The organism is Actinoplanes sp. NPDC049118 (assembly GCF_040648555.1).
Taxonomy (GTDB): domain Bacteria; phylum Actinomycetota; class Actinomycetes; order Mycobacteriales; family Micromonosporaceae; genus Actinoplanes.
Genome location: NZ_JBEZDY010000001.1, coordinates 510817 through 552571, shown reverse-complemented (window position 1 = coordinate 552571; position 41755 = coordinate 510817). Strand labels below are relative to the sequence as shown.

Below are 41755 nucleotides of genomic sequence, written 5' to 3'. Positions count from 1 at the left end.
GATTTGCTTTCCCCCCGCTTGTCCGGCCGTTGTCGACCGGGCATGCATAGAGATTCCGTGGCGCGCGGTGCGGGCCTCGTTCCCGAACAGGTGCCGCCCGGTTGCGACCCACCCGAACCGCGAAACCTGAGGATTTCGAGGCCCGGAAACCCCGCCGAACGGGCCGTTCTGGTCATAGGCTCCGCGGGCGATCAGCAATAGTCCGGAGCGTCAAGGAGCAGCCCCAGTGACCGTGGTAGACCTCGCCCTGCAAGCCATGCCGGTGATCGACGGACACAACGACCTGCCGATGGCCCTGCGGGCCCGGGCCGGGTACCGGGTGTCCGGGCTGGCGGCGGACCGCCCGGAGTTCCACACCGACATCGCCCGGCTGCGCGCCGGCCGCGTCGGCGGACAGTTCTGGTCGGTGTACGTTCCCTCCGACCTGTCCGAGCCCGAGGCCGTGGTGGCCACGATGGAGCAGATCGACGCCGTCTACCGGCTCGCCGCCGCGTACCCGCGGGACCTGGCGATCGCGTACTCGGCGGACGACGTCGAGTCCGCGATCGCGGGCGGCCGCATCGCCTCGCTGATCGGGATCGAGGGCGGACACAGTCTCGCCACGTCGCTGGGGGTGCTGCGTGCCTTCGCCCGCCTCGGCGTGCGGTACGTGACCCTGACCCACAACCACAACACGTCCTGGGCGGACTCGGCGACGGACGAACCCGGGGTCGGCGGGCTCGACGACGAGGGCCGGGCGATCGTCGCGGAGATGCAGCGCATCGGCGTACTGGTCGACCTGTCGCACGTGGCCGCGACGACCATGCACGCGGCGCTGGACGTGGCGACCGCCCCGGTGATCTTCAGCCACTCGTCGGCGCACGCGGTCAACGGCCACCGCCGCAACGCCGCCGACGACGTGCTGGTCAAGCTGCGCGACAACGGCGGCGTCTGCATGGTCACGTTCGTGCCGCCGTTCATCTCGGCGGAGGTGGCGGCCTGGGCCGCCGCGGCCGACGCGGAGTGGGCGCGGCTCGGGCTGCCGCCGGCGCCGGCCTCCTGGCCGAGCGCGCCCCGGCCCGGCCGGGAGGGCACGACGACGGCACCCGCACCCGCCGGTTCGTTCCTGTCGGCGCTGCCCGGCAGCGACGTGTCACCGCCGGAGCCGTTCCGGCCGTGGCTGGCCGCGAACCCGCGGCCCGAGGCGACGATCGCCCAGGTCGCCGACCACGTGGAGCACGTCCGGGAGGTCGCCGGAGCCGACCACGTCGGTATCGGCGGCGACTACGACGGCTGCGACCGGCTCCCGGCCGGCCTCGAGGACGTCTCCGGCTACCCGCGCCTGCTCGCCGAGCTGGCCTCCCGCGGCTGGAGCCAGGACGACCTGGAGCGGCTCACCGGGCGCAACATCCTGCGGGTACTGCGCGCGGCGGAGCAGGCCGCGCCGGAACCGCTCTGGCCACGGTCCCCGGCGCGTTAGCCGATCGGCCGGCCGGCGTCAGTCGCGCCCCTGCCAGGTGGAGACGCGCACCTCGTTGCCCTCGGCGTCCGCGAGCACCCAGCAGGCCGGTGCGCGCGAGTCCGAGAGCAGCGTGCCGCCGGCCTCGAGCGCCGCCCGGATCCGGCCGGGCGCCTCGTCGTGCGGCACGCAGACGTCGAGGTGGATCCGGTTGTGCTGCGGCCGGGGCCCGGTGCGCCGGAACGAGACGGCCGGGGCCTGCGCGAGCGGGTCGGCGATCGGGTCCACCGGGCCGTCGGCGCCGCCCTCGCCGGCGTAGCCCAGCACGGCCTTCCAGAACGGCCGGATCCGGGCGGCGTCCCGCGCGTCGATACCGACCTCGAGGGCCTGCACCGAGCGGCCGCCGCCCGCGCACGGCTCGAGCCGCAGGCCCATCTCCCCCGCGGTGGTGGCGATCTGGCGGGCCAGGTCCAGCTCGGCCGCCGTCACGGCCGCCGAGCGCGCCGACTGGAGCACCAGCTCGAGCCGGCCCGAACGCAGATCGATACGCAGGCTCTCGTCGGCGCCCACGCCGCAGGCGCGGACGAGTTCGGTGGCGACCTCGGCGCCCTGCCACATCGGGCCCAGGCGCAGCGACGCGCGCAGCGTGCCGAGCACGTAGCGCCAGCCCAGCTCGCCGACGGCCGCGGACGCCTGCGGCGCGGTCACGACAGACATCAGTGCATGGTCGCATCCGCGGGTGGCTCGCGCGAGCGACCCGGCCGCGTCAGGCCCGGCCGGCGTCGTGCACCAGGATCGCGACCTGGACGCGGTTGTTCAGCTCGAGCTTCACCAGCAGGCGCGACACGTGCGCCTTCACCGTCGCGACGCTCATGAACAGCTCCGCCGCGATCTCCGCGTTGGACCGGCCCCGGCCGAGCAGCAGGGCGACGTCGCGCTCCCGCTCGCTGAGCCGCTCCAGGGCGACCACGGCGCGATGGCGGGTCCCGTTCGCGCCGGGCGCCGCCACGTGCGCGATCAGCTGCCGGGTCACCGTCGGCGACAGCATCGCGTCGCCGCCCGCCACGCGGCGGACGGCGTGCAGGATCTCCGCCGGCGGAGTGTCCTTGAGCAGGAAGCCGCTCGCGCCCGCCCGCAGCGCCCGCAGCACGAACTCGTCGGCGTCGAAGGTGGTCAGCACGATCACCTCCGGTGCGCCGGCGCGCCCGCGCAGCGACTCGGTCGCCGCGAGGCCGTCGACCCGGGGCATCCGGATGTCCATCAGCACCACGTCCGGGCGGCACGCGGCCACCGCCGCCGGCACCTCGCCGCCGTCGGTGGCCTCGCCGACCACCGCGACGTCGTCGGCGCTGGACAGGATCATCGTGAGGCCCGCGCGGACCAGGGCGTCGTCGTCGACGATCAGCACCCGTACCGGATCGGTCATGACGGGCCGGGCCAGGGCAGCCAGGCGCGCAGGGCGAACTCCCCGTCGGCGGTCGGGCCGTGCGCCAGCCTGCCGCCGGCCAGGGTGGCGCGCTCGACGAGCCCGACCAGGCCGGTGCCGGCGCCGGGGATCGCCAGGCCGGGCCGCCCGACCGGGGCCGGGTTGCGCACGTCGATGGTCAACCCCGCACCGGCCGCCCCCTCGACGGTGACCCGCACCGCCGTGCCGGGAGCGTGCTTGCGGGCGTTGGTCAGACCCTCCTGCACGATCCGGTACGCCGTGCGCCCGGCGCCGGCCGGCAGCGGCGCGGAGTCGTCGATCCGCACGTCGAGGCGCACCTTCGCCCCCGCGGCCCGGGACTCGTCGGCCAGCGCGGGCAGCTCGCCCAGCGTCGGCTGCGGGCGTTCCGGCTGATCGTCGCCGGCCGGCTCGCGCAGCACGCCGATCACCTCGCGCAGGTCCTGCAGGGCCTGGTGCGCGCTGGCCCGGATCACCCCGGCCGCCCCGGCCACCTCGGCGGGCGCCGCGTCCGGCCGGATCTCCAGCGCTCCGGCGTGCAGGCTCAGCAGCGAGATCCGGTGTGCGAGCACGTCGTGCATCTCGCGGGCGATGCGGGTGCGTTCCAGGGCGCGGGCCTGCGCCACCCTCAGCCGCTGCTCGGACTCGGCGCGCTCGGCCCGGTCACGCAGCGACAACACGAGCTGCCGCCGCGACCGCACGACCATGCCCCAGAGCAGCACGATCACCGTGAACACCGCGCTCCAGGCCATGGACTCCCAGTAGCCGGCGGCCGTCTCGGGCCGCAGCGCGCAGAACACGGCGTTGGAGACCATGCTGCCGGCGGCGACCACCGCCGTCACCGCGAACCTGCGGTGCACCACCACCGTGAAGAAGAAGATCGCCCCGGCGACCGCACCCGCCACCGTGAAGACGCCGGTGACCATGGTCAGCACCGCGAGCTGCACCGGCCAGCGCCGCCGCCACCAGAGCGCGGCCGAGAGCGCGACACCCACGACCAGGTCCAGCCAGGTCAGCCAGGGCGGGGTGCCGGCCCACTCCTGCACTATCACCGGGTTCGGGTTCAGCAGGTCGACGGTGGCCAGCACCGCCCAGCCGAGGCCGAGCGCGAAGCAGAGGGCGTCGATCGCCCAGTCCCGCGTCGAGCGGGGTGCCGACGGCCGGTCGGGCTCGTCCAACAGCGACGCCGGGAGCAGCCACTGGTACTCCGACGGCCGTCCGCCGGGCCTCGTCACCGCCGTCTGCGCCACGATCGCCATGCTACGGGCGGTGCTCCGGCGCCCGATACCGACCAAAGTCGTAACCGGCGCTAGACCAAGGTTCGCCGGCGCCGACCTGCGGCCGACGCGGGTGGCCACCCGGCGGCGGCAGGCTGAGCACATGATCACGGTCGAACATCTGAGCAAACGGTACGGGAGCCACCCGGCCGTCGACGACGTGTCCTTCACCTGCGAGCCGGGCACGGTCACCGGCTTCCTCGGCCCGAACGGCGCGGGCAAGTCCACCACCATGCGGATGATCTGCGGGCTCACCCCGCCCACCGCCGGCACCGCCACCATCGACGGGCGGCCGTACCGGCGGATGGGCAACCCGGGGCGGCGCATCGGGGTGCTGCTGGACGCCTCGGCGCAGCACTCCGGGCGTACCGGGCGTGAGGTGCTGACCCTTGCCGCGCTGACCATGGGCGTCGAGCGGCGCCGCGTCGACGAGAGCCTGGACCGGGTGGGGCTCAACAGCACGGCCGCCAAGCGGCGGGTCAAGGCGTACTCGCTGGGCATGCGGCAGCGGCTCGGGCTCGCGTACGCGATGCTGGGCGACCCCGGCATCCTGGTCCTGGACGAGCCGGCCAACGGCCTCGACCCCGAGGGCATCTTCTGGATGCGCGGGCTGCTGCGCGACTTCGCGGACCGCGGCGGCACCGTGCTGCTCTCGTCGCACCTGCTGCGCGAGGTGGAGGCGGTCGCGGACCGGCTGGTCGTCATCGGCGGCGGGCGCGTCGTGGCGCAGGGCGACAAGTTCGAACTCCTCGCCGCGACCGGCACGCTCGTACGGGCGCTGGACCGGGCCGCCCTGGACGTGGCCCTGGCCCGCGCCGGGCTGACCGGCACCGCGACGACCGACGGGGGCGTCCTCGTGCAGGCCGACGCGGAGACGATCGGGCGGGCGGCGGCCGGCGCGGGCCTGGTGCTGCTCGAGCTGCGCCCGGCCGGCAGCGGCGGGCTCGAACAGATGTTCCTGAGCCTGACCGCCGGCGACTCGGTGCGGGAGGCCGTCCGATGACCGCCGTTCAGCAGGCCCCGGCCGGTGCGGCGGACGTCGCGCCCGAACGCGACGGCGGGCGTACCGGGATCCCGCTCCGCCGGCTCACCCAGGTCGAGCTCCGCAAGCTGGCCGACACCCGCGCGGGGTTGTGGCTGCTGATCGTGATCGGGCTGGCCGCGGCCGCGACGGCCGCGATCATGATCTTCGCCGCGCCGGACGCCGAGCAGACCTTCCAGGGGTTCCTCTCCTTCGGCCTGGTGCCGGCGAGCGTTCTGCTGCCGGTGCTCGGCATCCTGTCGATGACCAGCGAATGGTCGCAGCGGACGGCCCTGACCACGTTCACCCTCGAGCCCCGGCGGGGGCGGGTCGTCGCGGCGAAGCTGATCGCGGCCGTGCTGATCGCGGTCGCGACCACGGCCGCGGCGGCCGCGCTGTCCGCGGCCGGCAACCTGATCGCCATCGGTACGGGCGGCGACGGCGACTGGCACATCGAGGCCGCCCTGGTGGGTCAGCTGCTCGTCAACCAGCTGGTGTTCGTGCTGATGGGCTCGGCGTTCGGCGCCCTGCTGATGAACTCGCCGCTGGCGATCGTGCTGTACTTCGCCATCCCGACGGTCTGGTCCGTGCTCGGCGAGATGGTCCGGTGGCTGCGCACGGCCGCGGGCTGGATCGACATCAACCTGACGTCGGTGCCGCTGAGCGAGCCGGGAATGACCGGCGAGCAGTGGGCACGCTTCGGCGTCGCCGCCCTGGTCTGGGTGGCGCTGCCGCTGGCCCTGGGCACCGTGCGGGTGCTGCGGCGCGAGGTGTCCTGACCCGCCGGGCGCCCGGCCGGGCGGCTAGGCTCGATCCATGCCGATCGGTTCGCAGCCGCCCGGTCGCCGGGGCACCGTCGACCGGCCGTACAGCGCGCTCAATCTGCGGATGGTGCTGGCCGCGTTCGGTTTCGTCGTGTGCTCGGCCCTGGCCGTCGTGCTGTGGCACGCGGGCTGGACCGTGCCCGGATGGCTGCTCGCCGCGTGGGCAGTGGTGGCGGTGGTCGACATGGTCGTGGTGCAGCTGCGCCGACGGGCCCGGCGCCGCTGCGACGGAGGTCGGGAGCATTCCCTCTTCGAGTAGGTCGCGTCTTGCCCCTTTTGGGGGCTTGATCCGGGTAGCGTCCCCTTCTGTGCGCGCCTCACCGGCGCGGCGTCGAAGGGAGTCCCCATGGCCCGCCTCCGCTTCGCCGCGGTCGCCCTGCTGATCCTGCCCCTGCTTCCATACGCCTCCGCGGCGGACGCGGCGCCGGCCGCCCCGGCGGCCCCGGCGGAACCGCGTTTCGACGACGTCCGGGAGCTGACCCGCAAGCAGCTCGACGTCTCGAGGCTGGGCATCGGCCGCGAGGGCAGCCCGCAGCGGGCCCGGGCCGCCGCGCCGACCCCGCCCGTCGGCACCGTGCGGGAGTGGCTCGGGCTGAACGAGATCGACGGCGGCGTCTACCGCAAGGACTACACGCTGCGCAGCGTCGGGAAGCACATCGAGGTCTGGGTCGCCAAGGACGTCGCCTTCCCGGCCGGCGACTGCCGCCCGGCCTCCTCCACCCAGGTGACGGACGCACAGATCGCCGAACTGGTGAACGAGTTCGACGAGACCATCTGGCCGCGCGAGACGGCCGCGTTCAGCACGCCGCGGGAGCGCGACGGGACCAAACCGCAGCTGACCGGCGGCGACTACACCGGCGACGGCGCCAAGACCGTCACCCTGCTGGACAACGTCCGCGACGACAACTACTTCGACTTCCCGAAGGCGCAGACCTACATCGCCGGCTTCTTCTCCTCGCAGATCAACGATCTCGTCGACCGCAACGTCATGACGATCGACGTGTACGACTGGCTGCACCGCTCCGGGGCCAACCCGCCCGACGAGCCGACCGACGACCTGTGCACCAGCCGGCCCGCGCGGCCCCGGATGTACGAGGGCACGTTCGCGCACGAGTGGCAGCACCTGCTGCAGTCGTACACCGACCCGGCCGAGGAGCTCTGGGTCAACGAGGGCCTCTCCGACTACGCGCAGACCCTGGTCGGCTACGTCGACGGCAACGCCACCGTCTACCGCGCCGGCATGGACAGCCACCTCGCCTGCTTCCAGGGCTTCGGCACGGTGCGTACCCGCTACAACACCAACCCCCGCCCGTGCGGCGGGCCGCAGAACTCGTTGAACCTCTGGGACGAGGGCGGGCCCGCCGACGTGCTCGCCGACTACGGCAACGCGTACCAGTTCATGCTCTACCTGCGGGACCGCTTCGGCGCCGCGGCGCTGTCGCGGCTGCACCGCGACGGCGCGGACCAGGGCCTGGCCGGGGTGTCCGCCGCGCTCGGCGACGACGTGCAGCTGTACCGGGTCCTGCACGACTTCCAGACCATGACCCTGGTCGACAAGGTGATCGGCGACTCGCCGGACGGGGTCATGGTCGGCGTGCCGCGGGAGCGGGTGGTCACGCCGAGCGTGCGCTCGACCGTGAACCTGGACAATCCCTCCTCCTACGACCAGCCGGGCGCGGCGCCCAACGGCGCCGACTACGTGCGGCTGCGCGGCGCCGACTCCAAGCCGCTGCGCGGCTCGCAGCTGCGGTCGGTGCGGTTCTCCGGCGCGCGCACCCTGCCGAAGGAACCCCTGAAGTGGACGGTGCGCGACGGCGCGCTCTTCTCCGGCGACGCCAGCGATCTCGACGTCTCGGCGGTGGTCGCGGTGAGCGTGCCGGCCGCAGACCCGATCCTGCGGGTACGGCAGAAGTACTCCACCGAGGCCGACTACGACTACGGCTACGTGACCGTCTCGGCCGACGGCGGGCACACGTACACCGCCGTCGCCGGTGACAAGACGGTCAAGGGGCCGCTCGGGCCCGCGATCAACGGCGAGAGCAACGGCTTCGCCACGCACACCTACGACCTATCCGCGTACGCCGGAAAGCGGATCCTGCTCGGCTTCCGCTACGTCAGCGACCAGTCGATCAACAACGGCGGCTGGTTCATCGACGACGCGAGTCTCGGCGGCACCTCCGTCACCGACGGCTCGACGCTGGCCGGCTTCCGCTCGCCGACGCAGATCGTGCCGCAGCGGGTGCACGCGTGGAGCGTGCGGCTGGTCGGCCTCGACGAGAAGGGGCGCCGGGCGCGGCAGGTGCCGCTCGCCCAGTTCGCGGCGCTGCGGCCGTACCGCAGGGTGGTCGCGATCGTCGCCTACGACGAGCCGACCGGGATGATCAAGCAGTACGCGCCCTACACGCTGACGGTCAACGGCGTGGTTCAGCCGGGCGGCAGCACGCCGTAGATCAGGGCGGTCGAGCCGAGGCCGCTCTGACCTGCACTCGACTCCAGCCGCGGCCGGGCCCTGGCCGGGGCGTTGGGCTCCGGGCCTGGCCGCGTCGACCGCCTACCTGTCAGCGCGGGTCTGTGCGGCGGCGAGCTGTTCCCGGTGCACGGGGAAGCACGGCCTTTCCGGCCAGGGGCGGCAACACGTGACGAGCGGCCGCTCCACGGGTTCCGCGTCGGCGAGGGTGCGGATCGCCGTGGCGCACGGCCGGTGGCCCAGCCGCGCGGCGGCTTGCTGGACCACCGGCGCGTACGTCGGCGGATCGGCGGCGGCCAGAGCTCCGAGCGCGGCCAGGGCGCGGAGCCGGACCGGTTCGACCGGATCGGCGGTCCGCTCGGCGAGGAACCAGGCATTCACCGGCGACGGGTCGGCCGCCATCACGGCGACGGCCGCCTCTCGGGCGTGGCCGTTGCGATCCAGGGAGGCCAACGCGGCCGCCAGGCTCAGGTCGGGCTGGGGTTCGGCAGCCGTCACGGCGTCGACGAACGGCTTCAACTCGCTGGTGAGTTCAGCGTGCCGGGCCCGGAAGCTCAACCCGTCCAGCAGGCCCGGGCAGGTACTCAACTCGGCGAGCGCGGCCGCGCCGACGGTCTCCGGATCGGCTAGCGCGCGAAGCAGATCGCGCAGTCTCGCGACGTCCCGCCGGTCTGCGCGGAGGGCATGGTCCCGAATCAGGTCCCGCGAGGACTCCGCCAGCGCGTCCTGCCGTCGCTGCGCGCGGGTGAACAGGTGGACGATGCCGGCCCAGAAGCAGAGGACGCCAAGCAGCACCGCCAGGACCCCCATGATGACCGGGGAGATGCTGCGGATCCCGTAACCCCAGGCGTCGACGACCACGAAAGCTCCGCCGCCGCCGAAGAGAATCCCGCCACCGATCAGGGCGAGCTCCTCGGTGCGATTCTCCGGGACCCGGGAAACCCGCCCCAGGGCCGGCCCCGCCAGAGTCGGCTGTGCCGAAATCGGCTCTGCCGAAATCGGCTCTGCCGAAATCGGCTCTGCCGGACTCGGCTCTGCCGGACTCGGCTCTGCCGGGATCGGCTGTGCCGGGATCGGCGGGAGCCGGCGGCGGCTGCGCCAGACGTGAGCGAACCCGCGCCATGCCAGGTATCCGATGCCGACAACAGCCAGATAACCCGCCACGAACAGCGGTGACTCGAGAGCGATCTCGCCGAACCGCCACATGCCCTGCAGGAGGGCGAGTCCCACCGCAACGGCGAGCGCCCCGACGATCACCCAGGCGATGACGTCGCCGGCGTCCCACCGCCGCCTCGTGTTGCGCATCCGCGCACCGTACCGACGTTGATCTTGATTGAAAACCCGGTCGCGAGATGGTGTCCGCGCGAAGCCGATCAGCCGGGCGGCAGGACGCCGTAGATCAGGGCGGTCGAGCCGGAGCCGGCCCGGTTGATGTGCCCGCCGCAGAGCACGTGTGCGCCGGTGGCGGGCAGCGCGCCGAGGTTGGCGAGGGCCTCGAGGCTGATCCGGTGCCGCTGGTAGACCAGCCGCGAGACGGCGTAGGTCGCGTCGGCGCCGGGATCGGGGCCGAACGTGTCGGTGCCGGTGCCGCCGCGGTGGCCGAGCCGGCCGGTCTCGACGAGCCACCGCACCGCCTCGAGGCCGAAGCCCGGCTGGTGCATGACCCCGTCGGCGTCGAAGTTGTAGTACGCCTCGGTGCCCCACCGCGACTCCCAGCCGGTCCAGAGGATGACCATGGACTCGTCCGGGATCCGGCCGTGCCGCCGCTCCCAGGCCTCGAGGTCCTCGACGGACAGTTCGTAGTCGGCGTCGCGGGCGCAGCGGGAGCGGATGTCGATCTTGACCGCGGGCAGGAAGAGGTCGGCCGGGTCGAGTTCGTCGGCGAGCGCGGCGCCGGCGGTGAAGTGCCCGGGCGCGCCCCAGTGCGTGCCGGTGTGCTCGCCCTCGCGGACGAACCGCAGATGGAAGCCGTCGTTCTCGATGCTGGCGACGGTCTCGAGCTCGAAGGCCGGGTCGCCGGGGTAGACGCTGGTGGTCGCCGGATCGTTGACGTGCGAGAGGCTGATCAGGTCGAGGCGCAGACCCGCACGGCCGCCGCCCGGCACGCCCCGCCAGTCCCGTCGCTGCCGCAACCGTCATCGCCCGTCGTCGCAGGAGAGCCCGTCCCGATCATCCTGCCCGATCGGTCGCGCCCCGTCGTGCCTTCCGGCGCGGCGAGGCGTCAATCGGCGAGCATCAGGGCCAGGCGGCCGGTGCGGGCGTGCTTGGCCGCGTACATGGCGGCGTCGGCGCGGGCGATCAGGGCGCGCGGGGAGCCGGCGGCCGAGTCCTCCCAGGCCACGCCGATGCTGGCCTGGGGAAGCAGCCGCTCACCCGCGACGTCCAGGTGGCTCGCGCTCAGGGCGGCGACAAGCGTCTCGCCGATCCGGCGGGCCTGGTCGGGGCCGGGCACGTCGGCGCAGATCACCACGAACTCGTCGCCGCCGAAGCGGCCGACGACGTCGCCGTCGCGGACCGAGGCGCGCAGCCGGCCGGCGACGTAGGTCAGCAGCTCGTCGCCGGCCGCGTGCCCGTGCCGGTCGTTGACCTGCTTGAACTCGTTGAGGTCGATGAAGACCACCGCCGTGCCGCGGGTGTTGCCGGACCCGGTGAGCGCGTCCTGAAGCGCGGTCAGCGTCGACGCCCGGTTGCGGCAGCCGGTCAGCGCGTCGTAGGTCGCCCGTTGCTTGAGCTCCTCGCGCATCCGGACGTCCTCGGTGACGTCGGTGAGGCAGATGATCGCCCCGGTCACCTCGCCGGACGCGGTGGTCAGGCTCCGCAGGCTGGCCCGGACCCGGCGCAGGCCGCGCCCGAGGTAGCCGTACTCGACGTCGGCGTCGCGGCTGGAGCCCAGCACCGCGGCGATGGCCGCGTCGACGGCCGGCCGGTCGCCGGCGACGATCGGACTCAGGCACTCGTCGCTCAGCAGATCGCCGGTGCCGGCGCCGAGGGAGCGGGCGGCGCGCTCGTTCAGGTAGACGACCCGGCGGTCGGCGTCGATCTGCACGATGCCCATCGGGATCGTCTCGGTGAGCCGCCGCAGGAGCTGCTCGCCGGCCCGCAGCGCCTCCTGTGCGTCCATCTCGTCGGAGATGTCGAGCATCTCGGCGACCACCCGCGGATCGTCGGGGTCGGCGAGCAGGTTGCGGTTGGTGATCTCGAACCAGACCGGGTGCCCGTCGCGGTGCAGGTGGCGCAGCCGGACCCGGCGGGATTCGCCCTGCGGGGTGGCGAGCAGGTCCACCCAGCTGGCGATCGCACGCCCCTGATCGTCGGGGTGCACGAGGTCCAGCGCGCGAGTGCCGATCAGCTCGTCCGGCCGCCAGCCGAGCAGCAGGGAGATCTCCGGGTCGGCGCCCTTGATCACGGCGGCCGGGTCCTTGCGGATGGTGACCAGGCGCGGGCGGATCGGCGCGTGCTCCAGCGACACGCCGTCGGGTCGCCCCTGCAGCCCGGTGAGGATGGCGGCGAAGACGCCGTGCCGGTGGGTCATGTCGATCAGGTGCATCCAGACCAGTTCGTCCGGGGCGGCCGCGGGGTGGACGCGGTCGACGGCGACGCCCTCGGCGAGCACCTTGTGCCAGGCCTCGATCGCGATCCTGGTGTCGTCGGCGGTCACCAGGGCGAGGGCCGACTGCACTCCCACGATCTGGCGCAGGCCGTCGACACCGAACCCGTCCGGCGGCGGCACGAACTGGCCGGCCGGCGAGATCGCGCCGACGAACGCGTCCGGATGCTGCAGGAGGGTGGCCTCGAACACCGCGTCGCGGGCGGCTGGCTCCATCATCTTCGCGTCGTGGTCCACAAACCCAGCATCGACCGCCCCCGCCCGGGGCAAAGCAAAACCATCCCGGAAGACATTGACAGTGTCAATGAAACAGTGTCAGTATGACCGGCATGTGGACGATGGACGAGCTGGTGGAGCGGGTGGGCCGGGCCCTGTCCGCCGAATACCCCGGCGCGCCCAACGGCCGGATCCGCGACGTGCCCGACCGCCGCGCCATCCGGTGGTACACGACGACCGGCCTGGTCGACCGCCCCGCCGGCATGCGGGGGCGCACGGCGCTCTACGGGCCACGGCACCTGCTGCAGCTCGTGGCGCTCAAGCGCCGCCAGGCGCAGGGCCACTCGCTCGCCGCGATCCAGGCCGAGCTCGCCGGGGCTGCGGACGCCGAGCTCCAGCTCGCCGCCCGGGTACCGGACGAGTTGCTGACCAGCGACGACGCGGCCGGACCGGCCGACGGCCCGGCGCGACCGCGGTTCTGGGCCGCCGCGCCGGCGGTCGCCGAGCGGCCGATCACGCGGCCGGCCGCCGCGACGGCCCGCCCGGTGGGCGGCGTCGCGCTGGGCGGGGGCGCGATCCTGGTGCTCGCGGTGCGCCCGGACGCCGCCGACTACGCCGCCATCGCGACCGCCGCGCGGCCCCTGCTCGACCTCCTCGCCGACCGCGGCCTGCTGACCGGCGAGAACCCCGAAGATGGGAGCCCGTCATGACCCTTTCCGTCACGCCGATGGATGCGGTGGAGATCGACCGCATCCGGATCCTGCCCGACGCCGGCATCGGCTCCCTGCGCACCGAACGCGGCAACCTTCCGCTGGACCGCCTCGACGTGCAGGCCTCGATCAGCGGCCTGGTCGCCCGCACCACGGTGACCACCGAGTTCGTCAACGCCTTCGACACCGCGCTCGAGGCGACCTACGTCTTCCCGCTGCCCGACCGCGCCGCGGTGACCGGCATGACCATGACCGCGGACGGGCGCACCGTCGCGGCCGAGCTGCAGGAGCGCGCGGCGGCCCGCGAGGCCTACGACCGGGCGATCGAGTCCGGCCGGCGCGCGTCCATCGCCGAGGAGGAGCGCCCCGACGTCTTCACCATGCGCGCCGGCAACATCCTGCCCGGCGAGCGCGTCACCGTCGAGCTGGTCCTGGTCGGGCCGCTGCCCTGGGAGGACGGCGCCGCAACGTTCCGGTTCCCGCTGGTCGTGGCCCCGCGCTACGTGCCGGGCACGCCGCTGCCCGGCCCGGTCGTCGGTTCCGGGCGGGCCCTCGACACCGACGCGGTTCCGGACGCCTCCCGCATCACTCCCCCGGTGCTGCTGCCCGGGTTCCCCAACCCGCTGCGGCTCACCCTCGGCGTCGACATCGACCCGGCCGGGCTGCGGCTCGGCGAGATCCGCTCGAGCCTGCACACCGTGACGCACGAAGGCACCCGGATCGAGATCGCCCCGGGCGAGCGCGCCGACCGCGACTTCATCCTGCGCCTGCCGTACGCGGGCGACGGCTCCGGCGCGGTGTGCGTGCCCGGCGAGGGCGACGACGGACCCGGGGGCACCTACCAGCTGGTGCTCCTGCCGCCGGACGACGACGCCACCGCCACCCGGGAGAAGGACGTGGTGCTGCTGCTGGACCGCTCCGGCAGCATGGGCGGCTGGAAGATGGTCGCCGCCCGCCGGGCCGCCGCCCGGGTGGTCGACACCCTCACGGCCGGCGACCGCTTCGCGGTGCTCACCTTCGACCACCAGGTCGACCGGCCCGCCGACCTCGGCGAGGGCCTGTCGCACGCGAGCGACCGGCATCGCTTCCGCGCGGTCGAGCACCTGTCCCGCGCCGACGCGCGCGGCGGCACCGAACTGCTCGCCCCGCTGCGCGAGGGGCTGACCCTGCTCGGCGGCTCGACCGCCCGGGACCGGGTCCTCGTGCTGGTCACCGACGGGCAGGTCGGCAACGAGGACCAGATCCTCGCCGAGATCACGCCGCTGATCGGCGGCACCCGGGTGCACACCGTCGGCATCGACCGGGCCGTCAACGCCGGGTTCCTGGGCCGGCTCGCCGCGCTCGGCGCCGGCCGCTGCGAACTGGTGGAGAGCGAGGACCGCCTCGACGAGGCGATGGAGCAGATCCACCGGCGGATCGCCGCGCCCGTGCTCACCGACGTGACGATCACCGGCGCGGGCTGCACGGTCGAGGCCGCGGCGCCGCGGACGGTCTTCCCCGGCGTGCCGCTGGTGGTCTTCGGCCGCTACACCGGCGCGGCTGGCGCGGCGCTGACGGTGCGCGGCCGCGACCGCGCCGAACGGGACTTCGTCCGCGAGGTGCCGGTGCGGGTGAGCGCCGAGCCGGCCGTCACCGCGCAGTGGGCGCGGGCCCGCCTGCGCGAGCTCGAGGACCGGTACGCGGCCGGCGAACGCGACCTGGAGCAGCGCATCGTCGCCACGTCCCTGCGCTACGGGGTGCTGTGCCGGTTCACCGCGTTCGTGGCGGTGGACAGCCGGGTGGTCAACGAGGGCGGCGAGAGGCGCCGGGTGACGCAGCCCGTCGAGTCGCCGTCCGGCTGGGACATGCTCGCCGCCGATGCACCGCCGGCCGCCCCGCTCGCGGCGGCGCCCCCGTTCCTGCTCGCCGGGGCCGTGGCGCCGATGCCGCCGCCCGCACCCGGAAGCGCCGGCATCGCGGGACTGCGGAAGTCGGCAGCGCGCACCGGACCGGCGCCGTTCGCGGCGATGCCGGCGAGCCTGCAGGCGTCGAACCGCGTCGCGGGCGCCGCGGCGGCGGGGGGTTCCGGCCCGACGGTTGCCGACCTCAAGGCCATCGTCGGGGTGGAGGCGGGCCGGCTGCGCGACGCCGAGGCCCGCTCGGTGTTCGAGCGCCGCGATCTGCTCGCCGACCTGGCCAGCCGGCTCGGTGCGCTGCTCGAGGGCATGACCGGCGACGAGCTGAAGGGGCTGCGCGCCCTGGTCGAGCGGCTCCGTGCGCCAGGAAGCCTCGAGGAGAAGTGGGCCATGGCCCGCGAGACCCTCGAGGCGTTCGCCCCGGCGCCCGCGCGCAAGGCGTTCTGGAAGCGCTAGCCGCCGCCCGGCGGCGGAACGGGGACGGCCCGCCGCGAGGCGGGCCGTCCGTGCGTGCCGGGGTGATCAGGGGCCGCTGACCAGGTTGGTGACCTGGTGGCCGCTGTTGACCGCGGCACCCGTGTTGTTGATGACGTGCGAGATCGTGCCGGTGCCGCCGAGCGACACCGTGACCATGTTGTGGAACCGGACGCCGGACTTCACCGGCACCTCGAACGCGCGGGCGTTGACCACGCTGGGGTTGACGTTGAAGTAGGCGTACGAGCCCAGGCCCCAGGCCTCGTGGTTGTTCACCGAGTCCGCGACTTTGTACGCCGCCCAGCCCTGCGTCGAGCCGTTCATGTAGGCGGCCTGGTTCGGCGGGTCGTAGGGCATCTCGTTCTGGTAGAAGTACGTGCGCCCGTTCTCGCCGTTCCAGATGGTCTGGTACTGCTGGTAGTGCTCGACGAAGAGGCCGTAGAACGTCACGTTGTCGCCGTTGACGGTCAGGCCGTTCGCCGCGGTGTTGACGTTCCAGCCGACGGTGTTGTTGTCGCCGTGGTCGGCGCGCCAGATCCAGGCGTGGTCGCCGATCACGTTGTCGCTGTTGATCCGCAGGCTCACCGACGCCTTGCCGGCGATCGAGCCGCCGATCCGGAAGAACACGTCGGACAGCACTGTCGGGTTGGCGGCGTGGTTCGCCGAGGAGCCGCTCGGGCCGACCTCCATCAGCACCGGCGAGTTGGTGGTGCCGGCGTCGAAGAGCAGGCCGGCGACCCGCACGCCGTCGACGTCGGCGACCGTCATCGCGGTGATGCCGTTCTGCGGTATGAACGTGGCCAGGCCGAGACCGAGCACGACCGTGCCGGCCCGGGTCACGTTGATCGTCTGGTTGAGGTTGTAGACCCCGGGCGTCACCAGCAGGTTCCTGCCCGACGCCAGGGCGGCGTTGATGTTCGCCGCGGTCTCGCCCGGCCTGACCACGAAGAACGTGCCGATCGGCAGCGACTGCCCGGCCGGGTTGCCGTTCGCCCAGGTGGTGCCGGCGGAGTTGGTCCGCAGCGCGGGCACGAAGACCTGGTAGGCGCCGGCAGAGTCGACGTACAGGTACGGCTTCTCCGCGACGACCGGCGTCTGGTTGACCGTCGTGTACGGCGGGGTCGGGAAGCTGTTGGCCGGCGCGCCCGCAGTGCCGACGAAGACCTGGTTCCAGTTCGAGCCCGACCAGGAACCCAGCTGCGAGTTGCGGGTGATCCACTGCTGCTGCGAGCCGGACTGGATCTGCCCGTCGATCCTGGTGTCGGACATCCAGCCGCCGGAGGACCAGCCGCCGTCGGAGAGCGCCAGGTTGCCGCGGACGTGCATGCGACGGTACGGCGCCGCCTGCGACACGGCCCACCGGTCCAGCCCGCCGGGCGGCGTCACCGAGAGGCCCTCGGCCGAGCGCCAGAAGTTCTGGGTGGCGTTCTGCGAGCCGTCCGGCCACCAGTCGGCCTCGGCGTGCACCGCGCCGTTGATGTTCACCGCGTCCGGGGTCAGGCCGAGGCCCGCCACCTGGGTGAAGAAGCCGACGTTCGCGTCGACGTTGTACGAGCCCGGCTTGAACAGCAGGGCGTACCGGGCGTTGCCGAACTGGTTGGACACCTGCTGGTCGAAGACGGTGTTGAGCCGGTTCTGGATGGTCGACTGCGACATCGACGGGTCGAAGATCGTCACGTTCGGGCCGAGGTCGGGGTTGCCGCCCGGCGGGACGGTCGTGGGCGTCACCGGCGGGGTGGTCGGGTTCGGGGTGCCACCGGAGACCGTCCATTTCTGATTGGCGCCGCCGCCGCAGCTCCAGAGCTGGAGCCTGGCGCCGTCGGCGAGGTTGTTGTCCTTGATGTCGAGGCACTTGTTCGCCTTGACGTTGACCAGGTCGCGCCCGGCCGTGTACGTCCACTGCTGGCTGGTCAGCCCGGCGTAGCAGTCCCACAGGTGCACGACGGCGCCGTCGGTGGTGGCGCCGCCCGCCACGTCGAGGCACTTGCCCAGGCCCCTGAGCGACCTGTCGTCGCCGTGTGTCCAGGTCTGGTTGGCGTTGCCGGCGCAGGACCACATCTGCGGCTGGTTGCCGTTGGCGCTCGAGCCGCCGGTGACGTCGAGGCACTTGCCGTTGGCGGAGCTGACCACGGTGCCGGTGGTGGCGGCCGCGGCCTTCGTGACGCCGACGACGCCGAGCGCGACGACGATCAGGGAGCAGGCGAGCGCTGCGCGGACGCGCGGCCGGGGACGCCGGCGCTTTTCGGGGGGATTCATGGGGGCCCTTCGGTACTGGGTGGGGATCAGGCGGGGTTGCCGGCGTGGGTCAGGGTCTCCCAGGCGACGAAGAGGTTGTTGCTGCCCTGCGGGCGCCGGGCGAGGGTGTAGGTCTCGGTGTTGGCCATCGCGATGCCCAGGCGGTTGTGCAGCGCGTTGAAGGCGACCTCGGTGATCGGCCCGAGGCCGCGGGTGACGCTCCCGCCGCAGATGTTCGCGGGCACCGCGACGCCGTTCTCGAACCTGGTGTGGAAGCCGAGCGCGTGCCGCAGCCGGTCCTGCAGTCCGGGGTACAGGTCGCCGCCCTGGATGCGGCTGGTCTCGGCGACGTGCGCGATCGCGGAGATGCCGTAGCCGGTGTGGGTGAAGTCGCGGCAGGTCTCCTGGGAGAGGCCGTCGACGAAGGTGCTCTGGCCCTGCCAGTAGCTGATCAGCTCGGCGCGGGTGTCGATGCCGCCGGCCGGCGGGTACTTCGGCTGGGAACCGTCCGCGGCGATGTAGACGTAGGACGCGGCGCGCAGTTTGAAGCGCTCGACGGCCCGGTCGTAGGCGGCCCGGTCGTCGAGGAAGACGGAGATGCCGACGGCGGCCTCCATCATCGACAGCTCCCAGTTGCCGTTGCTGTGGATGCCGGGGATGACCACGGGCAGGTAGACGGTGCGCAGCATGGTGGCGAAGCGCGCCTGGTTGGGCCAGCTCGGATAGGTGTACCTGATGATCTCCGCGGCCCGGGGCCACACCGAGCCGGCCCAGGCCGTCTGCAGCGGCGCGTTGCTGTTGGTGTGGTTCCTGATCGTGGCGGACCAGGCGTCCATGATCGCGATCGCCTTGGTCGCGTACGCCTGGTTTCCGGTGATGTACCAGGCCAGCGCGTCGGTGTACGCCGCGATGGCGTCCTCGCGTTCGTCGGTGCAGCCGTTGTTCGGGTTGGAGTAGGAGCCGCACTCGACGGTCGCGCGTGGCATCGGCGTACGGGACAGCGAGGCGTACCTGCTGGCCATCATCTGCTGGTAGGCGCTCGTCCAGGGCTGGGCCTGCGCCGCGACCCTGCCCTTGACGAAGTCGAGCTGGGCGCGGCTGAGCAGGACGCCGGGGTGGTTGAAGGCGGCGGCGGTGACGGCGGTCGTCCCGGCGGGGATGGACCTGGGGGCGGCGGTGGCGGTGCCGACCGCCGCGAGGACGGCGGCGACGACGGTGCCGGTCGCGAGCAGCACACGGCTGGGGGATCTGCGCATGACGGACTCCGGGTGGGGATGTTAACCGGAAGGGGACTTAACAGTTATGAAACTTAATCGCGACGATCGGGACGTGGTCAAGCAGACATCGATCGACTTAAGAATGGCGAAAGGTTCTCCCGCCGGAGAGCGCTTTCCCGTGCCAGGGGCCGGGATCGCAGCCATGGAACCGGTTTCGGCGAGAAAGCGCTCTCACCGGAAGGTGCCCGACCCAGGCGGGGTGCTACCTGGCCGAGCAGGCACGGGCGCGCGCTATTCCCGCCTCCGCAGCGCAGCGATGGAGCAGTCGAGCACCCGGCCGTCCAGGGTGCCGACCACAAGGCGGTCCTCCCCCGCCCGCGCCAGTGAGAACGGGACGACACGGTGATCGTTCACCCGAAGGTGCTGCCGCGCCTGCACCGCGCCGTCTCCCGCGCGCAGGATGACCAGTTCCCCCGAGTCGAACGCGACGTAGACGAAGTCGGCATCCGCGTCGAGGGCAGTGGGCTGACGATCGGCGGTGAACACCCATTGCGGCTCGCCCGTCGGAAACGCACGGCGGACCACGAAGGCGTTCCCGGCCAGAAACCCGGCGTAGTCGTGAACGGTGCCGGTATGGACGAGCGCCGGTCCGGCACGATCGTCGAGGTAGGCGCCGCAGCCACCGAACAGATGACCGCCTCGCGACGTGTCCCACTCGAGCGGGAACAGCCGCCGCACCCGTCCCTGGGGCGCATCGACGGCGACCACCCATTTGTCGCCATGGGGTTCGCTGCCGGTCCCCTGAAGAAACAGCAGATCCGGCGCGTACCGGATCTCGAAGTAGTGATTGCGCTGGTGGTAACCGCCAAGCTGGACCGTGACCGGGCGCGCGCCGTCCGGGTCCACGAGGGTGACCTCTCCGGTCATCGCCGCAGGGTCGTACCCGGTGTTGCGCAGCGCCCACCGGCCGTCGGCCCGGGATGCCATGACCGCGGGGAAGGCGACCCGGTGTGTTGCCCGGACGGCGCCGTCGTCCAGGTCGACCTCCAGCACGACGGTCGGATCGCTCGCTCCTCGGCCGCCGGAGCCGTATGGAGTCCGCGTCAACGCCAGCGCCGTGCGTCCGGCCGGCAGCGTGCTCACCTGGCAACCGATGCCGTCGGTCGGTATCCGCCACGCGCATTCCTCGGACGCCGTCGGCCAGCACTCCAGGGTGACGCCTTCGAGCGCGGCAAGGATCCGGCCGTCGGCGAGGGCCTGCACCGCCCAGACCCCGCCGCGGGGCATCCAAGCTTCTCCCCGTTCCGCGCAGAGCCGCTCGATGACGGCGACGGCGACAGCCGGATCGGGTTCTGATGCGTCCACATACGGCTCTCCGCAGTGGCGCCTGTGCAGCATGCCCGTTGTGGCCCGGTCCCAGTCGTTGCGCCGGATGGAGTAGGCCAGAGAGGTGGTGCCGGACGGCCCTTCGTCCTCGTCGCAAGGGATGGCCAGCACCAGGTCGAGAGTCTCCTGATCCCGCCAGGCGAGCCGCCGCACCGCGCGGTTGTCCGCCAGCAGCGACACGGTGGCGCCGGTGGACAGGTCCAGCAGGAGCAGCTCGCCCTCGTAGAACCACCCACCGTCGTACGCGCCGGCGCCGATCGCCAACAGCGGCAGAGTGGGATGGAAGGCGAGCGCGTTGACCGGTCGATGCGTAGTCAACTGGAACAGGCAGGTGAGATCATCGGACCGGTAGACCGCCGTCGGATACCAACCCGGATCTGACCGCAGCTGGCCGGTGATGACGGGTCCGTGCCATTGCGGCCCGAGCGCACCACCGACCGCGATGAGTGCTTCGTCAGGCGAGATCTCGGTGACGCGCGGCCGGCCGATCTCCCGGAACGGACCGGCACCCAACACCCGGTCCACCCGGGCCTCGAACACGCTCACCGGATACCGGCGGACTCGATTCTTTTGATCATGGCGAGATGATGCAGTCACGGACCCCCGCCTGGCAAATCCGGCCATGCTCGCCGATACGCGACCGACAGCTCCGGTCGTCGCGCCGCTCGGCGCCCAGCGTCACGGGGTCAGCAGCCGCCGGACGTCGATCGGCTGGCGCAGCGGAACGCCGCCGGGTCCGGGCGCCGCCGAGGCCCGGGCCGCGATCCGGAGAGCGCGTTCCTCAGACTCCACGTCGACGATCCGGTACCCGGCGAGCACCGGCATCCCGCACACCGCCGGCGCCGGTGCGCCGCGGTCCGGGCCGGCACCCGCCGGATCGTCGCCTGCCGCGCCGTCGCTGGTCACCAGGCGGGAGAGGCCCGCCAGGCCCTGCGTCTCCACCAGTTCCCCCGCCGCCGCGAGGTCGGCGTCCAGCGACGTCTGGTAGTCGTAGTGACGCCGGACGTCGGCGGGCGTCCAGGCGCCCATGGCGACGTGGTGCTGGATCAACAGGAACTTCGTCATACCCAGGAGTCGTGTCCGCCCCGCCGTTCTCGACACGCCCCACCACAGGACACCGGAGGACCCATGCCGATCGGACGGATGCACCACGTGATCTTCGACTGCCCGGACCCCCTGGCGCTGGCCACGTTCTACAGCCGGCTGCTCGGCGATCCGATCACCTACCGGGACGAGGATTTCGCCGTCGTCTCCGCCAGCGACCGGGCGTCCGGGCTCGCGTTCCAGCGCGCACCGGACCACCGGCCGCCGGCCTGGCCCGATCCCGCGCTCCCCCAGCAGATCCACCTCGACGTGATGGTCGAGGACGTCGCGGCCGCCCGCGCCGCGGTGCTCGCCCTCGGCGCTACCGAGCTGGCCGGTGCGGGCGTCTTCGCCGACCCGGCCGGGCATCCGTTCTGCCTGATCCCCCGCCCGGTGTGGGCGCCCGCGATCCTGGCGGGCGACGGATAGGCGGGCCGCCCGCACCGCCCGCACCGGGCGCTCCGCGGCATGACGCTGATCACCGGAGCGATCATCAGGTAGACACTGTCTACGGACGCTGCTAGACAATGTCCATGCCTGACCAGTTACGCGCCCACCTCGTCGAAACCGGTGTCGCGCTGGTCACCGCGGAGGGCACCGAGGCGCTGTCGCTGCGGGAGATCGCGCGCCGGGCCGGGGTGTCCCACGGCGCGCCGCGGCGCTACTTCCCCACCCACCGGCACCTGCTGGCCGCCGTCGCCCGGGTCGGCTACGAACGCCTGAGCACCCGCATCGGCGCGCTCGAGGTCGACGGCGATCCGCGCGCCGGGCTGCTCGCGCTCGGCCGGCTATACCTGGACTTCGCCCGCACCGAGCGGGGCATGTTCGAGCTGATGTTCCGGCACGAGTTGCTCCAGGGCAACCAGGAGGGGCTGCGCGCCGCCACCAAGCCGCTCTTCGCCGTACTGGTGGATCTGGTCGGGCGGGCGCGGCCCGGCACGGACGACGCGACCGTGGTAGCCGGGGCGCTCTGGGCCAATCTGCACGGCCTCGCCCAGCTCTGGCTTTGGGGCAGCCTGCAGATGACCGTCGACACCGACGACCCCGGCCCGCTGCTGCGCGCGGCGATCGACTCCTATGTGGAGCGCTGAGATGCTGCCGCGGGTCGCCCGGGCGATGCTGGTGCCGCTGTCCCGGCTGGCGTTCCGGCCCACCGTCGAGGGCCGCGAGCACGTGCCCCACCACGGCCCGGTGATCCTGGCCGCCAACCACCTGTCGGCGTTCGACAGCTTCCTCATCCCGCTGGTGTCGCCGCGACCGGTGGCGTTCCTGGCCAAGGAGGAGTATTTCACCCGGCCCGGGCTCAAGGGCCGGCTGACCCGGACCACGCTGCTGGCCGTCGACGCGATCGCCGTGCCGCGCGGGGCGCACCGGGCCGCGCAGGCGTCGCTCGAGACGGCCCTGGCGGTGCTGCGCGACGGGCGGGCGTTCGGCATACACCCCGAGGGCAGCCGGTCGCGCGACGGCCGGCTCTACCGCGGCCGTACCGGGGTGGCCTGGCTCGCGCTCGCCTCCGGCGCGCCGGTGGTGCCGGTCGCGGTCCTCGGCACCGAACGGATCCAGCCGGTGGGTGCCCGGCTGCCGCGGCCCGGGCGGGTGACCGTGCGGTTCGGCACGCCGCTGCGCTTCGCACCGCCGGCGGGCAGCGCGGCCCGGGCCCGCCGCGAGGCCACCGACGCCATCATGGCCGCGATCGGCGACCTCTCCGGCCAGGTACGCGCGCCCGGCTACAACGAGCTCTCCACGCCGAACTGATCAGCGCAGGGCCGGAAGGACCTTGGCGCCGAAGGCGTCGACGAACGGCATCAGGTCCTGCCCGACGTGGTGCAGGTAGACGCGGTCGAAGCCCAGCGCGGCGTAGCCGCGCAGCCAGGCGGTGTGCTGTTCCAGGTCGGCGGAGACGTTGACGACCTTGCGCACCTGGTCGGCCGTCACGTTCTCGGAGATCACGTCGAAGTGCTCGACGGTCTCCGAATCCCAGCACACCGGCGGCGGGAAGACGTTGCTTCGCCACTGGTCGTGGGCGATCGCCTCGGCCTCGTCCTCGGACGGCGCCCAGCTCAGATGCGCCTGCAGGCACACCGGGCCGCGGCCGCCCGCGTCCCGGTAGGCCGCGATCATCGCGCGCAGGTGCTCCTCCGGCGCGTTCACGGTGACCAGGCCGTCGGCCCAGCCGGCGCACCAGGCGGCGGTCGCCGTGCTGACGGCGGCGCCGATCAGGGCCGGCGGCGTCTGCGGGCGGGTCCAGAGCCGGGCCCGGTCGACCACGACCAGCCCGTCGCGGGTGACCTCCTCGCCGGCCAGCAGGTCGCGGATGACGCCGACGCATTCGAGCAGCCGGGCCTCGCGGACCTGCTTGCGCGGCCACGGCCCGCCGGTGATGTGCTCGTTGCTGTACTCGCCGCTGCCCAGCGCCGCCCAGAACCGGCCCGGGAACATCGCGCCGAGGGTGCCGATCGCCTGAGCGACGATCGCCGGGTGGTAGCGCTGGCCGGGCGCGTTGACCACGCCGAAGGACAGCTTCGTGGCCTGCAGCGCCGCGCCCAGCCAGGACCAGGCGAACGCCGACTGCCCCTGCCGCGCGCTCCACGGCGAGAAGTGGTCGGAGCACATCGCCGCCTCGAAGCCGGCGCGCTCCGCGGCGACGACCGCGGCCAGCAACTCGGCGGGCGGGATCTGCTCGTGCGAGGCGTGGATTCCGTACTGCGTCATACGCCTCGTTCCTACCCAGGCAGGGGCGGGTGCAACCGCCGTGCGCCACCATCATCCGGTGGACCCCTTCCATCTCGACTGCGACACCGGGATCGACGACGCGCTGGCGCTCGCGCTGCTGCTCGGGCACCCGCGCGTGACGCTCGCCGCCGTCGGCACCGTCAGCGGCAACACCTCGGCCGGCCAGGCGGCCCGCAACACCCTGGATCTGCTCGCGCTGGCCGGCCGCGACGACGTACCGGTCGCGGTCGGCGCGCACCACCCGCTCGGCGGGAGCTACGCCGGCGGCGCGACGCGGGTGCACGGCGGCAACGGCATCGGCGGGATCGCGGTGCCGCGCGCGGCCCGGATGCCGGCGGACGGCGACGCCGCCGGCCTGCTGATCGAGGCGGCCCGCCGGCACCCCGGGGAGCTGCGGGTGGTGGCCACCGGGCCGCTGACCAACCTCGCGCTCGCGCTGCGACGCGAGCCGGAGCTCACCACGCTGGTGCGGGACGTGACCGTCATGGGCGGCGCGGTCCGGGTGCCCGGCAACATCACCGGGCACGCCGAGGCAAACATCGCCAACGACCCCGCGGCCGCCGCCGAGGTGCTCGGCGCGCCCTGGCCGGTGACGCTCGTGCCGCTGGACGTCACCATGCGGCACCGGTTCGGCGAGCCGGACCGGGCGGCGCTGGCGGCCCGGGGCACCGCGCTGACCGCGGCGCTGGCCGCGATGCTCGTCGCCTACCTCGACCACTACGAGGCCCGGCTCGGCGAGCGCCGGGTGCCGCTGCACGATCCGCTCGCCGCGGGGATCGCCACCCGCGACCTGCACCCCCTCGACGCGCCGATGCTCGGGCTGCGGGTCGGGCCGGACGGGCGGCTGACCGAGGACGCCGCCGCGCGGCGGCGTACCCGGGTCGTGCTGTCGCTGACCGGCGACGCCGCCCCGGTGATCCGCCGGCTCACGCTGGGCATCTGATTGAGGTCACCGCAACCGGCGGGCGATCGGCCGCGGCAACGCCAGGATCCGGCGCGGCTCGCAGCCGGCGGCTCAGCCTGGCGAGGGCTGACCCCAGGTCAGGGTGATCTCGAAGTTGCCCTCGGTCGCGGCCTTGGCGACCAGCCAGCTGGTGGTGCCGGTGACCTTGACCCCGAACTTCACCTGAACGGTGTCGGGTGCCATGGCCCGGGTCTGGTCGAGAACCACCCGGGCCGCCGCGATGGCCGGCTCGACGGCCCGCCGGACGTGGCCCGCCACCGACTCGACGCCGACGGGAACGAATCCCTCGATCGGGGTTATCTCAATGGACACCGTCTCGTCCCCGTCGAGGGAGTAGGTCACGACCTGCGATTCGGACATCGAACCTCCCGGGACGGCGCTCAGGCGGAGCATCAGTCTGGACGGCTGCAGACGGTGATGCAAATATCGACGGATGGTCATCGAGCAGGTGGACGATCGACGTTTCACCGGGCCCGGCTACGACCCCTGGACGGTGACCGTCTTCGCCGGTGCCGCGCGCACACCCCTGGGCTGCGGCGTGCTGATCGACCGGCGCCGGGTGCTCACGTGCTGGCACGTGGTCGAGGGCCAGGACACGATCACCGTCGCCTTTCCCAAGGCCGGTGTGCCGCGGACGGTCCGGGTGGAGGTCGCCGAGACCCGTGGTGACCGGGATCTTGACGTGGCGGTGCTGCAGCTGGCCACCGACGCCCCGCCGGAGGCGGCACCGGCCCCGCTCAGGTCACCGCGCCCGCAGGACCTGGCCGGGGACCGGTGGTGGGCATTCGGATTCCCGCGGGAGTCCGAGTTCGGCGCGGACGCGCACGGACAGATCGGCATCGCCCTCGCGTACGGGCGGGTCCGGCTCGACACCCGGTCGCGGTACGTCGTCAAGGCCGGGTTCAGCGGCACCGGCGTGTGGTCGCGCGACTTCCACGCGGTCGTCGGCCTGGTCGTCCAGGCCCGGCAGGGCGGCCGTAACGCCGGCGACGCCGAGGCGCTCACCCTCTCCCAGATCGCCCGGGAACTTCCGGGCGAGAACCTGCAGGCGCTGGCCGCGTGGTCGATCGCCGCGGCCGGGGACACCGCTCTCGAGGCGTGGGGCTGGTCGCTGAGCACCGACCTGGAGGCCGTGCGGCACTGGCGGCCCCGGGCGCGCGGCGTGTCCATCGACACCGAGGGCGGCTACCGGTTCCGGGGCCGCACCGTGGCGCTGGCCGGCATCGTCGACTGGTTGCGGCGTACGGTGCCGGACACCCGGGTGCTGGTGCTCACCGGATCCCCGGGCGTCGGCAAGTCGGCCGTGCTCGGGCGCATCGTGACCACCGCCGACGAGGGCGTCCGCGCGGCGCTGCCGGAGGACGACCGCAATGTCCGGGCGCCCGTCGGCTCGGTCGCCTGCGCCGTCCACATGAAGGGCAAGACCGCCCTGGACGTGGCCGTCGAGATCGCCCGCGCCGCCTCGGTGCGGATGCCCAGGACCGTGGACGACCTGGTACCCGTCCTGCGGGACCGGCTGTCGCGGACCCGCGGCCGATTCAACCTGGTCGTCGACGCGCTCGACGAGGCGGCAAGCCCGGCGCAGGCCCGGCTGATCGTGTCCGCGCTGCTTCTGCCCATCGCCCGTACCTGCGCCCCGTTCGGTGCCCAGGTCATCGTCGGCAGCCGCCGCGTCGACGACCGCGGCTCCCTGCTGCGGGCGTTCGGGAAGAGCGCATACCTGATCGATCTCGACCGGCAGGAGTACTTCGCCGAGGCGGATCTGGAGGCGTACGCGCTGGCCACTCTCGCTCTGCTCGGCGCCGAGCGAGCCGGTAACCCGTACGCCGAAAGCGCGGTCGCCCAGCCGGTGGCGCGCCGCATCGCCACACTCGCCGACCGGAACTTCCTCATCGCCGGTCTCATCGCCCGCTCGCACGGCATGTACGACGAGGAGGCCATCGAGCCCGACTCGTTGTCCTTCACCGCGACCGTCGACGAGGCGCTCGCCGAATACCTCAACGGGCTGCACCCGATCGACGGGGTGCCGGCGACCGACCTGCTCATCGCCCTCGCCTATGCCCACCCGCCGGGGATGTCGATCGACCTCTGGCGGGTCGCGCTGGAAGCGCTCGACGTGAGGATCAGTCGTGAGGCGCTGCTCTCCTTCGCCGGCTCGTCCGCGGCGAACTTCCTGGTCGAGTCGAGCCGCGACGCCGGTACGCCCCGATACCGGCTCTTCCACCAGGCGCTCAACGACTCGCTGGTGAAGAAGCGGACCCTGCACGACCGCCGTGGCGCCGACGAGCTGGCGCTCGCCCGGCACCTCATCGGCTACGGGCGGCAGGCGGGCTGGGCGCAAGCCGACCCGTACCTGCTGCGGACCCTGCCCACGTACGCCGCCCGGGCCGGCATGATCGACGAACTGCTCGCCGACGACGCCTTCCTGCTCCACGCCGACCTTCCGCGCCTGACCCAGCTCGCCGAGCACGCGCTGACCCCGGGTGGGCGAGCCCGCGCCCGGCTGCTGCGGTTGACCTCACACGCCCTCAACGCCTCGCCGGCCGAGCGGGCTGCCCTGTTCGGGGTGACCTCCGCGCTGGAACAGCAGCCGAACACGTTCGCGGCGTGGCCCGAAGCGCCGTACCGGGTCGGGTGGGCGGCGGTGCCCAGCCGTGCCGAGCACAGCATTCTGGAGAGTCACACGGGCGCTGTCCGGGCGATCTGCGCCGTGACGGTCGACCGGAGATCCCATATCGCCTCGGTCGGTGACTTCCCACACGTGCGGCTCTGGGATCCGGCGACCGGCCAGCACTGGGTGGTGCCGATCAGGACCGGCGAACCGGGCCGGCAGAAGCAGGCCGGACCGCTCTTCGCGGCCTGCTCGGTGACCGGGGGCGGGCGGACGCTGCTCGCTGCCGCCGGCAAGAGCGGGCAGATCTACTTCATCGACCCGACCAACCGGCGCCTGGAGGGGACGTTCGCCGGGCCGTCCACGGCGATCCGGTCGCTGTGCACCGTCATCATCGAGCGACGTACCCACCTGGTGGCCGGTTGCGACGACGGAATGATCCGGATCTGGGAACTCCGGACCGGCGGCCAGGTCCGGGTGATCCCCGCGCACAACGGCCCGGTGCGGACCGTTTCGGTGGTCGACTACGCCCGCGGCCCGGCCGTGTTGTCGGCGGGGGACGACTACCTGGCGCGGGTCTGGGATCCGTCCGACGGGGGAATCATCAGCCAGTTCGGCGGTCATGTCGACCGGGTCCGGGCGGCCTGCTCCCTGACCGTCGGCGGCCGGGTGTCGATCGCCACCACCAACTTCACAAACGTCCTGATCCACAACCGCGGCGCTCTGGCGTCCACGGTCGGATCGAACGGGCACAGCAAGGCGATCCTCAGCATGGCGGCCTGCCGGGTCAACGGCCGGACCGCGCTGGCAACGGTCTCCAGCGACGGTGACGTCCGGGTGTGGGATCCCCGCGGGGGCGGCTGCCTGCGGGTCCTCGCCGGTCACACCGATGTGATCCACGCGGTCTGCACGGTCGTGCTGGACGGCAACGAGTACCTCGCCACGGGCGGCAGGGACCGCACGATCCGGCTGTGGGATCTGACCGCCGACGAGGGCCGGTCCGCCGCGGCTCGGCGCGGCGGCCGGACCAGCGCGGCGTGCACGATCCGGCTGGGGACCGACACGGTCGCGGGCGTGGACGGCACCAGCGGTGTGATCCGCCTGCAGGCCGCCGAGACCGGTGCCGAGATCCGGTTGATGGGTGGCGGCCTCGGTACGGTCAACAGCCTGTGCGCGGTGCGGGTCGGCTCCCGTGAGCTCGTCGTCGTCGCCAGCGACTTCGGTGTCATCCAGAGCTGGGAGCCGGGCACCGGCAAACAGATCCTGACGGACATCCGCCGCTTCGAACACCTACAGGCGGTCTGCGCCTTCCGCGGCGAGGACGGCGAGGACCTGCTGGCCATCGCCGGCACCCACAACCACCGGGTGTCCCTGCGGTTCTGCCGGCCGGACAACGGCCGGATCGTCCAGCGCCAACGCCTGACCGACCGGCTGAACTTCGGCGAATCGGTCGACGATGTCGAGCGGATCCATGCCATGCGGCAGATCTCCGGCGTCCAGCCGATGCTGGCCACGGCCGGCGACAACGATGTGATCGTGTGGGGTTCGACCGGCCGCTACCTGGGCCGGCTCCGGGGTCACGGCCACACGGTCCGGGCGCTGACCGAGATCACCGCGGACGGCAGGCGGATGCTCGCCTCCGCGGGCGACGACCGTACGATCCGGATCTGGGACCTCCAGTCCGGAACCTGCACCGCCGTGCTCACCGGTCACCTGGACGGCGTGAACGCCCTGTGCCCGGTCACCGTCGGCGGGCGGCCGCTGCTCGCCTCCGGCGGCAAGGACCGCACGATCCGGATCTGGGAGCCCACCGGCGGCTCCCCGATCCTCTCGATCCCGGTGCACTATCCGGTGCTGGCCTGCCTGGAGGTATCCAATCTGCTGTTCGCCGGCCTCACCGCAGGCTCAGTGGCCCTGAACCTGAACGCCCGCCATCAGGCCCTTCCGAACTTCTGGGAACGCTAGTGCCGGCCCGTGCGACGATTGCGGCGTGCCGGCCGAAGAGTTCAGCAACTCGTTCCACGTTCCCGCGCCCGCCGAGGAGATCTTCGCCCATCTCGCGGAGCCGGAGAGCTACATCGGACTGTCGCCGCTTATCGTCGCCGTGCGCGACGTCCGGCGCGACGGCGACGAGGTCTCCTACGTCTCCGTGGAGCGGTTCACCCTCGGCCCGTTCCGGTACGACAACCACATCAGGGTCACGATGACCTTCCCCGAGCCCGGCCGGCGGATCCTCAGCGACGTGGTGAGCCCGGGCCGGGTGCGCCTGGTCGCCGCCGTGGACCTGGTGCCGGCCGGCGACGGCACCGCCGTCACCGAGACCGTGCACGTCACGTTCCCGTTCCTGCTGCGGTCCTTCGTCGTCGGGCAGGCCCGGTCCGTGCAGCGGGCGCGGGCCGCCGAGCTCACCCGGCGCCTGACGCCCGCCTGACCGCCGGCCCGGCCGCGACCGCCGTGAGGAACGAGGCCAGGGCCTTCCGGTACGGCTCGACGGTCGTCAGGTCGGCGTACTCGTCCGGGCCGTGCTGGCCGTCGCCGCCGGGGCCGAAGATGACGGTGTCCACGCCGCGGGCGTAGTAGAACCGCGCGTCCGCCGCGCCGTGCTTGCGCAGCAGCTCGCCGGTGAAGCCCGCGCACCGGGCCGCCTCGCGCAGCCGGGCCACGTCGGCGCCGTCCGGGTCGGCGTGGTGCGGCGGACCGAGGCTGTCGACCTCGGCCGCGACCCCGGTGACCGACCGCAGGTAGGCCACGATCTCGTGCGGGGTACGCCCGTTGAAGTCGGTGTCCTCGGGCGGGAAGCGGATGTCGAGCCAGGCCGTGGCGTCGGCCGGGACCTGGTTGTACGCGGTGTTGGCGGTCTCGATCCGGGCCACGTTGACCGTCGTGGCCCACTTCTCCGCGGCCGGCACCGGATAGCGCCGCAGCAGCGCCTGCACCGCGCCGGCCAGCGTCACCAGGGCGTTGTCGCCCAGCCAGGGGTATGCGGCGTGCGCGCTCACGCCCGTGGCGTGCAGCCGCACCTGGCACAGCCCCTTGGATTCGGTGACGACGCGCAGGCCGCTCTGCTCGCCGATGACCACGAAGTCCGCGCTGACCCCGGCGGCGAGCTGGTGTGCGGTGCCGTCGTAGCCGCCGACCTCCTCGTCGGTGACCAGTTGCAGCCCCAGCGGGTACGGCAGCGTCTCCGCCAGCTCCCGGAAGACGTCGGCCATGACCAGCGCCGCGACCTTCATGTCCTGTGCGCCGCGGCCGTAGAGCCGGTCGCCGTCGCGGCGGGCCTCGTAGACGCCGGCGGGGACGACGTCCAGGTGTGCGTTGAGCAGGATCCGGAACACCGGGCGCGGGCCGGGCGTCCGGACCAGCGCGCTGGGCTTGCCGCGCGAGGCGAAGCGTTCCACGGTGAAGCCCGGGCCGACGAATTCGAGTACCAGGTCGAGCGCCCGCGCGAGCTGTTCGGGACGGTCCGCGGTGGACGGTACGGCGATCAGCTCGGCGGCCTTGGCGAGCAGGTCCATGCCGCCGACCCTACGCGGTCGCCGGGTCGGGAACGCCGGCGAACGGGACGCTCACGGCGCCGGTGCCGCCGCCGTCCGGGTGGCGCCACAGGCCGCGGCGGCGCAGCTCGGGCAGGACGCCCTCGCCGAACCAGTACGCCTCCTCCAGGTGGGGGTAGCCGGACAGGATGAACTCGGTGATGCCGAGGTCCGCGTACTCGGCGATGCGGTCGGCGATCTCGGTGTGGCTGCCGACCAGGGCGGTGCCGGCGCCGCCGCGGACCAGCCCGACGCCGGCCCAGAGGTTCGGCGCCACCACCAGCCCGTCGCGGCTGCCGCCGTGCAGGTCGAGCATCCGGCGCTGGCCCTCGGACTCGCTGCGGCGCAGGCCCGCCTGCACCGCCTCGATGTCGGCCGGTGAGACCACCCGCAGCAGCCGTTCCGCCTCGGCCCAGGCCGCCTCGGCGGTGTCGCGGGCGATGACGTGCAGCCGGACGCCGAAGCGCAGGCCGGGGTTCAGGCCGCGGATCCACTCAATCTTCGAGGCCACCTGGGCGGGCGGCTCGCCCCAGGTCAGGTAGACGTCGGCGTGTGCGGCCGCGACCGGTCCGGCCGCCTTCGACGAGCCACCGAAGTAGATCTCCGGCACCGGGTCGGGCAGGCGGCTGAGCCGGGCGCCCTCGACCCGCAGGTGCTCGCCGTGGCGGGTGACGGCGGTGACGTTGAACAACTCGGCCTGCGCGGTGCCGTTGCCCTTGCCGATGATCAGTTCGAGCCGGCCGCCGGAGAGGTTGTCCAGGGTCGAGTAGTCCTCGAAGGCGCGGACCGGGTCGAGCAGGCTCAGCGTGGTGACCGCGGTGAACAGCTCCTCGCCGAGCACCGCGTTGTCCACGACCTCGCGGAACCGCTGCCGGGTGGTCTTCGCCGGGTCCAGGTGGGTGATCAGGGTGATCAGCAGGAACTTCACGCCGGCCTCTGTCGCGCACGTCGTGCTTCGCAGTTGCGGGCGGGTAGCACGGGTGCCGGCATGCTCATTTCCTATTGCTTAAGTGGGAAATGAGCAAGGGCCTCCCGGCGGATGAGAACAACGACACGGCGCCGTCAGGGGTGGGTGACCACCATGACCGGGCGGGTGGATTTCTTGACCAATTCGAGGGGGACGCTGCCGAGCAGGCGCTCGGCGACCGCGGGGCGGGTGCTGGCGCCCACGACGATCAGGTCCGCCACCTGCTCGTCCGCGAATGCCATGATCCCCTCCAGCGTGCGGCCGGACCGTACGGCGGCCACCGCCTCGATGCCCTCGGCCGTCAGCCGCTGCGCCGCCGTCTCGGCGGCCTCGCGCGCGCCCTGCACGAAGACGGTGCGCGGTGCCGGGGAGAAGCGCTCGAGCTCCACGTGGTCGACGGCCACCACGGCCACCGACGCACCGGTCTGCCGGGCCAGCCGGGCCACCGCGTCGGTGATCCACGGCTGGTCGACGCCGGGCTTGGTGGCCAGCACGATGCGCATCTCGTCCTCCGGTATGGGAAGCCTGAGTCGAATCCTTCCCGGCGCGGCGCGCCGGGACAACCCCGCACGAGCGGCGCGTACTCCGACCATCGCATACCGTGAGGCCCTGGGCATGTCGACGTGGAGGTACGCGGCTATGGCTGACGCGGGAACACAGGACAGCACGCTCGATCGCGACCAGCCCACCCTGAAGCGGGTCATCGGACCCGGCCTGCTGCTGCTCTTCGTGGTCGGCGACATCCTCGGCACCGGGGTGTACGCCCTGACCGGCAAGGTCGCCGCCCAGGTCGGCGGCGCGGTGTGGCTGCCGTTCCTGGTCGCGTTCGTCGTCGCGCTGCTCACGGCGTTCAGCTACCTGGAACTGGTGACCAAGTATCCGCGGGCGGCCGGCGCGGCCCTGTACACGCACAAGGCGTTCGGAGTCCACTTCCTGACCTTCATGGTCACCTTCGCGGTGATGTGCTCGGGCCTCACCTCGGCGTCCAGCGCGTCGAAGGCGTTCGCCGGCAACTTCGCCGAGGCCTTCGACCTGTCGATCGGCGAGGGGCTCGGGCTGACCGCGGTCGCCATCGGCTTCATGACCCTGATCGCCCTGATCAACTTCCGCGGCGTCGGCGAGAGCGTCAAGCTGAACGTCCTGCTCACCTGCGTCGAGCTGACCGGCCTGCTGATCGTCATCTGCATCGGCGCGTGGGCGCTCGGCGGCGGCGAGGGCGACCCCTCGCGGCTCGTAGAGTTCAACTCGCCGCCCGGGGAGACCGCGTTCTTCTCCGTCACCGCCGCCACCGCGCTGGCGTTCTTCGCGATGGTCGGCTTCGAGGACTCGGTCAACATGGCCGAGGAGACCAAGGACCCGGTCCGGATCTTCCCGAAGGTCATGCTGACCGGCCTCTGCATCACCGGACTGATCTACGTGCTGGTCGCGGTCTCGGCGATCGCGCTGGTGTCCCCGGAGGACCTGAGCGAGGGCGACGCGCCGCTGCTGAAGGTGGTCGAGGCCGGCGCGCCCGCGTTCCCGCTGACCGTCTTCGCGTTCATCACCATGTTCGCGGTGGCGAACTCGGCCCTGATCAACATGCTGATGGCCAGCCGGCTGCTCTACGGCATGGCCAACGAGCGGGTGCTGCCGCGCGTCCTCGGCCGGGTGCACCCGACCCGGCGTACGCCATGGGTCGGCATCGTCTTCACCACGCTTGTCGCTTTCGGGCTGATCTGGTTCGCCGACCTGACGGCGCTGGGCGGCACGACGGCGCTGCTGCTGCTCTGCGTCTTCACCATCGTCAACGTCGCGGTACTCGTGCTGCGCCGCGATCGGGTGGAGCACAAGCACTTCCGGGCGCCGACCGCCATCCCGGTGATCGGCGCCGTCGCCTGCGCGTACCTGGCCAGCCCGCTGTCGGGCCGGGCCACCGCCGACTACCGGGTGGCCGGGGTGCTGCTCGTCATCGGCGTGGTCCTGTGGGCGATCACCTATCTCACCCGGGCCCGGCACACGGGATAGGCACACGCTGGCGAGCAGACGGAGGCCACCCCGGCGAGACATGACTTCCCTTCCGGCGGCAGGCACCGGACCCGCCTCAGCCAGCATCGCGAGGGCCGAAGCGCAGACACAGTGGTAGGACGGCCGCATTGTCCGCGCCGAACATCACCGGCCCGGATCGTTCGGCCTACCCGATGCGGGTGATCCGCGGCGCGGGCGCGGCGGCGTCCCCGGCGCAAACCGGGTTAGGGTCCGCCCATGACCCTCGTCCGGTACGGCACGGCGACCGGGCGCTGGGTGCTGCTCGCCACCGTGCTCGGTTCCAGCCTCGCCTTCATCGACGCCACCGTGGTCAACATCGCGCTCCCGGCGATCGGCCAGGGTCTCGGTGCGCCGGCGGCCGGACTGCAGTGGACCGTGAACGGGTACGCGCTCAGCCTCGCTTCGCTGATCCTGCTCGGCGGCGCGCTCGGCGACCGGTACGGCCGGCGGCGCGTCTTCCAGCTCGGCGTGGGCTGGTTCGCCGCGGCGTCGCTGCTGTGCGGCGTCGCGCCGACCGTCGAGCTGCTGATCGGCGCGCGGGTGCTGCAGGGCATGGGCGGGGCGCTGCTCACCCCGGGCGCGCTCGCGATCCTGGAGGCGTCGTTCGTGCGCGCGGACCGGTCCCGGGCGATCGGCGCATGGTCGGGGCTGGCCGGCGTCGGGGGCGCGCTCGGGCCGTTCCTCGGCGGCTGGCTCGTGCAGGTCGCGAACTGGCGGCTGATCTTCCTCATCAACGTCCCGCTGGCGCTGGCCGTCATGGCGGTGACGGCGCGGCACGTGCCGGAGTCGCGGGACGCCGCCGCCGGCACCCGCATCGACGTCGCCGGCGTGCTGACCGGGGCGGCCGGGCTGGCCGGGCTCACGTACGGCTTCACCGCCTGGCCGGTGCGGGGGCCGGACGGCCCGGCGGTCGTCGCCTCGCTGGCCGTGGGCGTCGCCGGGCTGATCGCGTTCGTGCTGGTCGAGCGCCGGTCCGCGCACCCGATGCTGCCGCTGGAGGTCTTCGCGTCGCGGGCGTTCAGCGCGGCGAACGCCGTCACGTTCCTGGTGTACGCCGCCAACGGCGGGGTGTTCTTCCTCGTCGTCCTCAACCTGCAGGTGGTGGCCGGTTTCAGCCCGCTGGCGGCGGGGGTCGCGCTGCTGCCGGTGACCGGGCTGATGCTGCTGCTGTCCGCCCGGTCCGGGGCGCTGGCGATGCGCATCGGGCCGCGGATCCCGCTGACGGCGGGGCCGCTGACGTGCGCGGTCGCGCTGGTGCTGCTGTCGCGGATCGGGCCGGGCGCGTCGTATCCGCTGGACGTGCTGCCGCCGGTCGTGCTCTTCGGGCTGGGCCTGGCCCTGCTGGTGGCGCCGCTGACCGCGACCGCGCTGGGCGCGCTCGATGATGCGCGGGCGGGTATCGCCAGCGGCGTCAACAACGCGGTCGCCAGGGCGGCCGGGCTGCTCGCGGTCGCGGTGCTGCCGCTCGCGGCGGGGCTCGGCGGCGGCAGCCTGACCGAGCCGGAGGATCTGCGGCCGGCGTACCGGAGCGCCATGCTCCTGTGTGCGGTGCTGATGGCCGCGGGCGGCGCGGTGGCCGCCGCGCTGGTGCCCAGCCGCCTGCCCTCGGCCGCACCGGAGGTGGCCGGGCCGGCGCCGCGTACCCCCGTGCGCAGCTTCTGCGATCCGGCCGGCCCGCCCCGGCATCCCCGGCCGGACCGGGCCTGAGGTCGGTATGCCGGTAACGGTCCGTCCCAGCTGCTCTCACCGGCGGTTGCCGGTCCCGGGGCATCTGCGGTAGAAAGTGGCGACCCTCGACGATGGACAGACGGACGGTTTCCCCAGGGGGCTAGATGTTCGGCCGGATGGCGGCGGAGAGACGGCGGCAGCTCGGGCTCACCCAGGAGGATCTTGCCGCGGCGACCGGCCTGAGTGTCCGCAGCATCCGTGAGCTGGAGAGCGGCCGGGTCGCGCAGCCGCGCCCGTCGACGATCCGGCTGCTCACCAAGGCGCTGGACCTGCCGGCCGCCGACCGGAGCGCCGACGCGCCCGCCGCGGGCCCGGTCCGCCCGGCGCAGCTGCCGCTGGACCTGTCCGCCTTCGTCGGCCGCGGCGCGCAGCTGGCCGCGCTCGACGCCCTCCTCGAGGCGGGCACCCGGCGCCCGAACGCCGTGATCATCTCGACGCTCTCGGGCATGGCCGGCGTCGGCAAGACGTCGCTGGCGCTGCACTGGGCGCACCGGATGACCGGCCGGTTCCCGGACGGCCAGCTCTACGTGAACCTGCGCGGCTTCGACGACGGCGACGTGGCGGTCGACCCGGCGGTCGCGCTGCGCGGCTTCCTCGAGGCCCTCGACGTGCCGCCGAACCGCATCCCGTCCAGCCTGGAGGCCGGCGTCGGGCTCTACCGGAGCCTGCTCGCCGACCGCCGGGTCCTGGTGGTCCTGGACAACGCCCGCGACGCCGACCAGGTCCGGCCGCTGCTGCCCGGCACCGGCGGATCGCTGGTCGTGGTCACCAGCCGCGACCTGCTGTCCAGCCTCATCGCCGCCGAGTGCGCCCGGTCGCTGACGGTGGAGGTGCTCGCCGAGCAGGAGGCGGTGGACCTGCTCGCCGGCCGGCTCGGCGCCGGGCGGCTGGACGCCGAGCCGGCCGCGGTCGCCGACATCGTGGCCGGCACCGGGCGCCTGCCGCTGGCCCTGTCCATCGTCGCCGCGCACATCGCCACCCATCCCACGTTCCCGCTCGCCGCCTTCGCCGCCGAGCTGCGCCAGGCGGGGTCCGGCCTGGGCGCGCTCGCCGACGGCGGGGTCCGGCGGGCCTTCTCGTCGTCTTACCGGGCCCTGAGCCCGGCGGCGGCCCGGCTGTTCCGGCTGCTGGGCCTGCACCCCGGCCCGGACCTGACGGCCGACGCGGCGGTGGCGCTGGCCGGCGGCGCACCGGCCACCATCGCGGCCCTGCTGCGGGAGCTGACCCGGCTGCACCTGCTGACCGAACACCGGCCCGGCCGGTTCTCCCTACACGACCTGCTCCGGGTGTACGCGGCCGAGCTGGCGCGGTCCGACGAGCCCGAATCCGGGCAGCGCGCGGCGCGCGGCCGGCTGTACGACTTCTATCTGCAGACGTCCTATGCCGCCGCCCGCCTGCTGCAACCGCAGTGGCCGCCGATCACCCCGCTGCCGTCCCGGTCCGGCGGCGGCGCGCGGCGGCTGACCGGTCACGACGCGGCGCTGGCCTGGTTCGCCGCCGAGGACCGGGTGCTGCTGGGCGCCGTCCGGCAGGCGGCCGAGGCCAGCTTCGAGGCGCACGCCTGGCAGCTGGCCTGGACCCTCACCGCGTTCTTCTCCCCTCGCGGCCTCTGGTCCGACCAGCTCGCCGTGCAGCGGATCGCCCTGGCCGCCGCGGAACGCATCGGCGACCTGGCCGGCCAGGCCGTCGCCAACCGGATGACGGCCCGGGCGGTGGAGCGGCTGGGCGACCACGACGCCGCCGAACGCCACCTGCAACGGGCGCTGCGCCTCTACGAGCGGCTCGGCGACGCCACCAACCAGGCGCAGACCCTGCACAACCACGCCGAGCTCTGCTACCACCGCGGCAGCCCGCAGGACGGGATCGAGCACGGGCTGGCGGCGCTGGAGCTGTACCGGGCCGCCGGCAACACCTCGGGCGAGGCCCGGACGCTCAACGCGGTGGGCTGGCTGTATGCCACCGTCGGCGACTACGCCCGCGCGATCGAGAGCTGCGGCGCGGCGCTGGAGAACCAGCGGCGCAGCGGTGACCGCAACGGTCAGGCGGCGAGCCTGGACAGCCTGGGTTACGCCTACGACCGGCTCGCCGACCACCCGCGGGCGGTGCAGTGCTACGAGGCCGCGGTGCGCCTGTTCCGCGAGTCGGCGGACCGCTACCACGAGGCGGAGACCCTGACCCGGCTGGGCGAGGCCCTGGCCACCGTCGGCGACACGGGCGCGGCCACCGAGGTCCTGCGCGGCGCGGTCCGCATCTATGAGGAGCTGGGCGACCCGGCGGCCGAGCTCGCACGCCGGCGGCTCCGCGAGCTCGCCCCGGCCTGACCTCGGCGCGGCACGTCGGACCGGGCGCGGCAGTCCACGGTGTCCACCCGCCCGCCGAGTTCGGCGAGGTCTCCGCGGCGGCCGCCCCGGCGTTCGCGGCGGGACGGCCGTCGACGATTCAGGAGGGACGCCGCCCGGAACGGGACTGCCGCCGGCGGCGGGGCGGCTCGCCGCCGTCGCATCCGCAGGAGGGGTGGGCCGGCTCGCGCCGCAGGGGTGCCGACACGTAGACGGCGGCCAGCAGCAACGCGATGACCAGGACGGCGCCGCCCATGGTGATCACGTAGCGCACGGTGCCGTCGTCCAGCGCCCACGCCCCGGAGATCACCAGGATCGGGGCCGCGGCGCTGAAGAAGCCGCCGGCCGTCAGCAGGCAGGCGATCACGACCCGCGCGCGGTCGTTGTCGTCGTGCTTGTCCGGCCCGTGGCCGTTGGTTAGGTTGTTCATGTCCTGCTCCTCATCGAGCTCTCCGCACAGGGTGTTCCGGGGATCCGGACGTGACGGCCCGCCTGCCAGCGGGCCGTCGTCACGCCGGGACGACTGCCCCCTCTCCGGTCGGCGGCAGCGCCGCGAGCACGGACGCGCCGATCCGTTCGGGGGTCTCCGTGGCGTCCACGACGACGCCGGCCTCGCCGTCGAGCGGCTCGAGCGCCGCGAACTGCGAGGCGACCAGCGAGGCCGGCATGAAGTGGCCGGGCCGGGACGACACCCGGCGCGCGGCGGTCGCCTCGTCGAGGACGAGATGCACGAACCAGGCGCGCGGCGCCGCGGCCCGCAACCGGTCGCGGTAGCTCCTCTTCAGCGCCGAGCAGGAGACCACGACGCCGGTGCCGGCCCGGTACCGGAGATGGTCGCCGATCGCGGCGAGCCACGGCAGCCGGTCCTCGTCGTCGAGCGGCCGGCCGCCGGCCATCTTCGCCACGTTGGCGGGCGGATGGAAGACGTCGGCCTCCGCGTACTCCAGCCCTAGGCGCCGCGCCAGCAGCTCACCGATCGTGCTCTTGCCGCAGCCGGCGACGCCCATGACGACGATCGGCACCATCGCGCTCATCGCTTGCCCTGGTGCAGCAGCACGCCCGTGATCGCGTTGTGGAACGGCTCGCGGTCCGCCTCCCGCATGCCGCCGGGGTCGAGATCGTGCAGCGCCTGCCCGAGCGCGTCGAGCAGCACCGGGTTGCCCAGATAGCCGTTGTGGAACTCGGCCAGGATGGTCCGGGCGAAGGTCTCCGCCGCGTACCGCAGGCCCTGTTCGACGGCGTACGCCAGCCCGAAGTGCAGCCAGAGCGCGAGCGGCTCGGGCCGCCGGGGGAAGCGCTCGCGGCTGCCGGGCACGGGATCGAAGGACCGTTCACCGGCGGCGGAGGCGTCGCCGTACAGCCGGGGCGCGCCCGCCCACTCCTTCTCGATCCGGAAGTCCAGCGCCCGGGTCACCTGATCGACGAGGGCGCTGAACATCTCGTTCTGCGAGCCCTGCAGCAGCATCCGGTGGAACTGCTCGTCGACCCGGCGGTACCTCTCGCGGCAGGCGAGGCCGGCGTCGGTCAGGTCCTCGAACTCGGGGGCCTCGCCGATCGACTTGAACTCGAGCGCGAGGCTCACCAGGTCACGGCAGACGTCCGCGGAGGCCCGCTGCGCGGCCAGGAACGCCGCCCGCGGTTCGACGGCCTCGCGGAGCTCGGTGAGCGACCGCATCTGGAACCGTGGCGCGATGTCGAGCCGCCACTCGATCACATCGCGGTCGAAGACGTTCCACCGCTCGACCGGCTCGACGGTCGCGCCGGTCCGGGCCCTGAGCGTGACAAGGCCCTTGTGCTGCAGGACCTGCAGGATCTCGCGCGTGAGCGGACGGCTGCTGCCGAGTAGATCGATGACCTGCTCGATGCGCAGCACGTCGCCGGGCCGGAATCCCCGGTCGCCCGAGACGATGTGTTTCCCGATCTTCACGACCCCGGTACGCCGGGGGCCGGTGCCCGGCTCCTCGGTGTCCTCTTCAGAGAGTGCCATGGGAGCAATGTAGTCAGGGGCGACTCCGAGCGCCAGGCTTATGTCGCCGTTTTCGGCGCTTATTCGTGACCACAGTCGTTCTATAGCTTGCCTTCTAGATCACTCCGGTCACGAAAGGCGTTTCTAGCTGGGCAGACGGTTCCGCCCTGAAAAGGACACCAGCCCGGGCCGGAAACCCGAACGGAGTACCCTCAGCCGGTCGTGCAGGGCTGGTCGTTGATCCGGAATCCGGCGGGCCGGGAGCCCCTGACGTCCCCGTATGCGCGGAAGTACACCGAGACGGACTCGCCCCGGTCCACCACGCCGTTGTATTGCAGGCTGTGGCCGGTGACGTCCTGACCGTCCACGGTGAACCTCGCCTCCCACCCGCTGCGGAAGACCTGCCCGGCCGGCAGCGAGAACTTGAGCGTCCACCCGTACAGGGTGACCGGGCCGGTGTTGGTGATGGTGACCTGCCCGTTGAACGTCCGGGAGTCGCCGCTGGTCCGGTACCCGACGTGGCAGACCGCCGGCTCCTCGGCCGCGGCGGGCGCGGCAGGCGCGAACAGGGCCGCGGCGAGACCGGCGGCGACCGCAAGGCATCGATGCATCGACATGAAACTTCCGTCCTTGTGATAACAGTTCGGGTCGACCTATGGTTCCTGCAGCAGGGTGGATCGCCGTACTGGAGCCTGACTGGACGGTGACTGGACGACGCCGCTTCACCGCCTTGCCCCGGGGGTGAGAGCGTGCGGATTCAGGTGCTGGGACCCGTCCGCGCCTGGCTCGGCGACGTACCGGTGGAACTGACCTCGGCCGGCCGGCGCGCCGTGCTCGGCCTGCTCGCCATGGCCGGCGGGCACCCGCTGGGCCAGGCCGAGCTCATCGACGCGCTCTGGGGTGACCGCCCGCCGCCGAGCGCGGCCAACATCATCCAGACCCACGTCAAGCATCTGCGCCGGCTGCTGGAGCCCGGGCGCGAATCCCGCTCGCACAGCGCCCGCCTCCCCCGCGTCGGCGACGGGTACGCCCTGCGGGTCTCGGCCGACAATCTGGATCTCCTGTGCTTCCGCCGGTTGCTCGCCGAGGCGGCCGCGGCCCAGCAGGGCGGGGACCCGCGGGGCGCGGCCGGGCTGCTCGCCGAGGCGCTGGGGCAGTGGCGGGGCGCGCCGCTGATGGACGTGCCGCTGCTCGCCCGGCATCCGAAGGTCGTCGCCCTGGCCGAGGAGCGGCATGCCGCCCTGGGCCGCTACGGCGAGGTCTTGATCGCGCTGGGTGCGGTGTCCGAGGCGCTGCCGGCCCTGGAGGAGGCCGCGGCGGCCCAGCCGCTGGATGAGGCCGGGCAGGCCCGGTTGATCCGCGCCTACGCCCTGGCCGGCCGCCGGGCGAAGGCGTTCGCGACGTTCCACGACACGCGCCGGCGGCTCGCCGACGAGCTGGGTGTCGATCCCGGCCCGGAACTGTCCGCCGCGCACGCGGACGTCCTGCGGGATGCCTACGAGCCCGTCGCCGTCCCGGCGGCGGATCCCCGCCCGGTCCCGCCGGCCGAGCCGGCGCCGGGGCGGCCCGCCCCCCGGCGGCCCGCGCCCCCGGAC

Annotated in this window: 36 protein-coding genes; 17 read left to right on the top strand and 19 right to left on the bottom strand. The window is 73.2% G+C overall.

The window, feature by feature from the left end; all coding sequences use genetic code 11:
* Positions 1–226 precede the first annotated feature (226 nt).
* A complete protein-coding gene (locus AB0B58_RS02515; RefSeq protein ID WP_360216188.1) occupies positions 227–1459 on the top strand; it encodes a dipeptidase in 1233 nt (410 codons plus the stop codon).
* Positions 1460–1477: 18 nt separating this feature from the next.
* On the opposite strand, the gene AB0B58_RS02510 is transcribed toward AB0B58_RS02515, so the two are convergent.
* Genes AB0B58_RS02510 through AB0B58_RS02500 form a run of 3 tightly spaced genes read right to left on the bottom strand, consistent with a single transcriptional unit; the run spans position 1478 to position 4132 of the window.
* A complete protein-coding gene (locus tag AB0B58_RS02510) occupies positions 1478–2155 on the bottom strand; it encodes a VOC family protein (protein ID WP_360216185.1) in 678 nt (225 codons plus the stop codon).
* 49 nt (positions 2156–2204) lie between these two features.
* Positions 2205–2864: a response regulator transcription factor gene (locus AB0B58_RS02505; protein ID WP_360216182.1), complete on the bottom strand. Its 660-nt coding sequence runs from the start codon at positions 2862–2864 to the stop codon at positions 2205–2207.
* Complete coding sequence (locus tag AB0B58_RS02500; protein WP_360216179.1) at positions 2861–4132, bottom strand: histidine kinase; 1272 nt, start codon at positions 4130–4132, stop codon at positions 2861–2863. The genes AB0B58_RS02505 and AB0B58_RS02500 overlap by 4 nt, the downstream gene beginning before the upstream one ends.
* A 130-nt stretch (positions 4133–4262) precedes the next feature.
* On the opposite strand from AB0B58_RS02500, the gene AB0B58_RS02495 reads away from it, so the two are divergent.
* From AB0B58_RS02495 to AB0B58_RS02480, 4 genes are all read left to right on the top strand, one after another.
* Positions 4263–5162 carry an ATP-binding cassette domain-containing protein gene (locus AB0B58_RS02495; protein ID WP_360216176.1) on the top strand — a complete coding sequence of 300 codons (900 nt, stop codon included), beginning with the start codon at positions 4263–4265 and terminating at the stop codon, positions 5160–5162.
* Positions 5159–5959 carry an ABC transporter permease gene (locus AB0B58_RS02490; protein ID WP_360216173.1) on the top strand — a complete coding sequence of 267 codons (801 nt, stop codon included), beginning with the start codon at positions 5159–5161 and terminating at the stop codon, positions 5957–5959. Before AB0B58_RS02495 ends, AB0B58_RS02490 begins: the two co-directional genes overlap by 4 nt.
* A gap of 37 nt (positions 5960–5996) precedes the next feature.
* Positions 5997–6263 carry a hypothetical protein gene (locus tag AB0B58_RS02485; RefSeq protein ID WP_360216170.1) on the top strand — a complete coding sequence of 89 codons (267 nt, stop codon included), beginning with the start codon at positions 5997–5999 and terminating at the stop codon, positions 6261–6263.
* 87 nt (positions 6264–6350) lie between these two features.
* Positions 6351–8453 (top strand): peptidase M6 immune inhibitor A, encoded by a 2103-nt coding sequence (locus AB0B58_RS02480; RefSeq protein WP_360216167.1) that lies wholly within the window; start codon positions 6351–6353, stop codon positions 8451–8453.
* Between the two features lie 102 nt (positions 8454–8555).
* Here AB0B58_RS02480 and AB0B58_RS02475 read toward each other — a convergent pair whose 3' ends face one another.
* From AB0B58_RS02475 to AB0B58_RS02465, 3 genes are all read right to left on the bottom strand, one after another.
* Entirely contained in the window at positions 8556–9728 is a 1173-nt protein-coding gene (locus tag AB0B58_RS02475) for a hypothetical protein (protein WP_360216164.1), read from the bottom strand.
* A 116-nt stretch (positions 9729–9844) separates the two neighbouring features.
* The gene (locus AB0B58_RS02470; protein WP_360216161.1) at positions 9845–10603 is read right to left on the bottom strand and encodes a cyclase family protein; all 759 of its coding nucleotides are present in this window, start codon (positions 10601–10603) and stop codon (positions 9845–9847) included.
* A gap of 89 nt (positions 10604–10692) precedes the next feature.
* Positions 10693–12315, bottom strand: coding sequence for a diguanylate cyclase domain-containing protein (locus AB0B58_RS02465; RefSeq protein WP_360216158.1), 1623 nt, complete (start codon positions 12313–12315; stop codon positions 10693–10695).
* Positions 12316–12398: 83 nt separating this feature from the next.
* Here AB0B58_RS02465 and AB0B58_RS02460 point away from each other — a divergent pair, with 83 nt between their 5' ends.
* Together AB0B58_RS02460 and AB0B58_RS02455 are read left to right on the top strand one after the other, a co-directional pair.
* Positions 12399–13004, top strand: a complete 606-nt coding sequence (locus AB0B58_RS02460) for a MerR family transcriptional regulator (protein ID WP_360216154.1) — start codon at positions 12399–12401, stop codon at positions 13002–13004.
* On the top strand, positions 13001–15355 hold the full coding sequence (locus AB0B58_RS02455) for a VIT domain-containing protein (protein WP_360216151.1): 2355 nt from the start codon (positions 13001–13003) through the stop codon (positions 15353–15355). The genes AB0B58_RS02460 and AB0B58_RS02455 overlap by 4 nt, the downstream gene beginning before the upstream one ends.
* A 66-nt stretch (positions 15356–15421) precedes the next feature.
* Here AB0B58_RS02455 and AB0B58_RS02450 read toward each other — a convergent pair whose 3' ends face one another.
* The 4 genes from AB0B58_RS02450 to AB0B58_RS02435 form a co-directional block, all read right to left on the bottom strand.
* On the bottom strand, positions 15422–17629 hold the full coding sequence (locus AB0B58_RS02450) for an RICIN domain-containing protein (RefSeq protein ID WP_360216148.1): 2208 nt from the start codon (positions 17627–17629) through the stop codon (positions 15422–15424).
* A gap of 26 nt (positions 17630–17655) precedes the next feature.
* Positions 17656–18864, bottom strand: a complete 1209-nt coding sequence (locus AB0B58_RS02445) for an alginate lyase family protein (protein WP_360216145.1) — start codon at positions 18862–18864, stop codon at positions 17656–17658.
* A 252-nt stretch (positions 18865–19116) separates the two neighbouring features.
* Positions 19117–20757 carry a hypothetical protein gene (locus tag AB0B58_RS02440; RefSeq protein WP_360216142.1) on the bottom strand — a complete coding sequence of 547 codons (1641 nt, stop codon included), beginning with the start codon at positions 20755–20757 and terminating at the stop codon, positions 19117–19119.
* A gap of 132 nt (positions 20758–20889) precedes the next feature.
* On the bottom strand, positions 20890–21276 hold the full coding sequence (locus AB0B58_RS02435; RefSeq protein ID WP_360216139.1) for a hypothetical protein: 387 nt from the start codon (positions 21274–21276) through the stop codon (positions 20890–20892).
* Positions 21277–21339: 63 nt separating this feature from the next.
* Between AB0B58_RS02435 and AB0B58_RS02430 the strand changes: the two genes are divergently transcribed.
* From AB0B58_RS02430 to AB0B58_RS02420, 3 genes are all read left to right on the top strand, one after another.
* A complete protein-coding gene (locus tag AB0B58_RS02430; protein ID WP_360216136.1) occupies positions 21340–21723 on the top strand; it encodes a VOC family protein in 384 nt (127 codons plus the stop codon).
* Positions 21724–21827: 104 nt separating this feature from the next.
* A complete protein-coding gene (locus AB0B58_RS02425) occupies positions 21828–22385 on the top strand; it encodes a TetR/AcrR family transcriptional regulator (RefSeq protein ID WP_360216133.1) in 558 nt (185 codons plus the stop codon).
* 1 nt (position 22386) lies between these two features.
* On the top strand, positions 22387–23049 hold the full coding sequence (locus tag AB0B58_RS02420) for a lysophospholipid acyltransferase family protein (protein WP_360216130.1): 663 nt from the start codon (positions 22387–22389) through the stop codon (positions 23047–23049).
* Here the strand turns inward: AB0B58_RS02420 and AB0B58_RS02415 are convergent, their stop codons facing one another.
* The gene (locus AB0B58_RS02415; protein WP_360216127.1) at positions 23050–24006 is read right to left on the bottom strand and encodes a TIGR03885 family FMN-dependent LLM class oxidoreductase; all 957 of its coding nucleotides are present in this window, start codon (positions 24004–24006) and stop codon (positions 23050–23052) included.
* A 58-nt stretch (positions 24007–24064) separates the two neighbouring features.
* Between AB0B58_RS02415 and AB0B58_RS02410 the strand changes: the two genes are divergently transcribed.
* A complete protein-coding gene (locus AB0B58_RS02410) occupies positions 24065–24970 on the top strand; it encodes a nucleoside hydrolase (protein WP_360216124.1) in 906 nt (301 codons plus the stop codon).
* Between the two features lie 72 nt (positions 24971–25042).
* Here the strand turns inward: AB0B58_RS02410 and AB0B58_RS02405 are convergent, their stop codons facing one another.
* Positions 25043–25351, bottom strand: a complete 309-nt coding sequence (locus AB0B58_RS02405; protein ID WP_360216121.1) for a CU044_2847 family protein — start codon at positions 25349–25351, stop codon at positions 25043–25045.
* A 73-nt stretch (positions 25352–25424) separates the two neighbouring features.
* On the opposite strand from AB0B58_RS02405, the gene AB0B58_RS02400 reads away from it, so the two are divergent.
* Together AB0B58_RS02400 and AB0B58_RS02395 are read left to right on the top strand one after the other, a co-directional pair.
* Positions 25425–29567, top strand: a complete 4143-nt coding sequence (locus tag AB0B58_RS02400) for a trypsin-like peptidase domain-containing protein (protein WP_360216118.1) — start codon at positions 25425–25427, stop codon at positions 29565–29567.
* 25 nt (positions 29568–29592) lie between these two features.
* Positions 29593–30033: an SRPBCC family protein gene (locus AB0B58_RS02395; RefSeq protein ID WP_360216115.1), complete on the top strand. Its 441-nt coding sequence runs from the start codon at positions 29593–29595 to the stop codon at positions 30031–30033.
* On the opposite strand, the gene AB0B58_RS02390 is transcribed toward AB0B58_RS02395, so the two are convergent.
* The 3 genes from AB0B58_RS02390 to AB0B58_RS02380 form a co-directional block, all read right to left on the bottom strand.
* Positions 30008–31117, bottom strand: coding sequence for a M20/M25/M40 family metallo-hydrolase (locus AB0B58_RS02390; protein WP_360216112.1), 1110 nt, complete (start codon positions 31115–31117; stop codon positions 30008–30010). The genes AB0B58_RS02395 and AB0B58_RS02390 overlap by 26 nt on opposite strands.
* Positions 31118–31127: 10 nt before the next feature.
* A complete protein-coding gene (locus AB0B58_RS02385; RefSeq protein ID WP_360216109.1) occupies positions 31128–32063 on the bottom strand; it encodes an LLM class flavin-dependent oxidoreductase in 936 nt (311 codons plus the stop codon).
* Positions 32064–32197: 134 nt separating this feature from the next.
* Positions 32198–32605, bottom strand: a complete 408-nt coding sequence (locus tag AB0B58_RS02380) for a universal stress protein (RefSeq protein WP_360216106.1) — start codon at positions 32603–32605, stop codon at positions 32198–32200.
* Positions 32606–32741: 136 nt separating this feature from the next.
* Between AB0B58_RS02380 and AB0B58_RS02375 the strand changes: the two genes are divergently transcribed.
* From AB0B58_RS02375 to AB0B58_RS02365, 3 genes are all read left to right on the top strand, one after another.
* On the top strand, positions 32742–34106 hold the full coding sequence (locus AB0B58_RS02375; protein WP_360216103.1) for an APC family permease: 1365 nt from the start codon (positions 32742–32744) through the stop codon (positions 34104–34106).
* 237 nt (positions 34107–34343) lie between these two features.
* Positions 34344–35834, top strand: coding sequence for a DHA2 family efflux MFS transporter permease subunit (locus tag AB0B58_RS02370; RefSeq protein WP_360216100.1), 1491 nt, complete (start codon positions 34344–34346; stop codon positions 35832–35834).
* Between the two features lie 137 nt (positions 35835–35971).
* Positions 35972–38176 (top strand): tetratricopeptide repeat protein, encoded by a 2205-nt coding sequence (locus AB0B58_RS02365; protein ID WP_360216097.1) that lies wholly within the window; start codon positions 35972–35974, stop codon positions 38174–38176.
* A 118-nt stretch (positions 38177–38294) separates the two neighbouring features.
* Here the strand turns inward: AB0B58_RS02365 and AB0B58_RS02360 are convergent, their stop codons facing one another.
* From AB0B58_RS02360 to AB0B58_RS02345, 4 genes are all read right to left on the bottom strand, one after another.
* A complete protein-coding gene (locus tag AB0B58_RS02360) occupies positions 38295–38624 on the bottom strand; it encodes a hypothetical protein (RefSeq protein ID WP_360216094.1) in 330 nt (109 codons plus the stop codon).
* A gap of 79 nt (positions 38625–38703) precedes the next feature.
* The gene (locus AB0B58_RS02355; RefSeq protein ID WP_360216091.1) at positions 38704–39228 is read right to left on the bottom strand and encodes a gluconokinase; all 525 of its coding nucleotides are present in this window, start codon (positions 39226–39228) and stop codon (positions 38704–38706) included.
* Complete coding sequence (locus tag AB0B58_RS02350; RefSeq protein WP_360216088.1) at positions 39225–40181, bottom strand: FCD domain-containing protein; 957 nt, start codon at positions 40179–40181, stop codon at positions 39225–39227. The genes AB0B58_RS02355 and AB0B58_RS02350 overlap by 4 nt, the downstream gene beginning before the upstream one ends.
* 191 nt (positions 40182–40372) lie before the next feature.
* Positions 40373–40777, bottom strand: a complete 405-nt coding sequence (locus AB0B58_RS02345; protein ID WP_360216085.1) for a cellulose binding domain-containing protein — start codon at positions 40775–40777, stop codon at positions 40373–40375.
* A 132-nt stretch (positions 40778–40909) separates the two neighbouring features.
* Here AB0B58_RS02345 and AB0B58_RS02340 point away from each other — a divergent pair.
* A partial coding sequence (locus AB0B58_RS02340) for a BTAD domain-containing putative transcriptional regulator (protein WP_360216082.1) occupies positions 40910–41755 on the top strand: 846 nt, incomplete at its 3' end.

Coding starts and splice junctions, on each gene's coding strand:
- AB0B58_RS02490 (WP_360216173.1), top strand. CDS start 5,159: ATGACCGCCGTTCAGCAGGCCCCGGCCGGTGCGGCGGACGTCGCGCCC.
- AB0B58_RS02450 (WP_360216148.1), bottom strand. CDS start 17,629: ATGAATCCCCCCGAAAAGCGCCGGCGTCCCCGGCCGCGCGTCCGCGCA.
- AB0B58_RS02425 (WP_360216133.1), top strand. CDS start 21,828: ATGCCTGACCAGTTACGCGCCCACCTCGTCGAAACCGGTGTCGCGCTG.
- AB0B58_RS02405 (WP_360216121.1), bottom strand. CDS start 25,351: ATGTCCGAATCGCAGGTCGTGACCTACTCCCTCGACGGGGACGAGACG.
- AB0B58_RS02430 (WP_360216136.1), top strand. CDS start 21,340: ATGCCGATCGGACGGATGCACCACGTGATCTTCGACTGCCCGGACCCC.
- AB0B58_RS02505 (WP_360216182.1), bottom strand. CDS start 2,864: ATGACCGATCCGGTACGGGTGCTGATCGTCGACGACGACGCCCTGGTC.
- AB0B58_RS02375 (WP_360216103.1), top strand. CDS start 32,742: ATGGCTGACGCGGGAACACAGGACAGCACGCTCGATCGCGACCAGCCC.
- AB0B58_RS02415 (WP_360216127.1), bottom strand. CDS start 24,006: ATGACGCAGTACGGAATCCACGCCTCGCACGAGCAGATCCCGCCCGCC.
- AB0B58_RS02495 (WP_360216176.1), top strand. CDS start 4,263: ATGATCACGGTCGAACATCTGAGCAAACGGTACGGGAGCCACCCGGCC.
- AB0B58_RS02350 (WP_360216088.1), bottom strand. CDS start 40,181: ATGGCACTCTCTGAAGAGGACACCGAGGAGCCGGGCACCGGCCCCCGG.
- AB0B58_RS02355 (WP_360216091.1), bottom strand. CDS start 39,228: ATGAGCGCGATGGTGCCGATCGTCGTCATGGGCGTCGCCGGCTGCGGC.
- AB0B58_RS02400 (WP_360216118.1), top strand. CDS start 25,425: ATGGTCATCGAGCAGGTGGACGATCGACGTTTCACCGGGCCCGGCTAC.
- AB0B58_RS02460 (WP_360216154.1), top strand. CDS start 12,399: ATGACCGGCATGTGGACGATGGACGAGCTGGTGGAGCGGGTGGGCCGG.
- AB0B58_RS02370 (WP_360216100.1), top strand. CDS start 34,344: ATGACCCTCGTCCGGTACGGCACGGCGACCGGGCGCTGGGTGCTGCTC.
- AB0B58_RS02390 (WP_360216112.1), bottom strand. CDS start 31,117: ATGGACCTGCTCGCCAAGGCCGCCGAGCTGATCGCCGTACCGTCCACC.
- AB0B58_RS02510 (WP_360216185.1), bottom strand. CDS start 2,155: ATGTCTGTCGTGACCGCGCCGCAGGCGTCCGCGGCCGTCGGCGAGCTG.
- AB0B58_RS02420 (WP_360216130.1), top strand. CDS start 22,387: ATGCTGCCGCGGGTCGCCCGGGCGATGCTGGTGCCGCTGTCCCGGCTG.
- AB0B58_RS02480 (WP_360216167.1), top strand. CDS start 6,351: ATGGCCCGCCTCCGCTTCGCCGCGGTCGCCCTGCTGATCCTGCCCCTG.
- AB0B58_RS02455 (WP_360216151.1), top strand. CDS start 13,001: ATGACCCTTTCCGTCACGCCGATGGATGCGGTGGAGATCGACCGCATC.
- AB0B58_RS02345 (WP_360216085.1), bottom strand. CDS start 40,777: ATGTCGATGCATCGATGCCTTGCGGTCGCCGCCGGTCTCGCCGCGGCC.
- AB0B58_RS02435 (WP_360216139.1), bottom strand. CDS start 21,276: ATGACGAAGTTCCTGTTGATCCAGCACCACGTCGCCATGGGCGCCTGG.
- AB0B58_RS02445 (WP_360216145.1), bottom strand. CDS start 18,864: ATGCGCAGATCCCCCAGCCGTGTGCTGCTCGCGACCGGCACCGTCGTC.
- AB0B58_RS02380 (WP_360216106.1), bottom strand. CDS start 32,605: ATGCGCATCGTGCTGGCCACCAAGCCCGGCGTCGACCAGCCGTGGATC.
- AB0B58_RS02360 (WP_360216094.1), bottom strand. CDS start 38,624: ATGAACAACCTAACCAACGGCCACGGGCCGGACAAGCACGACGACAAC.
- AB0B58_RS02365 (WP_360216097.1), top strand. CDS start 35,972: ATGGCGGCGGAGAGACGGCGGCAGCTCGGGCTCACCCAGGAGGATCTT.
- AB0B58_RS02485 (WP_360216170.1), top strand. CDS start 5,997: ATGCCGATCGGTTCGCAGCCGCCCGGTCGCCGGGGCACCGTCGACCGG.